Here is a 57,671-nt window from a genome sequence, read left to right as displayed (position 1 = left end):
GCGGCGTTGGGCGCGCCGGCGACGGCCAGCAGTGCCAGTGCGGCCGCACCGGCGGCCATGCGAATCTTCATCTGCAGATTCCCCCTCCAGGTCGAGCGTTCACGGTATCCGACCGTTAACGCGCGCAGGCGCGGGTGTCGGGTGTGTTGCCGGATCGTTATCGACGCGGCCGCCGAAATACGAACGCCCCGGCGCTCTTTGAGTGAGCGCCGGGGCGTTGCGCGGTATACGGGTCAGGCCGCGGCCTGCGTCTCCTCGTTTGCCGGCTCAGCGGCGGGCTCGTCATTGTCGACGTCGTCGGCGTCCTCGGCAGGCTCGTCTTCTTGCTGCTCGATCTCGGCCTCTTCGCCCTCGGTTTCCTCACCCAGGGTGGCCTCCTCCTCGATGACCTCCTCCTCCAGCGACTCGTCCGCGGGAACGGTCTCATCCTCGGTGGTGTCCGTTGCGTCGGTGCCGTCGACGACGGCCTCTCCGTCGAGCTCCTTGACCGCGTCGTCGACGACGGTTGCGCCGTCCACGCCCTCATCGTCGAGATCGGTCACCGTCGTGACGATGTCCGCGGTCTGGCCGAGGTCGACGACGGGTGCGAGCGTCTCCGTTTCCGGCGCGGACTCGGCGATCTCATCCGAGGCGAGGCGGGCGAAGGCGCCGCCCGCGAGGGTGTCCTCGGTCTCGGCCGCCGGAGGTGCGGGGGTCGCGATGGCGGGCGGGTTGAACGCGTCGTGGATGCCTTGAACCACGGCCTCGACGAAGTCGATCGAGAACTGGATCGGGTTGAAGGTCAGCGGGTTGAACGGAAGGATCGACAGCGTCCGCGGGATGCCGGGGTTGGCGTTGCGGTCGTAGCCGAGGTCGATCAACAGCTTCGTGACCGGCTGCAGCAGCCGCACGATCGGATCGATGAACGCCGAAGTACCGGTCGCGTTGCCGAGGTCGACGAGCGGCATGAAGATCGGCAGGGTGCCCTGCTGCGGGATGATCACGAAGGTGGCGTCCTGGTACTGCCAGTGCTTGGCGTCGTCGATCGCGTCTTGCAGCGTCTCGTCGTCGTAGCCGTACGGCATTGAGGCGTCGGAGTTCTCGTCGGGCACCAGATAGTCACCGTGGACGTACTCGAAGGCCATCAGCGCGTTGAGTACTGCCAGCGGGTTGCCCCAATACTGCGGCGCGTCGCCGACCGGGTCGTACTCGAAGGAGTAGTTGGTGCTCTTGATGCCTTCGGTGGGCAATTGCGGGCCGAAGGAGATGTCGAGGATCGGGATGTAGCGCAGGAAGCTCAGCCGTGACCACAGTCCCTGCGGATTGTTGATGTTGCCAATCGTGACGACGGTGATGCGGTTCCGAATCTCCGGGTCGAGTTCTCTCAACCGGTACATCTCGCGGGAGACCACGGCGCCGCCCTGCGAGTAGCCGAAGATCACCAGCTCGTCGCCCGGCTCGGTCGGCAGGTTGTTGGCCACCTCGGCGCGGAGGTTGGTGACACCCGCGCCGACCGACTGGTTCCAGGTGTCACAGGTCAGGCCGGGGCACCAGCCCGGCAGCGGGATCGGCCAAAAGCTGGCGGGATAGTCCACACCCTCGACGTTGCACACGCCGGCGTCGTCGCAGACGTCAACCCCGGCGGGGTCGATGAATCGGGTGCCGGCATTGCCCATGTACCGCGGCAGATTGTCGACGTCTCGGGTGCCGGTGCCGGGCACGATGAGCGCGATGGCACCGAAGGCGAGCGCGGCCGCGAACGCCGACGCGATCCACAGGCTGACGGTGGCGATCAGAGAGGTGATGACGAGGGCGACGGCCCGGGCCGATTTACGCATGCGCAAACAAAAACACAGCGGAGAGTTTTGCGTGTCGGATTTCGCACGCCTCATTCGTCGGTTGGATAGAGAGTGGGAAAGAGGATCCTGCTCGCTACCGAGAGGGTGACCACCATGCACTACTTCGCGCTGCTACTCGTCCCCGACACCGACGACGCCACGCCGCAGGAGCAGGCCGCCTCGATGACGGCCTACGAGAACTTCCACGCTCGCGCCGGCTCCGCGCTGCTGGCGGGAGATGCGCTGCTGTCCCGCTCGGAGGGGGCGCGGACCACCGGCGGCCCGGACCGCCCAGTCGTCACCGACGGGCCCTTCGCCGAATCGGCAGAGGTGGCCGGCGGCTACTACGTGCTCGAGGCCGACAACCTCGACGAGGCACTGGAACTCGCACGCGACATCCCGGCCGCGCACAACGGTGCAGTGGAGGTGTGGCCGATGGTGCACTGGGAGGCGCCGACCGTGCCGATGGGCAGCGACTGGTTCGCGCTGCTGCTCGAACCACCCGGGCAGGTGTGCGCGCCGGACACCGACGAGTGGGAGAGCGGCATCTGCCAGCACGAGGAGTTCGGCAAGGCGGCCGGTGATCACATCCTGGGCGGGGCGCCACTGCAGCCGCCGTCGACCGCGACCACGGTGCGGGTGCGCGACGGGCAGATGCTGCTCACCGACGGGCCGTTCGCCGAGGGTGCCGAAGTCGCCAACGGCTTTTACCTGCTGCGGGCCGCCGACCGGGACGAGGCCGTGAAGATCGCCTCGATGATTCCGGCGAGCACCGTCGAGGTGTTCCGGTTGGCGGGCATCGCCGGCCTCTGACCCGTGGCGGATCTGGACGGCGTCTTCCGGCGCGAATGGGGGCCGGCGGTCGCGGCGCTGGCGCGGTGGTCGGGTGACCTCACCATCGCCGAGGACGCCGTCCAGGAGGCCTGCGCGGAGGCGCTGCGGGTGTGGCCGCGCGACGGCGCGCCGGGCAATCCCGGCGGCTGGCTGCTGACGGTCGCGCGCAACCGCGCCCTGGACCGACTGCGCCGCGATAAGACGCGTGCCGGAAAGGAGTTGGCCGCGGTGCTCGACAACCCGATGGCGACCGGTGAGCCGCCGCACCCGGTGCCCGACGACGAGCTGCGGATGATGTTCACGTGCGCGCATCCCGCGCTCGACGACGCGTCGCAGCTGGCGCTGACGCTGCGATTGATATCTGGGCTGACGGTGCCGGAGATCGCGCGGGCGCTGCTACAAAGCGAGGCCGCGGTGGGTCAGCGGATCACGCGGGCCAAGATGAAGATCCGGCGGGCCAACATCCCGCTGCGGGTGCCGCCGGCCGAGCTGCTGGCCGAGCGCACGCCGCACGTCTTGCGGTGTATCTATGCGGTGTTCACCGAGGGGTACTGGTCGACGGGCGGGCCGTCGGCGATTCGCGACGAGCTGTGCGACGAAGGCATCCGGTTGGGCGGCGAGCTGTGCCGGCTGATGCCGGACCTTCGGGACGCGCAGGCGCTGACGGCGCTGATGCTGCTACACGATTCACGTCGGGGCACCCGGGTGGACGCGAGTGGCGCGCTGGTGCCCCTGGACGAACAGGACCGGAGCCAGTGGGACCGGGGCAAGATCGCGCGGGGGCTGGAGCATTTGCGGCGGGCGGCGGGGGCGACGGGGCCGTACCTGCCGCAGGCGGTGATCGCCGGCATTCACGCGTGCGCGCCGACGTGGGAGGCGACGGACTGGACGACGATCTGCCTGGCGTACGACCGGCTGATCGCGCTCACCGACTCCCCCATCGCCCGGGCGAACCGGGCGCTGGCTGTCGGGTTCCGGGACGGGTTCGCGGCGGGGCTGGCGGCTCTGGACGAGGTGGCCGACGATCCGCGGCTGGCGCGGTCGGCGGTGGTCGCGTCGATACGCGCGGATCTGTTGAGACGGATGGGAGACTTCGCTGGGGCGGCCCAGTGGTATCAATTGGCGCTGGAAAGAGATGCATCGAAGCCGGCGCGCGCTTTCCTGCGACGGCGGGTCACTGAGTGCGGCGGCTGAAATCGTTCACCACTAGGGAAGCCCGTGCCTACGTTTAATCGATTGACAGCGGGGTTGGCGACACGTCCTGTTAACCACGTATGACGAGTTGGAAACCATGCCTTTCGTCATGAGCAGAGACCCTAGCGCGACGTCGCTAAGAATGGCGCTGCACGCCGGAAATATTGATCGGTTCTTCATGTCACCGCCAAAGGAATATGACGACGAGTCGCCAAACCAGTTGCCTTAGAGACCCTTTCGCGCGCCGGATCGACACGACTCCCATTGCACACTACGCTCGCACCTCGGCGTTGTCGGCACTTGTGCAGTTTGCTATAAATGACGAGACGGGTCGAAATTGCACGCATTGTGGAGGTACGTTAATGGCTTGCGAACAGTTTTCCACCGCACTGGTTCCGGTTGACACGACAACACCAATCTGAGACGCTCTCACCAACTTATAACCGGTGCATTCACGTAGGGGGGGACATCGAGCAGGCGCGCGACTACGCCACGCGGGCCGAAGATGCGTTGTTAAAGAACGACAGCAACGCATTCCGCTTCGGGGGCGACGCGGAAGTCCGACTGCACAATAGGCGCGGCGCGGCGCAGTTGACTACGGAGAACATCGGGTCGGTCAACCCACGGCTCAGCAGGTCGTGTCAAACAAAGCACATGCTCGCCGATGTGACGCCTCGCTTACCCGACGACGCGTTGCGGCCGGCCGTCGAAGTCGGTACGAAATTAGCGACGGATGGCATCTACGCGGATGGGCCGATGCAACCGCTAGTTAACGAAGTGACCGAAGCAGCTGCGGTGTTAGAGTGCTCCAGCTAAGTCAGCGATTCCGCTTCAGACTCCGGTGGGCGATCATGTGATTATCACACGATCGGCCAAGTAACCACCGACTCTCTAGCCCCCCGTGTAACAGCCGTAGCGAACTTGCGAATCGGCAGAAGCAGTAAGGACCGACGTGACTCTACAAGATTTTGTGAAAGTGCTTCGCAATAGGTGGGTCACCGTGTGCGTGACAATTCTAGTCGGACTTCTCGGCGGTGTGGCGGTGTCCCTATTGACCACTCCGCTCTACCAGGCTTCGACCAGATTGTTCGTGTCCACTGCGGCCGGGTCATCGCTCTCGGATATGTATCAAGGTAACCGTTTCTCGCAGGAGCGAGTGGTTTCCTATGCCGAGCTACTGAAGGGACAGACCCTGGCGCAAAGGACCGTAGACAAGTTGGGACTCAACATGAGCCCCGAAACTCTGCAGGAGAATGTCAGCGCGAGCGCCAAGCTCGACACGGTCCTTATAAATGTGCGAGTGTCTGATCCTTCGCCTGTTCGGGCGCGAGACATAGCCAATACACTTTCCGACGAGTTCGTTACCCTCGTTCGGGAATTAGAGACCCCTGCGGACGGAGCAAGCCCCGACGCGAGAGTGGTTGTTGAACAACGAGCATCAGTTCCCCAAGAGCCTGTTGTCCCGAGAACCTCCCGCAATATAGCGATAGGCCTCGCAATAGGAACTCTACTAGGGGTTGGACTCGCCGTCCTGCGCGATCTGCTCGACAACACAATCAAGAGCCGGGATACGCTCGAAGACATTACCGGCGCCGGCATTGTCGGTACCATTCCGCTGGATAAGGAGCGTCGGAAGCAGGCGACGATCTCCTTCGATCGAGACAACTCGGCCATCTCCGAATCTTTTCGCAAGTTAAGGACCAACTTGCAATTCCTGGCCGTAGATAATCCCCCGCGCGTAATTGTGGTCACAAGCTCGATGCCGGGCGAAGGTAAGTCGACGACAGCAATTAACATTGCGCTAGCTCTCGCCGAGGCACAACATAATGTTGTGTTAGTCGACGGAGACATGCGTAGGCCAATGCTACACAAATACCTCGATCTCATTTGGCCAGTCGGTTTCAGCACGGTCCTAAGTGGCGGAGTGCCACTCGAGGACGCCCTGCAGAAGACCCGCTTTCCAAGCCTGACCGTCTTGACGTCGGGGACAGTGCCACCAAATCCGAGTGAGCTTCTCGGTTCGCAATCGGCGAGAAATCTGCTCACGGAGCTCCGAGAGAAATTCGACTACGTCATAGTCGATTCCACACCGCTCCTTGCTGTTACTGATGCGGCAATTCTTGCTGCCGGCTCCGATGGCGTGCTGATCATGGCTCGTTACGGTCACACAAAGCGCGAACAGCTCGCGCACGCGGCACAAAGCCTTGAGGATGTTGGCGCTCCGGTACTCGGCGCGGTGTTCACAATGGTGCCTACTCGTGGAACGTCCTCGTACAGCTACACATACTACGGTCCGGACGGCGCAAATCAGCCGGAGCGCCGTGGCTTGCACGCCAAGCCTTCAGCAGGAGATCGACAAGACGGTGCTCGTGAACAGCTAAGTGCGCCGATGATGCAGCAATTCGAAGCTGGAAGCCATAATACGGTGCGTGAATGAGCACTCTTCGCCTTTTGGCCAGTCCGCTCCACAGTCGCCAAGTTTCCTCTAATCGTGGGCCGATACAACAGCTAGCTAACCTTGACGTCATGGCGGTCTCGGGCGCTCTGTAGAGGACCACCATCGACCGTGTACTGACGCCTTACCCGGACCGCGACCGGACTCGACACCGTCCGCGACTGCGCCTCGACCCCGTGCTAACTCCACTCGTCGTATGCCAGCATGCTCGAGCTGTCTAATGGCCGATTCGCTCACCCAGTGAGGGCTTCGCCCGAATGTGCCCCCACCCGTCGAGATTGGAGCAGCCGAACTCCTCGGTCACGCGAGCCCAGAGCACCATGCCTCACTGACGGCAGCTGCCGGCGCTCTGCCGCGGGCGAGGACGCAACCCTTGTAGTTCATGCAAGAGAAGTCTGAGTCGGCAGATCATCGCTTCGAGGGCTGACGCCCCCAAACGTCGTCAAGCGCCCGTGCCGATACGACGCTTTGTCTTCGACGTTCGCCTCAAGCCGCGTGACTCCTGAATGAAGGACGGCCCGCCGCTGACTTCAGCTTCTCCACCTACTCGATTCGCGCGCCGGAGGGAAAAAAACAAGAGCATCAGGAGGAAGGTTCCAAAATGATTGTAGTTGAAGAAGATGAACATCGCCGTCGCAGCGATAACCATCAGCAACGTAACAACGAACCCAAAAGCACCTGTCGACGTGTTGACGGCGACTCCATACCGGTATGATGCGATGAGCGTGTATACAAGCACTCCAATAAGAATCGCCAACCCAAGGGCGCCCATGTCTACTGCGGTCTGGATGAATGACTGGTGAAAGTGGGGGATATCCCACTCGCCATACGGATTGAACAAACGGTTCGCCAATCCGGAGAATGACGACTCAAGATAGGCGTTGAAACCCCATCCGAGCAACGGACGTTCCAACCAAGCATTGACGCCGATGTGCCAGAGTGTCGTTCGCCCAGTCAACGTGCTATCACGCGCCAGGACTCCAAGCATCTGTTCCCAGTATGAAGCCACCAGGAACACCACAACGAGTATGGCCGCACCGCTGCCGACGAACATCGCTGTCGTCCCGACTCGCCTAGCGAACGCATACCTAACTGCGACATATATCGGCGTCGCCGCCAGAAACAATACGATGCCGATCATCGAACTCGTCAATGCGACGCTGAGCGCAAGTACTGACATGCATGCGACCCTCACTGCGCCGCGTGTTGTCGTCATGACTGCTACGGCACCCAGCGTGGCGTATAGCCCAGCCAAGATCTTGTGTGCAGTGAAGCCTCGAAACGGCTGTCCACCGAAAATGTTGGGCCGCTGGTGGACATCGAAGTAATAGACCGGGCCAAACCTCAAGAAGTAAGCGACGACGCCTACCACGCTGATTACGAGAATGACGCGTGTAAGGAAGGAGACTATCTCCTCGAAGGTGAGCTCGCTCGCCATGAGGTGTGCCACCAGGACGTTACCGACCATCATGCCGCCGTATAGGAGGGTGTACGTCGGAGCCACCGACCAGATTGCAGAGACGAGGATAAGGATACCCAACATCGCTACGAACACCAGGTTACGGGAATCCTGCCTCCTGAGGAGAGATAGGAGAACTAGTAGAGAAACGACGTGCAATGCGACCCAGCTCGCAGAGAAGAGCTGGTTGCTTTCGACATGGCCCATCGCCGTTCGTGGGATCAAGATCGCGGCATTTGCGCCAATGATGCACGCCACGTAGAGGTAGTAGAACACCATTCGGAACGAACGACCGCTGAGTGGACGCTCACTTGGAGGCACTCGCTTTGAACGCGCTGTCACAGTGGCCAACTGGAGACTCCTCGATGGGAAGACGGCAGCACCGTCGCAAACTGAGCTCGAAGACAGACAATCGACGGTGCGGCTACCATTGCAGTCTCCGAACGGATTGACCATACCCTTCATCGTCTAGCCCCATCCAATGGACCGTCCGGAATGTCATAGCCGATACCGACTGGCACTCGGCCCCGTGCCCGGGAGTGCCACGGCGGATTCTTTGACGTTTGCCTGGCGAAGTGACTCGAGCCTCGTACCAGAACCGGACAGGCGCTAGCAGTTGCCCCAATAGCGCCGAAACAGGATAGAGTCGTGTACGGACAGCATCAGCTTCGGAACGCAAAATATGACGCGAAATCCCGTTTCGAATGTGTGACAGACCGAACAATTTATGCGCATCGGCCGATACATAGAACACCTGGAGGGGAGACTGTGCCCAGACACAGCTTGAGGAGATCGAGACGGAGCGCCAGCAATGGGCCGGATTACTGCATCAGCGTAAGCCGATAACGATGACCGCAGATGGCGAAATTGTGCGCGAGAGGGAGCCTCAAGAGCGCTTAAGGATTGGTCTCCTGGGGCTTGAGGTGACGCCGCTCACTGCGTTAGAGGCCGCTACAGCAGCAACTACGCGATTCGATGGAAAGCGACTACTTCTCAATCACAACCTCCACAGCGCTTACATCCATGACACAGACGAAACGTTTCGCGAGCTATATAGACAGGCGGATTGGATTGTCATAGACGGAACTCCCGTACGCTGGCTCGCTTCCCTTAGCGCTCGACGGGAGGTGACATCGGACTACCGCATTGGCTCAACAGACTGGATTGCGGAATTACGGCGGGTAAACGCCGCGCGAAGGCTATTCGTCTTTGGAGCCAGCGCCGAGTCCAACGCGCGAGCGGTCAGGAACCTTAGTGACATGCTTCCTGGATGGACAGTCTCGGGGGTCGACGGCTACGTGCCGAGCGGTGTAGCACTAAGTCGCATCACGAACTTCAACCCCGACCTGGTACTCGTCGGCCTCGGCATGCCGCGTCAAGAATCATTTTTGTTGACGTCTCTACCTCACCTCCCGAACGCTACGTACGCCACCGTCGGCGGCGCGATCGACTACCTTGCCGGCACAACACGCCTTGCACCGAGGTGGCTTGGGCGGTTCGGGCTCGAATGGGCCTGGAGGCTCGCCAACCAACCGAAACGGCTCGCTCACCGCTACCTGGTTGAACCACTTCTCCTACTGTCTAGGGTTCTACCGCGGGTCGTTCGTGACACATTCTGAACTAATCGTTGCGAGAACGTTTGGGCTCGGTGCATGCCGTCTCCTAGAACGGCTCAGAAAGCTCGATCATTTCGACGCGGCGCCGGCATAACGCCCTATACGCCGGCTCGTGAGGAGTGTGGCGGCTGTCAGCTCTCCGCAGTGCAGGTGGTCGGCGCTTCCAACGCCCGCAGGAGATGCCGGCGCGGATCCGGAGACGACGCGCAAAGTCCGTGAGCGGTGCCCCAGGCCATGCCGGCCACTGATTCACTGACCGTGGTAACTGTCGCCGCACGGAACGCTGGACAACATGCACCGTCCGTCGCCAAATCGTCGTGATCAATCGAAGAAAATGCGACTGAAGGCACGTCTTTTCGCCAAGTTCTTTAGGCTGAAGGCTTCTGCCACAGTGCCCAGAGATCGCAGGTAAGCAACTCGTCATCCGAATACTCCGCCAGTTCGCCGGCCGATCGCAGCTTTGCCAGCTCCGGAACCAACCACTCAGGACTCCTGTTGTTCCGCAACGAAACACCGGGGCACCGCTCCTGAAATAAGTCTTCCCACTGCCCATTTCGCCACGCGTTGCAGTACGCGTTCGGCTTAACGGAGTTCTGATGCGCCGGGCGAAGGTGCGCCCATGGCGCGAGGTCAGCGTGGCGCGGCAGGAAAGAGCGCGGATCGTGCGCTCCGCTGTCGCTTGTATACATATGCGTACTGATACAGAAGACACCGCCCGGCTTCAGCACGCGGATCACCTCGTCAAGACACTTCGCCGGGTCGTTGACATGCTCGAATACTGAGAAAGAGTAAATGAAGTCGAACGAAGAATCGGGCCATGGCATCGCGTGCGCGTCTCCCTGCACCACATTGAGGGGACTTCGTACCCGGCCGATGTGTTTCTCTAGCTCACTCCAGTAGGACCGATCGATCCCGGCCAATTTCCGCAGCACAGTTTTGAGCGTCCGTTTAGGACCGTTGCTACGGAACACGCGCATGTAGGCGGCTGGGTCAAAGCCTTGAACGATGATGTCATAGTCGAGAGCGGTCACGTTGTTGTTTCGACTGAAGTACTTGAGTCGCAGCAGTTGTTGTCCTGCGCCAACTTCTAGAATCTCCAAGCCGCGAAGCGACATTCCGAGGCTCTCGGAGGCCATAGTTTCCATGTCTTCGCACGTTTTCACCACATCGGCGACGTTCCCTGCGACATCGGAAGTTTTATGTCGATATACACGCCAGAACTCTGACAGTGTACCGACGCTGCCACTGTTCAGCGACGCATAAGACTTCAGCGTGGCGTCAGACGGGTGCGACGAGCCCATAGGGGTACCTTTCCGAGCGAAGCAACACGTATGAGAGGTGCGGCATCTGCCAGCACAACAAGATACGGGTACGGCCAAACCTACACCAACTCATTGCTTTGCGTAGATGCGAGGCTCCATTACGCCGAGCTTCTCCCGCACGCATCAATCTTTGACAACCTAGGCATGGGAACGGCTTTTCTTAGCGATACCACGATCAGCGACAGGACAGTTCGGTGCGCCATAGAGGGAACTCTCGGCACTCAGCGACGATGGGAGCCCCTAGAAGTAGCCACGCGCGCGAACTCGCTTGCATCTCGTCCGGTGTTCGGAACAGGCCATTAGGTCAACGTCTGGAGCACGGGCAATTACCCAACTTCATCACCGAAGCAACTCACATCGAAGTTTCGCACGGCGAGTGAGCCCTCTCCTTGCACGGCAACCGCATCCGCGTGGTGGGGAACTGAGGCGTAGGTTATGTTTACGTCCATGCGGGGGTCCACGATATCGCTTTTCGGGCGAAGCTAGGCATTACGAAGTTGCCGGGAGGAGTGGGGGTGCCGACCAGCTTTCGCGCCATGAACTTGTCGCCTCGACACGAGGACGAGCGCACTACGACGTGTCTCTGACTGGAGAACCTGATGGCCGCAGAACCGCAACAGCACCAGATGAGTATGCGCCGATCGCCGAACGCATGAACGGGCCATGCTGCACCGAACGTGCCTGCGAGCGGGCGAGTTCCGTCAACGCACGTGGTGACTCTCCAGCCGGAGTAACGCGGCGCCTCCTCCCCTACGCGCCTTTACGCGCTTCCGCCTTGAATCCGACCCGGATGGAGGGAGAGTGAGGGCACGGATCAGCGCCAAATTCGTCGCGCTTCTCGGCCGGCTCTCGGCTGGTCGCTCCTTCCAGTCGTTAATAGTTTTCGCTTTGAAGGCTGCTGGCGGTCTGTCCGGATACCTACTATTCGCGCTAATAGCCCGTCAGTCTGGCGTGGAACAGTTCGGCATGTTCAGCGTACTCTTCAGTGCCGCCATGATGGCTGGCATGGCCGGATCGATGGGTCAGCAAGTCTTTCTCGTCAAGGAGATACCTAGCGCCCAGCATTCCCAAGACCCGCATTTAGAAGGACGAACCTATCTTTTCTCGTTCGTGGCCACACTCATCGGGTCAGCAGTCGCTGGGCTCAGCTTCTATCTGTGCGCCATATACTTCTATCCTGATGCCGCGATTTCAGTCGCTATTGGGGGCGCGCTACTCTCAGTCACCTTCGCCGCTTCACAAACAACCCTTGGAGCCCTCAGGATTCAGAGCCGGGTGGTTCTGGCCGTAGCAAGTCGCGACGTGATATGGCGCATTGCCACAGCTGGTGTTATCGCCTGCATTCCTTGGTTATTGCCGGAGCACGCTGTAGATGCCGGCTCAGCCCTACTCGTCATGGGCGCAACCCTTCTCGCTATAGTCCTGTGGCATGCGATTGTCCTGTCGCGGCGATTTCACGGAAGACTGTCTTTCCGAGGTGTCGTCTCGCGGCGATGGTTGCAGTTGACGGCTGGCCTGACACTGGTCGCCGTCATTTCGAGCGCTGACCTCTATATCTTCTCGATTGCGCTCGGCGGGCTTGTTCCCGCGTCCGAAGTAGGACCGTTCTTCGCTGCGATGAAGACCGTCGAGGTCATCAACTTACTTCTCATGTCGGTCGCTCTGGTGATGGGACCGCACATCGCCCGTGCCATTGCGGCAAAGAACCTTCGACGTGCGCAGGCAGAGTGCAACACCGCGATCGCTATTCAAGGCGTGCCTGCAGTACTCGCCTGTATCGGTGTTATCTATTTCGCGCCACAGCTCCTTGGATTGTTCGACCCTGCGTTCGCTCAGCATGCGGACGTCCTCTACATTTTGACCGCGGGCGTACTAGTCAACGCACTCGCCGGTCCGACCGTACTGATGCTACAACTCGTGGATCTACACTGGCGTCAGGTCGCAATGCAAGGTGGCAGCCTTCTGGCCGCACTTGCCTTACTACCGGCGGCAGTAGACCTTTATGGACTCATCGGTGCAGCATACTGTTACGCGCTATCGAAATTGGCGTGGAATGTTGCCGCGGTGTTGTCATGCCGCAGACGCGCAGGAGTTGATCCCTCTTGCCTAGGCTTATTCGGATCCGGTGCACTGACATATAAAGAGGGTGTACAAGAATTTCGCCGGAAAATGACGGGGGCTGTCAATGCTAAGCACAAGGTTTGATACGTGGACCGAAACGCGCACGTCGATCAAGATATACCGACTCACAGATGGTATCCGTCCAACCATACATCGTTTCTACGACACGTCTCCGATCAGTCCGTCGGGTCGCTACATTGCCCTTACGGAGTTCCCTTACGACGACCGACTTCCTTCCCCAGGAGATCAGGCACGCGTTCTGGTGCTCGATCTCGAGACCGCCGAAGAGGTGTATTCCACACTTACATCCGCGTGGGATACGCAGGTAGGCGCACACGCGCAATGGGGTGACCAGGACGACGCACTTTACTTCAACCGTCTAGACCCGGACTGGGTCCCATACGGCGTTAAGGTAGACATCACCGAGCGTCGCGAGGATCGGCTCGAGCACACCGTTTACATGGTGTCTCCGGACGGAAGGGCGGCTCTAAGCCCGTGTCTCCGGAGGATTGGGATCGCGCAGCCGGGCTATGGCGTCCTCGTGCCGACCAATCTAATCAAGAGAAATCGTGGCGCTTCGGCGGAAGATGGACTCTACTCGACCGATACCGCGTCCGGACGCTCGCGGCTATTGATCAGCTTCGCCGACTTGATGAGCAATGTGGGCCTCAAGCGGAGGGAGCGTGACTTGTCGGGCGGCTTCTACGGCTTCCACACGAAGTGGAACCCGCAGGGCGACCGCGTGATGTTTATTGTGCGGTTCGCACCTGACTCGGGACGTGTCGGCAAGACTGAGAATTTCCTGTTCACGCTAGCGCCGGATGGACGCGATGTGGCGTTAGCTCTGGGGCCCGATGAATGGGAAGGTGGTCACCATCCGAACTGGTGCCCGGACGGGCGTTCAATAGTCATGAACCTCATCCATCCGCGCCCCGCCAGCTGGCGAATGAGCACCTCTACGCTCGCGAGTCGGATAGCACGGCGGATAGGGCTTCGGTACTTTCCACGAGCCCGTCGACTGTCATTTGTCAGTATTGATCATCGCGGTGAACACAAACGCATCATTGCACCCTCCAGCGTCGGATCCGGCCATCCCACCATTGATCCTTCCGCAAAGCTTCTTATATCCGATGCATACCCAAGCGAAGAAGTGGCGTTCAAGGACGGAACGGTGCCCATTCGCGGCATAGATATCGCATCTGAGGTTGAAACATGCATGCTTCGTGTCGACACTCGACCGCGATACGTCGGTCGCAATAACGAGTATCGGATCGACCCTCACCCCGCCTGGGATCGGAGCGGCAACTTCATAACCTTCAACGGGTCCATGAACGGATGTCGATCGGTGTTCCTTGCGGACCTCAGCCCGATCATCGACAAACTTGGGTCGGACTCGTGAACCGCCCGACGTCGTTCCTCAGTGTTAAGACACAGTTCGAGAACGCCGGCGACGCGCTAATCAATCGAGAGTTGGTGCGGATCTGCTCCGAATTCTCCAGAGTCATCCTCGATACGAGCCGGTGCCCTCCCTCCTTCATTGCATCGATGCAGCTGGACAAGTACTCGCCGCACGTGAGGAAGACTGGGTCTGCACCGCTATTCTTGAGGCTGGCGCTGGAGCGTTTCCTCAGGAGGCCCACTTACTACTTTCTGATTCCAGGTGGCTATGTCGGCGAAAAACATGGTCGGCAACTGCTTAGCTTGGTCGCGAACACCGCCATACTCGCTGCCATGAGGCTCGTCGGCGTGCGCGTATGTCACGTCGGAGTGTCCTTCGAACGACTCGGATCCCGGCACGCGCGGATACTGGCGTTTAGGTCTCGCCTCAGCTACCGACTCCTAGCCAGGGACGCCAATAGTCTGGCATATGCAGAGTCTTTGGGAATTAGAGTGGATGGCCTCATACCTGACCTCGCGTTCGGTGCCGCTAATTACAGGAGTGACATCTCAGGCAACGAAGGAGTGGCGCTGTCTTTTCGCGTCGATCAGGCGGATTCGCAACGTTCCGATGTCGAAATCCTCATTCGACATCTCGACGAGGTTCTTCCGCAGTCGGCCTCCTTCAAGTTCATTGCTCAAGTTGAACGCGATGCGCCCTTCTTGCGTGAGCTCGCGAAGCGCGAGTATCCGTCAGGCAGGTTGTCTTCCTTCCTTGCTACCTTCTCCGACGTCGACAAGGCGTTCGACGCATACGCCGGCTGCCAATACGTACTCTCCAACCGTCTTCACGCACTTCTTTTTGGCATGATCGCTGGATGCGCGCCTATTCCGTTCGTCGATGAGACCGTCAATATGAAGATAATTGGCATCTTCGACTCGTTAGACATCCAGCCCGTTCGGTGCGGTCGGTTAACCGAAGATTTGGGGCCAGGGTCGATCGAAGCGCGGAATCTGGCGAGTTCCCGTATCTCTTCAATCGTTTCGTCACAGGAGCAGGCTCTGTACGAAGCTCTCGAGGCCGTCTTCTGCCACAACGTAATGGAGGCAGCATGACCGCAGATGCTAACCCGGGTCTTCCCTTGTTCTCAGTAGTTATTCCCTGCTTCAACAGATCGGCCGAAGTCAAAGACACGCTGGAGTCGGTACGTGCTCAGACGTTTCACGGCTTCGAGTGCATCGTCGTAGATGATGGTTCGAGGGACGCCCCCGAGTTGCGAGCTACGGTGGAGTCCTTAGATGACGCTCGCTTCCGGTACTTTTACCAGACCAACCAGGGTGGCGGTGCCGCTCGGAACACCGGTATAACGCTTGCTCGAGGGCGCTATATAGCCTTCCTGGATTCCGATGACGTCTTTCTTCCACAAAAGCTCGAGCGGGTTCACAGCTTTCTGACGCAAACCGCGTGTGACGCCGTCTACTCACGCGCTTACGTCGATCGCGGTATTCCGGGAAGCCTGTGGGTCAAACCCGACCGCGGCATACGATGCGACGAGGACATGGGTGAGTATCTCTTCGTTTCGAACCAAGTTGTGCAGACGTCGACGATCGTTGTAGCGACGGCCATCGCGAAGAAAGTCATGTTCGATCCGACTTTGCGTAAAGGTCAGGATCTCGACTTCTGCGTACGCGCGCACGCAGCAGATGTCCGTTTCACCATGATAGAAGAGCCGCTGATTATCTGGCGGGACGTGACAGAGATTGGCCGCACATCACGGCATGCTGGCGCCTCCGGACTTCTATCATGGCTCAACAGGAATAAGTTGCTACTTACTCGCAAGGCGTTCTTTGGATACCGTGCCACTGTCGTCGCGGTATTTCGACCGAAATGGCAATTCCCAGTCGTCGCCCGAGATCTCATACTTGGCATGTTGATTGCGAAAGTCCCGATGCGAGTGACCGCGCGTCAATCACTTCGCTTTGCGCTGCCGCGGCCGGTCTACCGACGGCTGGCCGACGCCGTGGTCAGGCTTCGCGGCGGCGCCATCGAAGACCACGGAGATTCTGGATCAACCGTCGCGCGGACTGGCTGAGCGTTACGGCAGGCTGCTTCAAACCGTCCACTCCACTATTGTAAGGAATAACGCTGCATATCCTGTTCGTATGCACTGGGAATTTATGTCGATCGCCAATTGCGGAACGACTTGCTAGAGCTTACTTGCGCCAGATGAGCGGGTCCGCCGACGTCACCGTATCTAGCGCAGGCACTCGAGCAGTGGTTTCACAACCCATGCACCCCTACGCAGCACTCGTTCTACAACGTCTAGGCGGCGACTCGGCGGATTTCTACGCGCGACAGTTCACACCGCCGATGAGTCAAGATGTCGACCTCGTTCTGACCATGACACGAGCTCACCGGGATCAGGTGTTGGAGCGAGCTCCGTATCAAGTTCGAAGGACCTTTACTCTTGGAGAAGCGGCTCGGCTGATGTCTGACTTCACCGTAGGGGACATTCGCGACCTTGCGGCGTTGCGCCCGAACATCGACACCCGGAACATCCCCGACATTCCGGATCCAATCGGTCAAGACCTAGAGTTTTTTGCGTCTGTAGGCTGCCAGATCCGGGACTCATTGCCGCCGATTCTCAAGTTCTGTGGGCGAGGTTGACTCGATTACGGGCACCGCTAGACCGCTTTCGCAGTTGAGGAAACAGCGGCCTGCTAACACCCGCCCGCGGGTCCAGAATTGGACTAGGCCGCGATCCGACAAGGTATTTACTGCCCGAAATAGCATGATGAGCGATCTCGGTGGTCTTACCCGTTAGGAAGCAGATTGTTGCTCGAAGGGCTGGGTTATAAGCCTCCTCCTATACTCGGTGCGTACATGTGCCACCCGACCTGCCGCTTTCAACTGCGAATGCGTAAACTCCTTGTGGATCGGTTGCCACGCCGATCCGCGTCCGTGTGGCACCGCGACCCCGCGGGCGGCTGGGCCTTGTATGCGACGACGCCCGGCCCGCAGAGCTGTGACGGTCCGCGCCGGATTCGCTTCGAAGCTTTCGTCCGATCATCTGTGTTTCGCGTAGAACGTCTGGCAGTCCGGGTTCGTAGAACGGCAACTCCCCATCGGCAGCTTCGCCCGCTTGCCTTCGTCGATGTCGACGCCGAGCGCCTCATGGCCCAGCTCGGCCATGCCAGGAAGCATGGGTCGCGCCGAGATACCCCGTGCCGAATACCGCGATGGACGCATCGTCGAACTACCCTATGTCCAACTGGCGCGTCATAATCGCTCTCGAGGACGCACCTTTCGCGTCCTTTAAGCTGTCCCTGCCAAACAGCACGAACCTTCCTACCCGCGTGTGTGGGGTTCGCGGAAGCTGCGAAGGTTGCCGTGAAGTTGACCGGGATCCCGGAGACCGTTGCGGTCGACACTGTGCCTCCCTGACCTAGCGCCATGCGGAGTAAGCACGATCGCGCACTTGCCTAGTCAGGCTCGTGCAAATTTCGCGTGATGTTGTCGGATCGCGACGGGGCTCAGCCCGAGCATTCCGGTACCGACACCTTGGGCTCGACGGTGTCGATCAACGGCTGCACCGGGGCCTGGGCGGCGCCGGGTGACGTCGGTTCGGAGAGCCGGAAGGTGAGCACACCGGATTGACCGGGCGGTATCCCGAGCTGCACTTCGAAGCTTGGGTGCCCCCGTTCCGTCCCGCTGAAAACAGGCACCTGTTGCCCGTCGACCAGAGCGCTGGTCAACGTCGCACCTGCCGTCGCCAGCAGCCGAACGGACGTGACCATCGCGCCCTTCGGCACGTCGAGAGGGATGTCCTGGCGGATTCCTGGTGCTGCGGCGACGTAATCCGGGAGCCCCTCGGGGGGTGCCTCATTCGCCAGACGGATTGTGACGGTGGACATCCTGGTATCAGCGCCACAGCCATCCGCGACGTACTCGATCTGCCTTCTCAGGTAGTAATCGAGCTTGTTTCCGCCCAGATTGTTGATGACTACCTCGGCGTAGGGGGCGGGATCATCGGGGACGACGTGCGCGAGCGGAGTCTCTTCGAGCAGCTCCTGATCCCTCGGCACTGAGCTCCACACCGCGATCCGACGTTCACCCACCGCCTTTCCCAACGCATCAAGCAATTTGCGCGGCGATTCAACCCGGCCGGTGATCTTCCGGACGACTTCGCTGGCGATGTCCTGCAGATAGGCTTTGCGAGCCGTCTGGTCGGTGGGGAAACGACTGTAGGCGGTCGATTCGGTCAGTTCGACGACGTTGTCCTTGGTGATCACCTCACCATCGGGCATCGTGACTGATCCGACTGCGCCGAGCACGTAGCTCAGAGCCACCGGGTCCAGCGCGATGACTCCGTCAACATTCATCCCGGTCTGCTCAGCCCACATCGACTTCCAGATCTGGGCTGCGTACGGGAAGTGGGAGCTCAGGTTGCTGTTACGGAAGTCCGTTGTCGGGTTCGTGAACCCGTACATCTCCGTGAATTCCTGGCCGAGGTCCACCGACGCCCTGGCGTCGGCGAAGTCGCGGTTAGATGCCAACGTGTCGACGGTCGCAATCCCGTTGTCGAATCGCAGAAGGCCGAACCCCCCGAGCAACCCCCCGGTGCCTCGAGCCTCGGCGTTCGTCTGGAAACCCATGAAGTAAGTACGAGGACCGTCCGCGCCCATCATCGAGGGCACGATGCGTGCGGCCATCGCCGTGTTGTCAAGTAACCCGGCGACATTGGACGTCTGTTCTTGCAACTGCGATCGAGCGTCACTCAGAAGTGAGAAGTATGACGGATCCGATATCTCGCCGGCAGATTCGTTGATTTCGGTGGCGGCCGCTGCCAGCTCGGTGAGTTCGGGTTCGCGTTCGCGAAGCACCTGAACATCGACACGGTTGCCTTGCAACAAAGTGTCGGGCGAGAGGACTGCTCCGACCGTCGCCGCTGGCTGCAGTACATCACTTGCGAGCCCGAGCACGACGTCCGAGATCTCCTGGCCTGTGGTGAAGGGGTCACCCAGCCATGGAACGGCCGCGGCGAAATTCCACGGAATTGAGTGTGTCGCGTCGCGGGCTTGCTGCGCATGAGTATGCGCGCTATCCGCATGTTCGGCGGCGCCCTCAGTATCGCCCTGCAACAACGCGTCTTTCGCCTGTTGCGCGCTATCGCGTGCGGCCTCGAGATTGGACTTCGCGTCGAAAGCACGGACAGCGAGCCAACAACCGAACGCTACGAGAACGAGTAGGAGGAGCGAACCGGCGAGAACGATGTGACGGCGCCGAAGATGTCGAAGCATCTTCGGCCGCCCCTCTCCCTCGTAAGAGTCTCGTCGATAATTTTGCGCATCACTGTTGTCGTTCAATTCACTCATGAACGACCAATGTGCGAGTACGTGAGGAAAGCGAAAGTTTGCATTCAGCCAACGATTGGATCAGTAGAGCCGACGGTAAAGGTGCGGTTTCCCGAGAGGAAACCGCACCTTAAGGGTCACCAAGGGGCGGTCTAGCCGCGGCCCGTGGAGTACGGCCCGATTTGGAAGAAGCGCTGAACCGCAGTGATGATTTCCTGCGCGACCGCCGCGAACGGCTCAATGATGGCTCCGGCAATGCGGAAGATCAGAGCACCGAATCGATCGATGATCCGACGGCCATTCTCCAGCCAGGCGGGCTGCTCAGCGATGTTCATGACCGGGCTCAGCGGCGCGTCAAGGTTCACGATCGGGGTCAACGGCTTCACATCAATGATCAGCTGCGACACCGGCGCGAGCGGTGCCGGCGCAGCGGTATCCGCATTGGCAACCACTGCCGGGAATGCAGCAGCGGCAGCGACTGCGCAAGCCGCGGTGCCCACCTGCAGTCGAGTAAGTCCCCCGCGGAAATGCGTCGACATATTGGACATGTCCCCCACCCTTCGATTGAACGAATTTGTTGGGCAAAAGCTTCGCAGAACGCAGCGGCGGTGTCAACTGGAACGCGCGAGGCATGTTTAGCGGCGGAATCGCGACCGTGGATAGATGGGGCCCAATTCGCTGAACCCTGAGATTCGCGGCGATTGGAACCCGCGGCTAGGTGCCTATGCCGCGGAAATCGCATCGATGATCCGTTGCTCTCATCGCTGCGAGTCGTCGGCAATTGCCTTCGTCGGCGCTACGCGTACATCCCCTGAGCTGCGGTTTCCATGTACTGAAACGTCCGAATGCCAGCTCTCCTTAGAAGTTGTATAATTCGCCGTGAATAGCACAAACGCGCACGGATGCCTTGAGGCAAATCCGGCTCGCCGCTATGTGCTGCGACATGCTGAGCTTTGCCATAATTCGATGACGGTAGGTATGGAGCGGTGCACCATCTGCGCCGTTCGCAGGGTGCCTGGATTACTAACTCGTTAACAATCTGTGGTTGCATCGCCGGTGCCACCAATCATCTGTCGATTACCGCCTGCACACCGCCCTGCACTTCTGTGCCGATAGTTGACTAAACTAACTTTGAATGCGGATCCTCGTCCCCCCGCGTGACCGTCTCCGGCCTCCGGCAGATCAGGAGATCGACGCCTTCTTCCCGTGAGCATTCGCCCGTCACTAGGCAGCGCCCGCTGTCCACCGTTGAAACGGCGGGCGACTCGCGTACAACACTGGAGTGTTTAAGGCTTGCCGACTCCCCGATACGTCCATCCAGCGCCTCGCCAAGCCACTGGATCGAGACAATTTCGTCCGTCAATGACTGTTCGCCGGCGGACGACCTCACCGAGCGCCGAGGGATCAAGCGCGACGAAGTGCTTCCACTCCGTCAATATCATGACGATGTCCGCCCCGGAGCATGCCTCTCGAATGTCCGAGGCGTACTGCAGCGTCGGAAATAGCTGCCGCGCGTTTTGCATCGCCTCGGGGTCGTACACGCTCACCGAGGCGCCCTGGAGTTGCATCTGGCCGGCGATGTTCAGGGCCGGCGAGTCTCGCACATCGTCGGAATCCGGCTTGAATGCTGCGCCCAGCACCGCGACTCGGGCGCCGATCAACGACCCACCGGCCGCTTCCCGGGCCAGTTCCACCATTTTGTTGCGCCGACGCATGTTGATGCTGTCCACCTCGCGAAGCAGCGCGAACGCCTGGCCGGCGCCAAGCTCACCGGCCATCGCGATGAATGCCCGAATGTCCTTCGGCAGGCAGCCGCCACCGAAGCCGATTCCCGCATTCAGGAATCGTCGGCCGATCCGCGCGTCGTGCCCGATTGCGTCCGCGAGCACCGATACATCCGCGCCCGTTGCCTCACACACCTCAGCGATGGCGTTGATGAACGAAATTTTCGTCGCCAAGAACGCATTCGCCGACGTCTTGACGAGCTCGGCCGTAGCCAGATCGGTCACGAGGAAGGGGATCTGCTCTTCGAGAAGCACGGCATAGACGTCGCGTGCGACAGCCTCCGCGGTACCGGGCTTTCTCGAGTCGACGCCAAGAACGATGCGGTCAGGATGCAGCGTGTCTTTGACCGCGAACCCCTCACGCAGGAATTCCGGATTCCAGGCAAGTTCCACTTGGTCGCCGGCGGGCGCCAACTCTCGCGCCCGCGCGCCCAATCGTGCGGCGGTACCGGCCGGCACTGTTGACTTGCCGAAGATCACCGCGGGACGGGTCAGCAGCGGCGCAAGCGTCCCGACCACAGCATCGACGTACCGGAGGTCCGCGGCAAGCTCACCGTGCTTCTGGGGAGTTCCGACGGCGATAAAGTGCACGTCCGCGAAGTCAGCCGCCTCCTGATACGAGGTCGTGAACCGCAGCCGCCCCGCATCGATGTTTTTGCGCAGCACGTCCGGCAGCCCCGGCTCGTAGAACGGCAACTCCCCCATCGCCAGCTTCGCCAGCTTGCCCTCGTCGACGTCCACGCCGAGCACCTCGTGGCCCAGCTCGGCCATGCACGCCGCATGCGTGGCGCCGAGATACCCCGTCCCGAACACCGCAATACGACGGCCCATCGAAATCCCCCTTGTTTCGAACCCCGCGTTATCCTAACTATCGCGAACGCAAATTTCGCGCCCACCGCTCTACCCCACCTACATTGCGGGGATCGTCAACGGATGATGCAGGAATCCCGGGCGGTCAACACGGCCTCGGCGAAGTTGCACCTCGAATGGGGCTCGCCCGAGGACTTCGGGCGTCAGGTCAATACGGTGGCCATCTCCAGGTGACGGCCCAAGACGCCGATCTCAGTCCGACGCCTTGGCCGCCATCTCGTCAGCCATCCGGCTGGCGTCATCACCGACCTGGTCGCGGCACGCCCGGGCTTCGATGACCGCGTTCGACACCACCCGCAGCGCGTGGTCGCACCCGTACCCCTCCATGCCTTCCTGGGTGGCATGCTGCGCGATCCCGGAATCGTCTTCGACTACCTGTCCGAAGCTCCAGTTATAGGTGCTGCCGTCTTCGAGGGTGACGGTGAGACCGCGGCCGCTGCAGTCCTCCCATTGGTCCGCCGACTCCGCCACGAAACGCTGGGCTTGATCGCTCGACGGGAACAACACAACGGTCTGGTTCACGAATACGTACTGGGGCGTTTCGGCCGTCAACTCCTGGTCGGCAACAGCGCTGTAGCCGCTGCCCGCGTACACCGTTTGCAGCGCGTTGTACTGCGCCCCAGCACATTCCGGCACCGACAACGTGATCGGGCTGGTCGCCATCTGGTCATACACCTCGCCGGGCGCAAGGTTCGTCACGCCGACGATCGACTCGACCTCGTTCGACGTGAGTAGCAGTGCATTCTGATCGGCGGGCGTCAGCGTCGGGGCCGGAGCCGGAGGCGGCTCAGGGTCGCCGCCAGTGGCCGCCACGACCACCACAACGGCGGCCGCGGCGACGGTCACCACACCTGCCCCACCCGCAATCCACCACTTGGCGCGCGACCGCGATGCCGTTCGCACGCCGGCATTCGGCTCGAAATTCGTTGCGTCAGGGGGCCGATACGGAAGCTGCTGTCGCGCGTCCGGCAGAGGTCCGGCCGGCGGACCCTGGTACACGGGTTGCGGTCCGGCGCCGTACGGCGGCGGGCTGAATCCGTAGGCCTGCGACGGTCCCGTCACCGGTACCCGCTCCGGCTGCGTCAGCGACGCCAACACCGACTCCACCTCATTACGCGTGCGCCACGTGACATCGGGCCGGTCCCGCAGCATCGTCAACAACTGCGCGATGTCCCGCCGGGCCGACAGGTCGTCGCCGTCCTCGTCGAGCCCCGCCTTCAACTCGGCCACCAACGTCATCTGCTGCTGAGCACTCAATGGCGACGGATCCGAGATCGTCGTCGCCAACCGCATGAGATAGGCGAACGGGATCAGCGGTTCCTCGGGGAGCGGATCCGGCAGCGGTCTCGCCCGCGCCCGGAGCGCATGCACGCTCGACACCAACTCGATTCCCGAGTCCATGGTCGGCTGGCGGAAGTCGATCACCTGCATGGCCGCCAGCGGATTGATCCGCATGTTGTCCAGCTCGCCCACCTGCACGGGCAGAATCGGCTTACCCAACTGCTGGGCGTACCGCAATTCGGCCGCGCACGCCTTCGACTCCAGCATGTTCTTCGACAGGGCGACAAGGAAGACCTCGCATCCGCGGATCTGCTCGAGGATCTCCCGCCACCACGCCTCGCCGCCGCCGAGCTCCTCGTCGAGCCACACCTGCTCGTGCGCGCGACGCAGTGCTTTCAACACGCCTTCGACCAGCGCCCGGTCCCGGCTGGAGTAGCTCATGAACACCGCCACGGCAACACACCTTCTTCGCGACAGAGGGCCCGGCTGCGCAACGTCACAGGCGCGCGCACGCCGAACGGTAGCAAAAATTGACGGTTACTTGGACAAATCCGCTGATCGCATCGCTTCACCTCGATTCACAAGGAGTTAAGGCATGCCTAAGACGTTGCGAGCAAAACGATCTTGATATCTAGGCAACCCGCGGAGTTGCCCGGCGACGGTCCGGCGCACCCGGGGTCTGACCCGGCTGAGAAAATTTCGGCAAACGTTCTCGCATACCGCAGACACACCACCGGCGGCGGTGTGACGATGCGTGGATACTCACGCTCGCCGGCAGGAGGTTGTGGCGATGAGACATCCCGGACGGCACCGCCCCGGCCCCGTGTCGGCGCGCCTCGCCGACGTGCGGATGTCTCGGGCGTTCCGCCTCCTGGACGTCTGCTACGTCGTCGCGCTGCTGTACATATGTGCGGTGGCGCTCGACCCCGGCCTGACGCAGGCGGCGCCGCCCGCCTTGCAATGGTTCGGCGCTCCCGGCGACCACGCCACCATCGCGGTGATCCTCGGCCTGCCGCTCGCGCACTTCGCACTCCGCCGTCTCCTCGGGAATTCCCCGCTCAGCGGTCCCCCGCTCGCGGTCATCGCCGCGATGGCGGCGTCGGCGGTCGCCCTGGGCATGAGCGCCTACTGGCGGTGCCACGGCGTCCAGGCGCCCTTCTTCGCGCCGCTCTCCTGGACGTTGGCGCTGTTCGTGGGGAACGTCGAGAACCCGTTCGGCCCCGGCGGCAACGGTCCGTGTGCGTCGACGTCGATGCCGGCCGCCCTGGAGATCGCCCGCCTTTTGGCCATCACCACCACGCTCACGGCTGCCTTGGCCGCCGCACTCGAACTCTTCCGCTCCCAACTCGACCGGATCGCGATTCGGCGCGCTCGTTTGCTGACGGTCGTCGTCGGCATCGACGACGAGACGGTGTCGATGCTCCGCGCGATCGCGCGGACGAAGGATCCCGCGGCCACACTCGTCGTCCTGACCGACGATCCCCAGACCACCGCCGCCCGCGCCGCGCAACAACTCGGCGCGAAGCTGCGCATCGTCGATCTGGCTTCACCACAGATGATCTCGCAGCTCCCGATATGGCCGCGCCTGGACCGGCTGTATCTGTTATCCGCCGACCCGATGGAAAACGTCAGACGGTTTCAACACGTGGACGCGGCCGTCACCGCGGCCGGGGCCGCTCGCCCGAGGATGCCCCTGACCGTGCGCATCGACGATCCGTGGCAGGCGGAGGTGTGGCGGCGCAGCTTCCTGGCCACCACTGAGCGCTGCTGGGTGGCCGACGCCGTCGGGCGTTACGAGGTGACCGCGGCCAAGCTGGTCCGGCACATCACCGACCGGAGGGGTGCGGACGCAGGCGGGCGTCTTCCCACCACGATCGTCGTCTGCGGGTTGACACCGCTGACGTACGCGCTGGTGTCCGAGCTCGCCCAACTGCACCGCGAACTCCAGTGGTACGCCAAGCCCGGGGTGGCGGCCCCCTCGGACGTCGTGATCTTCGCCCGGCACGCACAGAGCTTCGTCGACGACCACCAGATTCGACAGAGTCGCATGGCGCCGGACAGCGCCATGCTGCCCGTCACGGCATACGACGCCGATGCCACCGTCGACGAAGTCGTCGCATATCTGCGCGACCACGAGCCGGCCCGCCACGCCTTCGTCCTCGCTGACCCCACCATGGAGACACTCGGCACCCGATTGGCGTCGCGGTTCCCGAACCTGCGGGTCTACCTGGCGTCGACCGCGTCGACCTCGTTGCTCGACATCTCCATCGTCGGGCACCTCTACGGATTTCCGATCAACATGGAGCTCGAACCCGGTGCGCCTCAAGACGTTTGGGAACGTGCGGCCGAACTGATCCACGAGCACTACAGCTCCCGAACCCCGCGCAACACCAGGTCCACCCGTCCGTGGGCCGACCTAGACCCGTTCGTCAAACAGTCCAATCGGCGTCAACTGCTCAACACGCTGTCGATCGTGGAGACGTTCGCCGGCCACACCTGGAACAGCCTCGAGGAACCGGAACCGGCCCCACCTCTGCCGCCTGGGTTCGCCGACCTCGAACCGCTGGAGCAACTGTCGATCCTCGGTTACGACGAATCCGCCGTGACCGCGATGGTCGCAGCCGAACACGAGGACTGGCGACGCTACTACGAGAATTCCGGGTGGCGGTACGCCGAGCACCGTGACGACGACCGATGCCGCCACGACAAACTCCTGCCCTGGCACGACCTGGTGGCGCGGTATCCCGGCTTCATCCGCGACGCCCAGCGCAGCCTTGGCGCCACACTGATCAACCTGCGCGCCCTGGGTTACCGGTCCGTGCCGAAAAAGCCCGCCGTCCAGCAGGAAACGCGCTGGCGCCGCTACCGGCGCCGCGGTGACGTCACCGCCGAACAGCGCCCACACGCGTTCACGTGGACCACCTCCACCGGCGAGGTCATGCACGCTCGGGCCGGCGACTGGCTCGTCACCGACGACACCGGGGACACGCGGTCGGTGGCCGCGGAGGTCTTCGACGGAACGCATGAACAGATCGGGCCGGGGCGCTACCGCCGGACCGGGACGGTGCTCGCCCGCCCGGCCACGGCGGGCGAGATCGTCGCGACACTCGAGGGCGACGTCATCGCGCGGGACGGGGACTGGATCGTGCGCGGACCGCAGGGCGAGCAGTGGCCCGTACCCGAGCACCGATTCCACGCCAACTATTCCGCCGGCGAGGAACCACCACACCCCGCGCACGCCCGTGCGCCGATCGAACTGCAGCACTGACCGAAAGGAACAGCCCAGCATGGAAGCCGTTCAGGCGGACACCGAGGCAGCCGTCGACGCCGCCGCCACCATCGCCCGCCAGCAGGCGGAGATCGACAGCCTGCGCCGTCGCCTCGCCGAAGACGGTTTCGCCCGGGATCTGCGCGATGCGCTGACGACGGCATCGGCCACCGGCGCCATCGGTGCACCGGTGAGTTACTCGCGACTCCTGGAGATGATCGTCGCCACCGCCGCCGACATCATCGACGCCCGGGCGGCCCTGCTGTGCCTGCTCGACACCGACCGCGACGAATTGGTCTTCGAAGAGGCGATCGGCGACGACGGCGCGGCGTCGCAGGGCGTCCGCATCCCGATCGGGCACGGGGTGGCCGGTCTCGTCGCACTCACCGGGCAGCCGATGGCCATCTCCGACACCGACGCCGACGACCGCGACGCCAACGACATAGCCGCCGCGGTCGGCTTCGCGCCGAAGAACATCCTCTGCGTGCCGTTGTCCTTCGACGACGAGGTGATCGGCGTCCTGGAGTTCCTCGACAAGGAGGGTGCGGATACCTTCAGCGTCTACGACATGGAGGCCATCGGGCTGTTCGCCAATCTGGCGGCGGTCGCCATCGAGCAGTCCCGCACCCACAGCCGCATCGGTGCGATGGTTCACGACCTGATCCGCGCGGTCGACGGCGCACCCGATCACGACCGGCACGGGCTGACCGAGCGTGCCCGCGAGTTCACCACCCACCTGGGCCGGCAGAGCGGCTACCTCGAAGCCCTCGAGTTGGCGCGGCTGGTCCAGGAGATCGTCCACCACGGCGATGCCGCCGCCGACGCCTGCCGCGGCATCCTCACCAGTCTGGTCGAGTACCTTCGAAACCCCAGTCGCGCAGGCTCGTTGGGAGATGCGTGATGGTGGCGAGCTTCCGGCCGGCCTACAGTTCGGCCTTTGCCGACAGCAAGCTGGTGAGGTTCGCGCCCCTCGACCCGGTCGACGGGCTCACCCCGGAGTGGGCGTGGGAGGGCAGCACCGGTGCGGGTGTCAAGGTCGCGGTGGTGGACAGTGGCATCGACGCCACCCACCCCGACGTCGGACCGGTCAACGGCTACGTCGCCATCACCGAGGGTGCGGATCTGCGCTTCGTCTACGACACCGCACCGCACGACGACGGCTTCGGCCACGGCACGGCCTGCGCGGGAATCATCCGCTCCCTCGCTCCCGAGTGTGAGCTGTACAGCGTCAAGGTGCTCGGCGGCGCCAACAAGGGCAAGGGCCGGGTGTTCGCGGCGGGCATCCGCTGGGCGATCGACAACGGGATGCACGTCTGCAATCTCAGCCTCGGCACCACCAAGCGCGACTGCTTCAGCATCTTCCACGAACTCGTCGACGAGGCCTATTTCAAGAACCTGGTCCTGGTCACCGCCGCCAACAACATGCCGATCCCGAGCTTTCCGTCGGTGTACTCCTCGGTGCTCTCGGTCGCCTCACATGGGATCCAGGACCCTTACGTCTTCTACTACAACCCGCACCCGCCGGTGGAGTTCGGCGCGCTCGGCATCGACGTGAACATCGCCTGGCACAACCACACTCGCCGGACCATGACCGCGAACAGCTACGCCTCACCGCACATGGCCGGGCTGGTCGCCAAGATTCTGGGCAAGCACGCGGGGCTGACCGTGTTCCAGATGAAGACGATCCTGCGGGAGCTGTCCGCCAACGTCGACCGCAACCGCGTGTCCGACCCGCCTCATCTTTTTGGGGCGGCGACGCCCAGGGATCCCTAGCGGAAGCGACAGTCGACAGTGCCCGCCAACCCCGACCCGACCGCCCTGCGCCGGCTGACGTTGTTCCGCGACATGGGTCTGCCGCAGCTCGCCGTGCTCAACGGGTTGATGCGGCGGCACGTGCTGCCGGCCGGTGGCCGGATCGTGATGACCGACCAGCTCGAGGACACCGCGTACGTCATCCAGAAGGGGGTCGTCCGGATAGTGCGCGCGCAGTCCGACGGCAGTGAACTGCTGCTGGCGCTGCTGGGGCCGGGAGAGGTGATCGGTGCGCTCACGCTCGGCGAGACGTCGAACGTCGCGCACTCGATCCTGCCGCTCGACCAGACGGAACTGCTGTGGATCGACCGTCAGGCGTTCGAACGCTGCATTCAGACGATGCCCGAACTCAGCGCCAACCTCGCCGGCGTGCTGGCGCGCCGCGTGCAGTTGGCCAACGACCGGATCGAGGCGCTCGCCGGTGTCGATGTGCGGGCACGCATCGTGCGCCACCTGCTGCTGCTGGCCCGCGAGTACGGCGAACCGGTGCCGGATTCTGAACTTGTGCGCATCCCGTTGCGCCTGACCCAAGGCGACCTGGCCCGCATGGTCGGGGCATCCCGCGTCCGCGTCAACCACACCCTGAGCGAGTTGCGACGCCACCGCGTCGTGGAGATGTGCGCCGACCACCAGGTGACGATCCTCGGCATGGCCGCCCTGGAGAAGCTCGCGTGACGTTGCCCCGGCAGGGCGAGCAAAGGTTGCGCAAAGTAATCAACGGCCCTGTCAAAATTTTGACAAGTAGCTGTCGCGCAGTTGATTGTCGGCGCTGAGCCGCCGTGGTCAGATCGGGACGTCCCCATCGGCGGGGCCCGTACCTCACCGAAGACCTTCAAGAAAGAGGAGTCACCATGAGCGTTCTCAGCGGCGTCGACGAGACCGGCGCACCGGCTCTTTACGACATTCCCGACGACGAACTGTCCAAGTACAAGGTCAACCTCAAGCCGATGACCGACGAGGTCCGCAACCGGCTCTTCCCGGGCAAGGATTCGCTGTCCAAAGAGGACGCGCAGGGCGTCGTGCCCGCCGGGCGGCCGTCGAGCGACGTCGAGGGCTACGCCGCGATCTGCTGGTACTACGTCGAGGACGGCTCCGGCAACTGGGTGTACTGGGAGGAATACTGCTGACGCCGCCACAGCCGGGTACGCGCCCCACGCGCGTACCCGAGGCTGTGACGTCCGCCGCGCGGTTACGGCGTGACGGCCGCCCGCACGACGCCGTCACGCTCGTGGCCGCCGCACTCGACGAGGCCCGGTCAGCGCCGGAGGCGACGCCGTTCCGCGACCGGGTGCTGCTGGCCCTGACGCTGGCCGACCTCAACGTCGACATGAACAAGCGTTGCGCCGCAGCGCAATTGCTGCGAGACGAAGCGGCGTTCGCGGAGGACGTCCTTCGACTCGTCCGCGCCACCGGGTCACCCGATCAGGTGCACATCGCGACCGTCGGCTGCTACCAATTGCACGACCGCGCCGCGCAGATCGCGCTGCTCGATCGGCAGGCGCCGGAGATCGACGTCGTCGACTGGGTGCAGGGTGAGTCGATGACACTCGCCGCGCAGCGCGGCCGCGTCGTGCTGCTGGAGTTCTGGACACCCTCGTGTCGGTCGTGTTCGGCGATGTTCCCGTTCCTCGACGAACTGCACCGGCACCACGCGGATCACGGCCTCACCGTCATCGGCGTGACCAGCTACCGCGGCGACCCGCCACGGGAACGCGACCTCATCCGCCGCACGATCGACGACCACGCCGTCGCGTTCGGCATGGGCGTCACCGAAGGTGACCGCACGCAGCGACGCTACGGCGCCCGCGGGGTCCCCACCTTCGCGTTGATCGACCGCGCCGGGATCGTGCGGGTCGCCTCGTCGAAGCCCGACAAGTCGGCGCTCCGGCAGGCAATCGCGCACCTCCTCGACGGCGCCGTACCGGTTGCTCACTACACCGAACCGGCGGGAACCGGCGCCGATCGAACAGTTCAGCAAATTGCCAATGCGATGCCTGGGGACTCCGGGCCCTGCCCAGCAGGTGAAGAGGTGATCCCATGACGACCGACCCCCACCTTCCGCGGACCAGTGTCGGGAGCGCGCTCGGGCCGGCCATGGGCGCACCGCCCGCCGCGCCGGGTGGCACACCGCTCGGCCGCCCCGTCGGCATGCCTGCCGGTGTTCCGCCCGGTATCCCGCCCGGTGCCGTGCGGATGGGCGGTCCGGGCGGTCCGGGCGGTTTGGGTAAGCCGTCGCTTCCCCGCGGTGCGGCATGGCAGTACATCCGGCGCAGCCTCCTTCTGCTGCGGCCGCTGCGCGGCCTTGTCGCGGTCTCGGTGCTGCTCGGGCTCATCGTGACGGCGCTGCCGTTCGTCACGCCCGCGGTCTGGGGGCCGATGATCGACATCATGGGCCGGGTCGCCGGCCCGGGTGGCGGCAGCCTGCAGGACATCTGGTCGGCCAGCGGTCCTCGCGCGAGCCGCCCGGACGGCAGCATCTCGGGTCCGGTTCTGCCGTTCGCGGGGTGGCTCGCCATCTGGGCGGCCTCGCTCGTCCTGGCGCAGGTGCTCGGCTTCGCCCGCGCCTGGGTGGACGCCCAGGTGGACTGGAAGCTGCTCACCGCGATCCGTCAGCGCGTCCACGACCACCTGCAGTCGCTGTCGCTCGACTTCTTCACCGGGGCCCGCAGCGGCGCGCTGATGCAGCGCATTCAGGTGGAGGCCGGCGGGGTGCAGAAGCTCCTCACCGACTGCCTGATCCCGCCGCTCATCGACGCGGTGGTGCTGGTGATCGCGCTGGCCTATCTGCTCTCCTTGTCCTGGCAGATGACCGTCGCCTCACTGGTGCTGTCGCCGTTCGCGCTGATGGCGCTGCGCTATGTCGGCAACAAGCTCCAGGCCACCACCCGCCAGATCATGATGAGCAGCCGCCACCTCGGCGGAGAACTCGAAGAGACCATCACCGGCATCGCCGACATCCAGGTGTTCCACGCCGAACAGCGCCGCAGCCAGCGGTTCGCCGAAGCCTCTGAAGCCGCGGCCAAGAACTCCGCGATGATGGTGGTCTGGCTGCAGGCGAGCAGCCGCAGCACGCAGATCTTCGTCGCGTTGAGCACGGCGCTGGTGCTCGTCGTCGGCATCGCCTACAGCAACGCGTTCGGGCTGACGTTCAACAGCCTGATCGTGTTCGTCGGCTTCGTCCCGACGATGTTCGCGCCGGCCCAGCGGATCATCGACGCCTACACCACCTACCGTTCGGTCGTCCCGAACGTCGCGTCGACCTACGAACTGCTCGACACCAAGCCGACCATTCAGGAGCGGCCCGGCGCCAAGCAGCTCGACGAGCTGCACGGCAACATCGTGTTCGAGGACGTGGTGTTCGGCTACGGCGACCGCCAGAAGGTGCTCAACGGCGTCTCGTTCGCGATCCGCGAGGGGGAGACCGTCGCGCTGGTCGGCCAGATCGGGTCGGGTAAGTCGACGATCTTCAACCTGCTGCTGCGTTTCCTCGAACCCGAAAGCGGGCGTATCGAACTCGACGGCCACGACATCCGAGACCTGTCGCTGCGAACGCTGCGCGAGCAGGTGTCCAAGCTGTCGCAGTTCCCGTTCTTCCTGAAGGAATCGATCCGCGAGAACGTCCGCCTGGCGCGCCAGCACGCCACCGACGAGGAGGTGGAGCAGGCGTGCCGACTGGCCCACGTCCACTCCGTCATCACCGACCCGCTCAAGCTCGAACGCGGGTACGACACCGTCATCGACGTCCAGGTGCCCTCGGGGGGACAGAAGCGCCTGATCGCCTTGGCGCGCTGTCTGTTACGCAGGCCGGAGGTCTTGCTGCTCGACGAACCCACCGAGAACCTGGACGCCGATCAGCGGGTGCGGATCGCCCAGGTCATCCGCGAGTACGCCGCCGAGCGGACGTGCATCGTCATCAGTCACGACATGGACTTCATCGCCGGTGTCGCCGACCGCATCATCGTGCTCGACGGCGGGCGCGTCGCCGCCGAAGGCACCCATGAGGAACTGCTCGCCCGCGGCGGGTTGTACAAACAGTTGTACGAGGCGCAGAACGCCGCACCCGCACCCGCGTGACCCCTCCAACGCCGAACGCCCCTGCCGATGGCAAGGACGTTCGGACGTAGAAGACTCAGGCCTCGGTGCCGATGGCCGCGTCGGCTATCAGGCCTCCGCGAAGTTCCGCGTGACCGCCGGGTCCACCGGGATGCCCGGGCCCGTCGTGGTCGACACGGTGATCTTCTTGAGGTAGCGGCCCTTCGACGCCGACGGCTTGGCGCGCAGGATCTCATCCAGCGCGGCGCCGTAGTTCTCGGCCAGCTTGGTGTCGTCGAACGACGCCTTGCCGATCACGAAGTGCAGGTTGGCCTGCTTGTCGACGCGGAAGTTGATCTTGCCGCCCTTGATGTCGGCCACGGCCTTGGTGACATCGGGGGTCACGGTGCCGGTCTTCGGGTTCGGCATCAGGCCACGCGGGCCCAGGATGCGGGCGATGCGGCCGACCTTGGCCATCTGGTCGGGCGTCGCGATCGCCGCGTCGAAATCGAGCATGCCGCCCTGGATCTGCTCGATCAGGTCGTCGCTGCCCACGATGTCCGCGCCGGCGGCGATGGCCTGCTCGGCCTTGTCGCCCACGGCGAACACCGCGACGCGCGCGGTCTTACCGGTGCCGTGCGGCAGGTTCACGGTGCCGCGCACCATCTGATCGGCCTTACGCGGGTCGACGCCCAGCCGGATCGCGACCTCGACGGTGGCGTCCTGCTTCTTCGACGACGTCTCCTTGGCCAGCTTCGCGGCCTCGAGCGGCGTGTACAGCTTGGTCTTGTCGACCTTCTCCGCGGCTTCGCGGTATGCCTTGCTGGTCTTGCTCATTGGTGTCTCTCCTGTGTTTCAGAGGTTGTGGTGCGAGCCGATGCCAGCTCTCCCACGGCGGTCGAGAGAATTACTCGACCGTGATGCCCATGGACCGGGCGGTGCCGGCGATGATCTTGGCGGCCTGGTCGATGTCGTTGGCGTTGAGATCGGACTTCTTGGTCTCGGCGATCTCGCGGACCTGATCCCAGCTGACCTTGGCCACCTTGGTCTTGTGCGGCTCGCCGGAGCCCTTCTGGATGCCGGCGGCCTTCAGCAGCAGCTTGGCCGCGGGCGGCGTCTTCAGCTGGAAGGTGAAGCTGCGGTCCTCGTAGACGGTGATCTCCACGGGGATGACGTTGCCGCGCTGACCTTCGGTCGCCGCGTTGTACGCCTTGCAGAACTCCATGATGTTGACGCCGTGCTGGCCGAGCGCAGGACCGACCGGCGGGGCGGGGTTGGCCTGCCCGGCCTGGATCTGCAGCTTGATCAGCCCGGCGACCTTCTTCTTCGGGGGCATTGCTTGCGGTTCCTCTTCTTTCTAGGGCGTGAGCGCCGGTTAGATCTTGGCGACCTGGTTGAAGGTCAGTTCGACAGGTGTTTCGCGGCCGAAGATGGACACCAGCACCTTGAGCTTCTGCTGCTCGGCGTTGACCTCGCTGATCGAGGCGGGCAGCGTCGCGAACGGGCCGTCCATGACGGTGACCGACTCGCCGACCTCGAAGTCCACCAGGATCTCGGGCCGCTCCAGCGTGGCCTCCGACGACGCCGCGGCGGCAGCCGACGCGGCGGCCTTGCCGGGCTTCTTCGCCGCGGCCGGCGGCAGCAGGAACTTCACCACGTCGTCGAGGCTCAGCGGCGACGGCCGCGAGGTCGCGCCGACGAACCCGGTGACGCCGGGGGTGTTGCGCACCGCGCCCCACGACTCGTCGTTGAGCTCCATGCGCACCAGGATGTAGCCGGGCAGCACCTTCCGGTTGACCTGCTTGCGCTGGCCGTTCTTGATCTCGGTGACCTCTTCGGTGGGCACCTCGACCTGGAAGATGTAGTCGCCCACGTCGAGGTTCTGCACGCGGGTCTCGAGGTTGGCCTTCACCTTGTTCTCGTAGCCGGCGTAGGAGTGGATGACGTACCAGTCGCCCGCCTTGAGCCGCAGCTCCTTCTTGAGCGCGACCGCGGGGTCCTCGTCCTCCACCTCGGCGGGCGCCGCGTCGGCCGCGGGCGCGTCGACCTCACCGGCCGCGTCGGCCGCGGTGGCGGCCTCCTCGCTCACCTCGCCGCCGGCGACGTCGGCATCCTCGGTCGCGGGCTCGGTGGTCGTGTCGTCGACCAGGTCGACGCTCTCGGCCGAAGGCGTCTCGCCCTCGAAGCTCGTCACGGTTGCTATTCCTCTCTCGTCACTCGCCGAACACCAGGCCGACCAAACGCTGCAGCCCCGTGTCGACGCCGTAGATCAGGGCGACCATGAACACCAGGAAGACCAGCACCACGGAGGTGTAGTTGACCATCTGCTTGCGGTTCGGCCAGATGACCTTGCGCAGCTCGGCGACGACCTGCTTGATGTAGTTGACGATGTAGGTGATCGGGTTCGGGAAGCGACCCGGTTCCTTCGCCGTCTTCTTCTTGGCCGTGCCGGAGCCGTTCTCGGTGCCCGTGCTCTCCGTCAGCTCGGTGGCTGTGGACTCGCCGTCGGCCTCGCTGACCGCCGCACGCCGGTTCCGCTTGCCGGTCGGCCGCAGCGGACGGGTCACGACGGCGGTCTGACCCCGATTGTCGTCGGCGCCGTCGGTCTCGGCGCCCTCACCGGTGCCTGCGGAGCCGGCACGATCGCGCTCGTCGCTCACCGCATGCCTTTCGTCGTCTGGATGGGTGGTCACCTTCCAGTGTCCACACTTGTCGAGTATTCAGTTGAGCAGGGGCGACAGGACTTGAACCTGCAACCTGCGGTTTTGGAGACCGCTGCTCTGCCAGTTGAGCTACGCCCCTTCGGCGACGACACCGCCTGGCGGTGTCCGTCGGCGCGTCCCGGGGCTCACACAATTCGCGCGCTCCCCGACGTTCGGCCGGAAGCGCGCTGGAATGGGAAAACCCCGAGGACCGAGTGTAGCGCGCCGCCGGTCCGGTTTACTAATCCGCGACGTCGACCGGCTCGGCGTCGTGCACCACCGGCTTGCGGACCACCTGCCCGGTCTCCGGATCCCAGCCCGCCGAGATCGAGTTGTCGCCCTCGTGGCCCATCAGCGTGGTGAAGGCCTCCATCACGATCTCGCCGTTGTGGTCGGTCAGCACGTTGCGGGTGGTCACGATGTCGGCGCCGAATCGCTCGTCGACGGTCTCGATGTGCATGGTCGCGTCGAGCCGGTCGCCCTCTTTGATCGGCCGATGGAACAGGAACTTCTGGTCCACCTGGACGATCTGCATGGTCTCGAAGCCCACGTCGACATGCTGGAAGAAGTGCCGCTGGGTCATCACCGCGAGGATCGACATGAAGGTCGGCGGGGCGACGAGACCGTCGTGGCCCATCTCCGCGGCGGCAGTCACATCGTGGCTCGCCGGATCCTTGGCCTTGACGGCAGCCGCGTACTGGCGGATCTGCTCGCGGCCGACGACGAACGTCTCGGGGTACTTCCAGACCATCCCGCGGATGTCAGTCTTGAGTGCCATGGGTCACGCCAGCTTCGCGACGGCGACGGCGCGGCCGAAGATCTTCTTGCCACCCGAGGTGGCCGACAGCGCGATGGTGACGGACTTGTCCTCCGGCTCGACCTTCTTCACCCGGCCGCTGAAGGTGATCTCGGCGCCCACGCCGTCGTTGGGGACGGGCACCACCGCGGTGAAGCGGACGTTGTACTCGGTGACCGCGGCCGGGTCGCCGACCCATTCGGTCACGTAGCCGCCGCCCAGACCCATGGTCAGCATGCCGTGCGCGATCGCGGTGTCCAGACCGACCTGCTTGGCGATGTCGTCGTCCCAGTGGATGGGGTTCAGGTCGCCGGACACGCCGGCGTAGTTCACCAGGTCCTGCCGGGTCAGCGGAATCACCTTCTCGGGGAGCTGATCCCCGACCTTGACCGATTCGAACTCACGCAGTGCCATTGCTGAAGCCACTCTCTCCGTCTTCTTCGCTACGCCCCGCCAGGGTGGTGTAGGACTCCTGTACGACGTCACCGTTGTCATTGGTGACGATGTTCTTCATGACGATGATGTCGGTGCCGTGCGCCTTGCGGACCGAGTCGATGTGCACGTCGACGTAGAGCTTGTCGCCCGCCTTGATGGGCATGTGGAATTTCAGCACCTGATCGACCTGGACGATCTTGGCGTCGTTGAGTCCGATACCGGCCGAGGCGAACATCGCCGTCTGCGCCTGATAGCCGAACACCGAGATGAACGTCAGCGGGGCCGGCAGCGTCTGGTGGCCCAGTTCGGCGGCGGCCTGCTCGTCGAAGAACGCAGCGTCCTCGTTCTTCACGGCCACGGCGTACTCGCGGATCTTCTCGCGGCCGACCACGTAGTGGTCGGGGTGGCGATAGTGCAGCCCGACGACGTCGTCCAGAAAAGACACGAGTGAAGACCCTACCTAGTCAGTCTCACCAATGACGGATTGGCGAACTGATCAGCGCGATTCCTTGTGCGCGCGGTGCACGCCGCAGTTCGGGCAGAACTTCTTGATCTCGAGCCGGTCGGGATCGTTGCGACGGTTCTTCTTGGTGATGTAATTGCGGTGCTTGCACACCTCGCAGGCCAAGGTGATCTTGGGCCGTACGTCTGTACTGGAGGCCACGTCAGTCGTCCTTCGTCAACAATTCGTTTCGTCTTGTAGCGGTGGGGGGGCTCGATCCCCCGACCTCACGATTATGAGTCGTGCGCTCTAACCAGCTGAGCTACACCGCCGTACCGGCGCCGCCGCGCTAGCGTTACGACTCCAGTCGCTTCGCTCGCCCCGGTGTCCACCGAGCCCCCTAACGGAATCGAACCGTTGACCTTTTCCTTACCATGGAAACGCTCTGCCGACTGAGCTAAGGGGGCCTGACCCTCGGCACTGAACAGCGCCGTACCGCGGGCCTTAAAGAGAGTACAGTCTGGCCCGCGTCGCCGCCAAACCGCTGGTCATCGGCGGCAATCAGCGGGCCAGACCGCCCAGGTCACCGCTCAGGACAGCAGCCAGTCGTTCGGCGCGAACAGCTCGCAGTGCACCCGCTCGGCCGGCACGCCGCGCTCGGTCAGCTGGGCGCGCACCGCCTGCACGAACCCGGTGCCGCCGCAGAGGTACACCTCGGACCCCTCGGGCAGCTCGACCGCGCCGACGTCGAGCAGGCCGGTCCGCGCCCCGGCGCCGTCCTCGTACCAGACCTCCAGCGCCGCGTCGGGCAGCCCGTCGACGAGCTCGCGCTGCTGCTCGCGCAGCGGGTGGGTGGTCGCGTCGCGGTCGGCGTGCCACACCCGCACCGTGGTGTCGGGCGCGTTGACCGCCAGGTGTTCGAGGATGCCGACCATCGGGGTGATGCCGATGCCCGCGGAGATCAGCACCAGCGGCCGCTTGTGCAGCTCCGGGGCGGGCAGATCGCCGAACGGCACGGTCGCGTCGAGCAGGTCACCTTCGCACACGTTGGCTGCCAGCCACTGCGACACCTCCCCCATCGGCCGCACCGCGAACGTCAGCTCACCGGCGCCGGGGGTGTTGATCAGGCTGTACTGGCGCAGCTGGCGGGCGCCGTCGGGCAGCGTGACCCCGACCGACACGTACTGGCCGGGCCGGAAGTCGGCGAAAGGCGCCCCGGTGGAGCGCACCGTCAGCAGCACCGCGCCGGACGGATCGTCGACCCGGGCGACCACCCGCGCGCGGCGGTACACGTCGCCGTCGGCCACGCCGGCCTCGGCGTAGAGCCGGCGTTCCAGCTCGATCAGCGTGCGCGCCATCATCCAGTAGACGGCGTCCCACGCCTCGGCCACCTCGGCGGTGACGGTGTCGGCGCCCAGCACCTCCACGATCGCGGCGAAGAGGTGGTCGTGCACCAGCTGGTACTGGTCGGCGGTGATGCCCAGCGACGCGTGCTTGTGCCCGATGCGGCTGAGCAGTTCGGCCGGATGCGGGAGGTCCGGGTTGACCAGGTGCGCGGCGTAGGTGGCGATCGACGCCGCCAGCGCGCGCTGCTGGGCGCCCTGGGCCTGGTTGCCCCGGTTGAACAGGTTGCGCAGCAGTTCCGGATGCGCCGCAAACATGCCGCCGTAGAACCGCGTGGTGATCTCGTCGATGTGCGCGCCCACCAACGGCAGTGTGGCCGTGATGATTTCAGCGTGCTGCGGGGCGAGCTCCTCGCGGACGGCGGCGTTGGCGGGGGCGGTCATCGGACGGTCCTTTCATCGGTGGGGTTCTTGCGCGCCGGTGCCCCGAGGAACACCAGCGGAAGTGCGGGGGTCGCCAGGTCGGCGACGGTGTAGTGGTCGAGTTCGGCGTAAAACGCCTCTTTGGCCTCGGCCAGCGCGCGGCGCAGCCGGCAGCCGGCGATCAGCGGGCACGGGTCGTCGCCGCCGCATTCGATGACCTCCCGGTCACCCTCGAGGCGGCGCACCAGCCCGCCGACCGAAGCGTGGCGGCCCTCCTCGGTGAGCGTCAGCCCGCCGACCCGGCCGCGGCGCGCGTGCACCATGCCGAGTTCGGAGAGGCGGGAGACGGCCTTGGCGACGTGGTGTTCGGAGGCGTTGGCGCCGGCGGCGATGGTGCGGGTGGTGACGCGTTGCTCATCGGCTTCGCCCGCGGCCAGCAGCATCATCGTCCGCAGGCCGAGGTCGGTGAACCGGGTGAGTTGCATACTTGCCGACGCTAGTAATTCGGCATCGCGGAGGCGAGTTTTGCGGCTGTGCGGTTGAACACCTCGTCACGTGCGGTTTTTCCACCAGCGGCAACGGTGTCGTCGGCGCGTTTATAGGCTGCGACACATGGCCAGTCCCGCACATGACGACCGCCTCTACTTCCGCCAGCTGCTGTCCGGGCGCGACTTCGCCGCCGGCGACATGATCGCCACGCAGATGCGCAACTTCGCCTACCTGATCGGCGACCGCGAGACCGGCGACTGCGTCGTCGTCGACCCCGCCTACGCGGCCGGCGATCTGGTCGACGCGCTCGAGGCCGACGGCATGCACCTGTCCGGGGTGCTGGCGACCCACCACCACCCCGACCACGTCGGCGGCTCGATGATGGGCTTCGAGCTCAAGGGCCTGGCCGAGCTGCTCGAGCGGGTCAGCGTGCCGGTGCACGTCAACGCGCACGAGGCGGACTGGGTCTCGCGGGTGACCGGCATCGCGCGCTCCGACCTCACCGCGCACTCCCACGGCGACGTGGTCTCCGTCGGCGCCATCGACATCGAACTGCTGCACACCCCGGGCCACACTCCGGGCAGCCAGTGCTTCCTGCTGGACGGCCGGCTGGTCGCCGGCGATACGCTGTTCCTCGAGGGCTGCGGGCGCACCGATTTCCCCGGCGGCGACGTCGACGAGATGTTCCGCAGCCTGCAGGCGCTGGCCCAGCTGCCCGGCGACCCGACCGTGTTCCCCGGCCACTGGTACTCCCAGCAGCCCAGCGCACCGCTGGAGACCGTCAAGCGCTCGAACTACGTCTACCGCGCCAGCGATCTCGACCAGTGGCGCCTGCTCATGGGCGGCTGACGCACCCTCTTTCCGGGGTCCCGGCAACGCCGATACGGCTTGTCAAGCCCCGAGTCAGCCCCTCGGCTCAGGGCCGGAAACGGCGGCTACTCGACGGAATCCGTCGCGACAACCGTCCCGTTCTCAAGAATCCGTCGCTGAATCGCAGAAAGTCCGCCGAAAGGTAGTGACACGGCGGTGACGAGCGGGCAAACTAAGAGCCGATCTCAAAGTCTCTGAGGCGGGGGCCGTGATGAAGAACATCGTGCTGTGCTTCGACCGTGCGCAGGAACAGTCCGGACGACCCGCCGCCACGAACGCCGGTGCGCTCTTCGGGCTCGTCGAGAGCTCCCCCCGCCAGCTCACGTGGTACGACGCCGGCGCCGCCGACGGCCGGCTGGCCGGGTGGCGGCGACGGTCGGCGACCGCCGACGAGGCCAGGGCGAGTGTCGTTGCGGCGTACCGGTATCTGGTCGACGTGTGGGCGCCCGGCGATGCGATCTACGTCTTCGGCGTCGGCCGCGGCGCGACGTGTGCCCGCGAACTCGCCCGCCTGCTCGGCACGCTCGGCGTGTGGCCGCAGCGTCGCGACAGCGTGCTGGACCACCTGCTCGACGCCCATGTGCTGCCGCGCGGTGTCCGCACCGCCGCCGACTGGGCGCGGGTGGCCCGGCTGGCGGCCGTGCTGACCGGGCGGACGTCGGCCGCGGTGCCGGTCCGCTACCTCGGTCTGTGGGATGCGGTGTCGGTGCCCGGCGTGACCTCGGTGCCCGGCGCGCTGCCCCGCGTCGAATCCGGTCGTCACGCCGTCGCGATCGACGGCGGACCGTTCGGCGAACTGATCGGCGGCGACACGGTCGAGGAGGTATGGTTCCGCGGCGCCCACTGCGACGTCGCCGGGACGCCCGGTGCCTGCTGGCCGCTGGCCGACCTGCCGCTGGACTGGGTGCTCGACGGCGCCGTCCGCGCGGGCGTGCGGTTGCGCGGCGGCTGCCGGCTGCCCACGCCGACCGAGTTCGACGCGCTGGCCGGCAGCACGCACCCGCTGTCGCTGCGCCGGCTGCCCGAGGATGCGGCCGTGCACGCGAGCGTCTCGCTGTTCGTGCGCGCCCATCCGCAGTACTGGCGGCGGCTGCCCGGCCGGCTTTCATGGGCAGACCCGGAGTGGCTGGCCCGCGCCGAACGGCTCGTGCACATTCCTGCCGCGTTGCCGGTGCCGACCGCCGCGCCGCGTGAGCTGGTGAGCGCCGGCTCGTCGTGACGGGTCGCGAACCTGCGCGTTGAGCGTTTGTTGAGCGCCCGCCGGTCCGGCGTTGAGCCGATGTTGAGGCCCGACCGGATAGTGGTGCCCTATCGAGCGGATTTCCATCGAGGGGGTCACCAATGGACCGCGTGCGCACCTACGTATACGCCGACGACCCGATCCTGCAGGCCGGCGTGGTCAGCCAACTACGCGGACGGACGGACATCGACATCGTCGAGGGCAACGACCTGACCGGGGTGACCGTCGCCGTCGTCGTGGCCGACGCGCTCGACGACGAGACGCGCCGCTTGCTGCGGTCGCTGCACCGGGCGGCGGTCCCGCACACCGTGCTGGTTACCGCCACGGTGGACGACGGAACCGTGGTGGCCGCAGCCGAAGTGGGCGTCAACGGGGTACTGCGCCGCCACGAGGCCACACCGGACGTGCTGGCCCGCACGATACGCAAGATCGCCGCCGGCGACGGGGTCATCCCCGCCGATCTGCTCGGGCACCTGCTCGAACAGGTCGGCCGGTTGCAGCGTCAGGTGCTCTCCCCCCGCGGCCTCACCTTCACCGGGCTCACCGACCGCGAGATCAAGGTGTTACGCCTCATCGCCGAAGGCCACGACACCAACGAGATCGCCAGGGAGCTGTGCTACAGCCAGCGCACCGTCAAGAACGTGCTGCACGACGTCACCACCCGGCTGCAGCTGCGCAACCGTTCCCACGCGGTGGCCTACGCGGTGCGCGAAGGACTCATCTGACCGCTGCCCGATCGGGCAGCCTCATCTGCCCGACCGGCGGAACAGCGGCCGGTACCGCGGCGTCGACGCAGCCACGACCGTGGAAGGCGTGATACCCGAGGTGGATCGCGCGCTGAGGACGTTGATCGAACGCGAGGCGCTCGACCGCGAGGAGGTCGAGGTGGCGTTCGACGCGCCGACCAAGGAATGGGCCGCCCGGCGCAACAGCCCGACCGTCGACGTCTACCTGTACGACATCCGCGAGGACCTCCGCCGGCGCGAGCGGGGCTGGCTCAACGAATACGACGGCGAGCTGATCCGCGCCCGTCATCTGCCGCCGCGCCACTTCAAGCTGTCCTACCTCGTGGCGGCCTGGACCCAGCGGCCCGAGGACGAACACCGCCTGCTGGCCGCGCTGCTGAGCTGTTTCCTGCGCCACGAGGCACTGCCCACCGACGTGCTGACCGGATCGCTGGCCGCGCTCGGGCTGCCCGTACCGGTCAGCGTCGCGCTGCCCCCACCGGAGGACCGCTCGTTCGCCGACGTCTGGACCGCGCTGGGCGGCGAACTTAAACCCTCGCTCGACGTCGTCGTCACCGCACCCGCCGATACGGGTCGCCGCTTCGAGGCCGCACCCGCGGTGCGGCAGCCCATCAGCCTCACCGCCGGCGGCATCGCCGGCTGGCCGCCCAGCGAAACCCGAAGCGAGACAACCGAAACTGGCTCCACCGCAACCGAACCGGAGAAGACCACCGGCGCGGACGCGACGACCGCGATCCGGCGCACCCGCCGCGCGAAGCCCGGGCGGAGCCGATGAGCGCGAGCACCCGGTACCTGCTCGAACGCGCCGCGGAGGTCGAGCGACGGATCCGGGCGCTGGTCGCACACCGCCGCTCCTACGACCCGGCGCCCGACGATCCGTTCCGCGGCCTGTATCTCAGCGACGAGATGGTCGACTCCCTGCTCACACCGCCACCGGTCCGAGCACCGGTGGCGGAACCGGCCGCGGACCGCTCCCAGGAGGACGTCGCAGACGAGATCCGGTTGCGACGGCTGGCGCGGACGGCCGCCCTCACCGGACCGGACGCCGAGATCCTGCTCATCTGCTTACTGCCCGACCTCGACTCGCGATTCGAGCGGCTTTACGGATACCTCAACGACGACGTCACCCGCCGCCGCGCCAGCATCGGGCTCGCCCTTGAGCTGGCCGGGCTGTCGCCGATGGACGCCACCGCCAGGGCCCGGCTGACGCCCGGCGCCCCGCTGGTGGACCACTCCCTGCTACTCGTCGAGGACGGCGACCGGCCGTTTCTGACGCGCGGGCTGCGGGTGCCCGACCGGGTCACCGCGCACCTGCTCGGCGACGACACCCCCGACCCGGCGCTGACCGAGCTGCTCGCCACGCCGTGCGGCCACCGCAACCGCCAATCCGCCGAGCTGGCCGCGGCTTTCGCCGCCGGTCAACGCCTCTGCTACCTGCGAGAGAGCGCGGGCTGCACCGCCGTGGCGGTGGCCACCGACGCGCTGTCCGCGGCCGGGTATCCCGTGCTGTGCTGTGACGCCGCCCGGTCGGCGCGCGCCGACGATCTCGAGTACACGATCACCGTGCTGGGCCGCGAGGCGGTCCTCCGCGAAGCCGCGCTGGTGATCTCACCGGTCGAGGCGTTCGGCGCCCGCACCGGCGCCGTCATCCATCGGCTCGTGCAGCTCCCCGTGCCGGTGGTGCTGACCGGTGCCGTGACGTGGGACCCGGACTGGTCGAGCGTCGTCCCCCTGCTCACCGACGTGTCCCGGCTGACCGTGTCCGAGCGGCTCGCGTTGTGGCGCGGCGCGCTCGGGCCGCTCGCCGACACCGTCGACGCCGGCGACGTCGCCGCCCAGTTCGCGTTCGGTCCGCGCCAAGTGGCGGCGGCCATGTCGGCGGCCGACGCGGTCGCCCGCCTCAGCGGCCGGCCGCTCGGGGCGGCCGACCTGCGTCACGGCGCCCGGTCGCAGAACGCGGCCGGTCTGGAACGGCTGGCCCGCCGCATCGAACCGGCGGTGTCATGGGACGACATCGTTCTGCCCGCGCGGGTCCTGGCGCAGTTGCGGGAGCTCACCACCCGGGCGCGCACCCGGGAGATCGTGCTCACCGACTGGCGCATGCGGCCCGGCGGCGGACGCGGCGGCGGGGTCACCGCCCTGTTCGCCGGCGACTCCGGCACGGGGAAGACGATGGCCGCCGAGGTCATCGCCGGCGATCTGGGTCTGGACCTGTACACCGTCAACCTCGCCACCGTCGTCGACAAGTACGTCGGTGAGACCGAGAAGAACCTGGAACGCATCTTCACCGAAGCGGCACGCGTCAGCGCCGTACTTCTGTTCGACGAGGCCGACGCGATCTTCGGTAAGCGCAGTGAGGTTCGCGACGCCCACGACCGGTACGCCAACATCGAGAGCGCCTATCTGCTGCAGCGCATGGAGACCTTCGACGGGCTGGCGATCCTGGCCACGAACTTCCGCGCCAATCTCGACGACGCGTTCACCCGGCGCCTCGATCTCATCGTCGACTTCCCGCTACCCGACGAGTCCGCGCGGCTAGCGTTGTGGCAGTCCGCGTTGCGGCCGCCGGTCCCGGTGCGCGACGATCTGCGGCTCGCCGACGTCGCCACCGCGTACGAATTGTCCGGCGGCAACATCCGTTCCGCGGCGGTCACCGCCGCCTACCTGGCCGCCGCACGGCAGGGACCGGTCGGTCCCGACGACGTCACCGCAGCGATCCAGCAGGAGTTCCGCAAGCTCGGCCGGCTGCTGCCCGCCCCGCCCAGCGAATCGAGTACTCGACTACTCACGACGCGCCACCCGGTGGTGGCTAGCGTCGAAACGGTTTCCTAGCGGGGGTGGCGTCATGGAGACTCGGTTCGGCGACGGCACGCGCAGAGCGGCCATGGCGATCGGGTCGGCGAGCGTGCTCGTCGCCGGGATGTCCATGGCCGGCTGCACCAAGAGCGAGTACGCCGACACCCCACAGATAGTGCTGGAGGCGGCGAGTTCCGCAGGCTCGTCACCGTGGATGGACTCGATCTCCACCGCGGCCGCCCCCGACACGGTGGCCGCTAGCAGCGTCGTGGTGAGCGAATCCGAGGAGCCGCAGACCTTCTCGGCGGCCGAGGTCGGGCTTTACGGCGGCACCAATTCACCGGTCTGCGACCGCGAGAAGATGGACGTGTTCCTCGGGCAGAACCCCGACAAGGCCGACGCCTTTCGCCAGGTGACCCACGCCGGCGACATCGGTGACTATCTGGGCGGCCTGTCGCCGGTGGTGCTCACCGCCGACACCCGCGTCACCAACCACGGATTCGACAACGGCGTCACCACGTTCCAGTCGGTGCTGCAGAAGGGCACCACCGTGCTCATCGACGACACCGGGATGCCCCGGGTCCGCTGCGCGTGCGGGAACCCGCTGGCCCCGCCGGCCGCCGTCCACGCACCCGTCAGTCAACTGCGGTTCCAGGGCGACGAGTGGGAAGGCTGGAACATCAAGAAGCTCGCCTCCGTCCTACCGACGTCCGAACCCGTGGAGCGGTTCGTACTGACCAACGTGACGTCGTCACCTGCGGATCTCCCCCCGAATGCGCCGCCACCTCCGCCGCTGGCGATCGAGGTGGGTGAGCCGGTGCCGTTCGTCGCGCCTCCGGAGGTCGTCGAGGAGGCCGAGCAGACGGCGATCCGTGAGCAGACCATCGCGGCGGAGGCCTCGGATGAGACGTCCGGTGGGGACGGCGATCCCGTGACCGATTCGGACACCACGGATTCCGGCGTCACCGACACCGAGACCGGAACCGAGACCGAGACCGAGACCGAGACCGGCACCGAGAGCACCGTGGAAACCCCCACCTCCGAGGAGACGCCGACAAGCGAATCGGTGAGTCCCGCGATCGAGCCCGCGCTCGCCCCGGAGTCCGAGGTCGAGTCGGTTCCCGGCAGCGGGTCGGACACGGCCGTCGTCGATCCACCCGAGGTGAACGACGTGATCCCCGACGTGCCCATCACCGGCCTGTTCCCGGACGTGCCGCTCACCGAGGTCGTCATCCCCGAGGTGCCGGTCACCGAGTTCGTCATACCGGACACACCGATCACCGAGCTCTTCCCGACAGCCGAGTATCCGATCGCCCCCTAGGAGAGCTGCGCGATGTCACGAACCCGAAGCATGTGCAGCGTTGTGGCGGTCACCGCACTCGCCTTCGCACCCGGTGCGGTGATCCCCGCGACGGTGGCCGCCCAACCCGACGGCTCGTCGAGCACCCGCGCGGCCGACCTGATCAAACCGGCGATCGTCTACATCGAGACCAAGATCTCCGGCACCGTCGTCGACCCGCATCAGCAGCAGACCCTCAACGACGGCGCGGTCTACCAGGCGTCGATGCGCTGCACCGGCTTCGCAATCACCGCCGACGGCTACATCGGCACCGCCGGTCACTGCGTCGACCCCGACGAGAACCGCAAGGCGATCGTGATGAGCGCCGCCGAGCAGCTGTCGGGCGGGCCGGTCGGGCGGGCGGAACTCGAGCAGCTCGGCGCCAACGCCTGGACCGTGGAGGGCAAGGTCCCGGGGGGCGGACCGGATCAGGAGATCCTGGTATCCGGTGCGGGACAGCGTGAGCAGGCCAATCCGATCCCGGCGCGGGTCGTGACCTTCCGCCCTCTCGGTCAGGGTGACGTCGCGTTGCTCAAGGTCGAACTGAGCGAAACCACCATTCCTACTGCGCAACTCGCGCTCGACTCCACTCCGCAGGTCGGCGACGAGGTGCTCGCGGTCGGCTACCCCGACAGCACCCAGGGGGTCACGGACTACACGTTGGACCCGACCGTGAAGTCGGGGACCGTCAGCGCGAAACAGACGTGGAAGACCCAACCGCTGTTCCAGGTGAGCGCCCCGATGTCGAAGGGGATGAGCGGTGGACCCACGGTGGACCTGCAGGGCCGCGTCATCGGCGTCAACAGCTTCATGCCGTCGAACGAGGATCAGCCGTTCAACTTCATTGCCCCGGTCAGCGGGTTCAACGAACTACTGGGGCAGGCCAATGTGACGCCGGAACTCTCACCGGCCGACGAGGCGTACCGGCAGGGCCTCGAGGAGTTCGACGCCGGCAATTACAGCGGCGCGATCGAGAAGTTCGACACCGCGTTGGCGATGTCACACCAGTACCCCGGCGCCCTGGACAAGCGGACCGAGGCGGTGAAGTTGCGCGCCGAACGCGGTGACGCGCCGACCGGGGCGCCGTCGTGGGTGATCTACGCGGCGATCGTCGGGGCGCTGGTCGTGATCGGCGGCGGTGTCCTCGCCTTCGTGATGATGCGGCGCAATCGCGAACCCGCCGTGGCCGAGATGGGCGCTTCACCGCACCAGCAGTACGCGCCCAGCGGCGGCGCTGCGGCGCGGCGCGCCCCGATGCCGGCGCCTGCGCCGGGTCCGGCGCCGAGTGCGCCGTCGCTCGATGCCAGTCAAACCGCGTGCAAGAACTGCGGATTCGGGATGGAAGCCGGTGTGCGCTTCTGCCCTCGGTGCGGTAAGCCCCAGTCCTGAGCCGTCGTTGCTTCGGCGGCGACGCTTCGGCGGCGACGCTTCGGCGGCGAGATCTACACCATGGTCGCGTTTCGGCGGGCGGGGACGACCCTCGGGTAGAAATCGGCGCCGCTACAGGCGGCCGAGCATGCCACCGGCGAAGCCGATGACCGCGCCGATGCCCACCAGGTAGGCGCCGTACATCGGTCCGCCCGTGGCCTCCACGGTGCTGACATAGACGAAATATCCGATGAGGGTGGTGACGATCAGCACCGCGGCCGAGACCGTGGCTTTTCCGCCGCGCCCGGCCACACCGATCATCATCATGGCGGCGAGGAACAGGATCATGACCCGCACGGCCGGTTGCGTCTGTTGGATCGGGTCGGTGGCCGACGCCACCTTCGGCAGCTCGGTCATGTAGTAGTCGGGCAGCCGGATCATCCACGGGGTGAGCGTGCCGATGCCGACGACGATCCCGCCGAGCAGGGTCAGCACCGCCCGCAGGATCGGGATCCAGTTCGATCCCGTCTGGATGAACGCGCCGCTGCGGGTGACGGAGTCGGTACCGTCGGACAGCTCGACCTGGAATGCGCGGTTGACCTCCTTGCCGCGCGGCGGCTTTGCCGCCGAGACGCTGAGCCAGGCGCCCGCCGATCCGCCGGGCGGAATGTCGAAGCGCTCGGGCGCGAAGGAGAACCGCATCATCCGCTCCTGATCCCACGCGAACAGGCTGGCCTGCAACCACTGTGACTGGTCGGTGTTGTCGATCGTCACCCGGTAGGCGCCATTGGTGCGGTCCCGGCGGCGCAGCGTCTCGGGGTCCAACCGCAGATCTACGGTGCGAATGGGCGGATCGGAGGTGATCTGCAGGAAGGTTCCGCTGGTTTCGCTCTCGCGAGCGCCCTCGGCGGCCACCACGGTGAAGTCCCGCGACGACTGCTCGCCCGCGGGTGGTTGTTTGGCCTGCACGCTGAACCGCACGGTGGCCACCTTCCCCGCCTTAACCTCCAACTCGGGGGCGGGGAACGTGAAGCGCATCGCGTTCTCGGCGTCGCGGCCCTCGAGCCGCAGCGTGCGGTCCTTCTTGCCGTCGCGGTTGTCGACAAGCAGGGTCAGATCGGCGACGGGACAGTCCTCGACCCGCAGCTTGCTCGGCTCGAGGCGGAGCTTGAGCGGCAGCGTGGCGGACTGTTCGTGGTCGACGGTCACGACGGCGCTGTCCGACTCGCCGCCTTCGGTGGCGGTGACGGTCAGCTGCCGTGACCGCTTCTCGCCCTCGTCGAGTGCGGGGACGTCGAAGCGGACCTCCTGGGTCACCGACTTGCCGGCGCGGATCTCGACCGTGGGTGAATCGAAGTGGAACCGCACCGCGTCCTCGGGGTCCGAACCGCTGAGCGCGACGCGACGGGTGTGGTTGCTCGCGTGGTTGTCCAGGGTGATCTGGAATTTGCCCGAGGTGTCGTCCTCCAGACCGACGACGCTCGGCCGCGCGGTGATGGTGACCTTGGGCCCGCTCGGCGGAACCACCAGCGCGACCTGGGTTTCGGCGAACTTGGTGGTGTCGCGCAGGGAGCACAACCGCAGGGGTAGCTTTACCGTCTGGGCCTCGACGAAGCTGTTGGGCCGCATCGCGAACGTCACGGTCACCGATTTGTTCTCATTGGGCATCAGCCGGATCTCCGGCTGCTGCACCTCGAGCCACTGCGGCGGCTGGACCGGGTCGACGCGGTAGGCGTCGACGATCGTCGAGTTGTTGCGGATCCGGACGTCGACGCTGCCCGCCGTGTCGGGCGACAGCGTGACTTCGGTGGTCGCGAGTTCAATCTGCGGTGGCTGCGCGCGATTCTCGTCGTCGGGCTTGTCTGGCTCGCTGATTGGAGTTACGTCCGCGAGCTTGGGCAACGGTTCGTCACAGCTCTTGCAGAACCGGGCCTTTGGACCGTTGAGCGTGCCGCACACCGCGCATTTCAGATCAGCCATGGTCACTCCTCTTGCGCGCCGTCACAGTGTGGCGTCAGTCCGCGGTCCGCAGTTCACTGAACAAGTGCTTGAGATGCAGGAGCTGAGCCGACGCCGCCGCTTCGATCTCGGCAGAATTGACCTTTGAACCCGCCTGCTGGGCGGCGCTGACACTCGCCGCCACCCGGTCTTGCTTCAAGCTGTCGAGGGAACCAAAGACATGTTCTGGATGTGGTAGCACTTGTCCCGGCTTCCAACGCGCGCGCTTCTTCAACTCGGCGGCTACTTCTGGCTGCCGCAAGTAGTCGTCACGTTTCGCTTTCATGGCCGTCCACTTCGCGGCATCATTGGCCGTCTTGATTCGCGCGGCCTTGTACTTCCAGGTAACGGTCATCATGTTCTTGTACATCGCTGAGATCGCGGCGGAAGCTCGTTCGAGACCCATCCAGGCCGCGAAGAGAGCGCCGGGAACTATGTGCTCGTGCTCAAACTTCCCTTTGCCCCCTTTGGGCTGCAGGTTGTACGGCCGCACGGAGCCTTCCTCGAGTTCGCCCTTCGGAACGAGCCCTCGACGTCGATACTTCTTGCCGTAGTCGCGCAAGGCACCGAGAACAAGCCCGAACTTCGCGCGAGCGGTGGCGATCACCTTGTCCTCGCCGGAGGCCACCGCCGATCGGATCTTCTGCTCCATTTCCACACACGCGGCGAGCAGGGCGTTCGCTTCGGAGATCCTTGTCGGATCGTTCTCCTTCTTTGCACGACCGACCTCGTCTGTCATGACAGTGACGGCACGCCGCGGTTCAGAGGCGATGATCAGGTCCGGGGTCTTCCCCGGAGTGGCGATCAGCGTGTGCTTCTCCTCGCCGAATGTGAAGGGCTTACGAAGGCCATCCCACTTACCCTTCACCCACTTCTTCGCCGCCTCGGCTTTCCCCTTCACCCACTTCTTGCCAGCCTCGACCTTGCCCTTCACCCAGGCCTTTCCGGCAGCGACCTTCGCCTTGACCTTCTTGCCGATGCCCTTGAGACCGCGGATGATCGGCCCGGCGAGCTTGAGGCCGTGCTTGATCACGAAGTCGATCGCCTTGTTCACCGGCTTCTGCAATTTGGCGATGATCTCGCGGATCTTCTGCCCGATGCCGCCGAGGCCGATCGCGCTGGCCAGGAAGCCGATCAGGATCGGGACCATCTGCCCCAGCACGTCTTCGATCTTGTTGACGACCGAGCTGACGTTGCCCCGCACGATGTCGGCCACCGAGTCGATCACCGTGTTGACGAACTTGAGGATGCGCTCGGCGTTGTTGACGAAGAACATCACGATGTCGTAGATCAGCTTGCACGCCTTGATGAATGCGGCCGCCGGATTGAGCAGCCCGATCAGCCACGTGATGCCCGCCGTGATGATCTTGGTGATCACGAAGTCCTTGACCTGCTCGAGGATCATCTCCTTGAGGTCGCCGAGCTTCTCGACGAGCATCTGCCACAGCGCCGCCACGCCTCCGGTCGCGATCAGCGAGAAGATCTCGACACCCTTCTCGATCGCCGCCATCGCGGGTTCGCCGATCTGTTTGACCAGGCGGCTGCGGATGTTGCGCCAGGTGAGCCCGAACAGCGACGCCAGCAGCTTGACGATGCCCTTGAGGTCGAAGGTGTCGGGCAGCTCCACCCCGCCCTCGGCCAGCGCGCCGAACAACCAGCTCATCAGGCCCTTGCGCAGATGAGCAAGAATGTTGTCCTTGAACTTCAAGATGCCGCCCTTGACGCCCTCGATGAGGTTGGACAGGAACGCGACCGGTTTCTTGATGATGTCCCCGACCACCCCGGCGACCCGTGACAGGACGTTCATCAGCATCGCGGCCAGCTGCCGGATGGTGTTGATCACGGCCTTGATGGCGCCGATGGCCTTGTCGACGAGCCCCTGATTCTCGGCCTGCAGTTCTTCGATGCGTTCGTCGAGCCCCTTGCGCGCCTCGACGTACTTGGTCGCGAGGGTGTCGACCACGGCCTCCTGCTTGGCGTTGACGTCCTCCTCGAGCTGGTTGAACTTCTCGCCGATCTCCTTGGCCGCCGCGTCGCCGACCTTCTGCAGGTTGGCCGGCAGACTCTTGACATACGAGGCGATCTCGGCCTTACCGGCGGCGATCCGCGCCTTGGCCGCCGACAGGTCGGCGCCCACGATGTCGGCGACCCGTGAGATGACCGCGTCCATCTTCTTGAGGTACAGCTCGCGGCCGGCGGTGTAGAAGGTGTTCACCTTGTCGGGCATGCCGAACAACTTGTCCTTGGCCCAGCGCCAGCCGCCGAGCCATCCGCTGTACCGGTCCTTCTTGTAGGCCGACATCTTCGCCGCGACATAGGTCTCGAACGTCTTGCGCGCGTCGGCCTCGCCCTCCTCGAAGACCTTGTCCACCTTGGGGTCGATGCCGTCGAGGATCTTCTTGACCGCGGCCTCGGTACCGGCGTAGATCGACTGCACCTTCGCGGTCACCTCGGCGCGTTTGGCCTCGTCCTTCGACTTCGTCTTGCCCTTGTCGGCGACCAGCTTGGCCAGGGCCGCCGCCTTGCTGCCCTGCATCCCGGCCACCCCGGACGTGGTCACCGCGGCGGCTTCCGCGCGGTTCTGGGTAATGACGTCCTGTTCCTGTTTGCGGTATTCGCCGGGCGCGGTGTCGGCGTGCGCGGCGGCGGCCTTCTTGTCGGTGAGTGCCTGCTCGAACTCCGGTTCGTTGGATTCGGCGAGCTGTTTCTCACTGACGTCCGCGCCGGCCATCTCGTCGTTCGCCTGCTGCTTGCCCGCAGCCAGGTTCAGCTGTTCGGGGGGCGCCGGTTTCGGTGCGGCACCGGCGGCGGGAATCGCCACCGCCGGGCCCTGGGCCTCGGGCTGCATCGGGGTCACCGGCTTGGGCACCGACGTCGACGTGTCGGGTGCGGCGGCGGTCGCGGTCGCAACGTCCTTGGTCTGGCCGTCCTTGCCCTGCGACACCAGACCTTTGACCTCTCCCTTCACCTCCCCGGCCTTACCGCCGCCGGCCTTGGCCTGACTGTCCGCCTCCTCCAGCGTCTTCGGCGACTTCGCCTCGATGGCCGCCTTCACCGCGGCGATGAATGCCTTCTTGTCGAACGTCCCGGCCGGCTGGGCGTCCATGGTGTCGACCTTGGCCGCCTTGGCCTGCCCGACGAGGTCATCGCTCGGGGCCTGCGCCGCCCCCTGCGCCTCCGTGGCCTTGGCCGCGGCGGGCGGATGCGCCTTCTTCACCTTGGCGAAGGCCTTGACGCTGCCGGTGACCTGACTGAACGCCGGATCGCTGCGCGGTGACACCGGTTTCGGCCGCACCGGCGGCTGCATGAGCTGGTCGGCCGACAATGCAGACGGACCGGCCGCGGTGGCCGGGCCACCGCGCACCGGACCGGGTGCCGATCCCGCCGGCGCCCGGCCTTTCAGCGCCGGACGCCTGGCGGCCGCCTTGCCGAGCGGATTGACCGCCGGCACGCGCTTCGGCGGCGGGACGGGCTTCTTGGTGGCCACCGCGGCCGGTCCGAAGCCGGTGACGGTCGCCGCCAGCGCCGACGCAGGTGGCTTCGGCCCCTCCAGTTCGACGGGGATACCGAGTCCCTTGGCCGCTTTGAGCCCCTTCTCGACGACGTTGAGCGTGGGCTCGTCGCGGCGCGTCTCCACCAGCGCCGCGTCCAGCGCGGCCCGGGCGTCGCTGTCGGGGCCGCGGAACTTCGCAGCGAGCAACGCATTGACGGCGGCGTTGCCGGCGCTGCGCTGCAGTTGCACCATGAGGCCCCCGGCGGCCGGCCGCGGGTGGGTCTTGCGCTGAGCAGCGCTCAGCGCCTGGCTGAGCGTGTCTTTGGTCGCACCCGCCGTTCCGGCCATCGGTTACGCCGGCTCCTCCCGCTCTTCCTCCTGGCCCTCGTCGGCCCGCTGCACGAAGGTCTGGGCGGTGTCTTCCTCCTCCTCGTCCTCGCGCTGAACCGTCGGTGCGGTGCCGCCGTCGGCACAGCGCTGCACGTCGTGGGAGGCGCCGCCGGGCGCAGACATGATGCGGTCGGCGTTGGCGACGGCGTCGCGTTCGAACCGGTCGGAGGGATCGCTGACCTTGACGCCTCCGCCGGTCTCGGTGCCGTCGACCGGGCCGCTGCGCTGCTGCACGACGTGGGTCAGTTCGTGCGCCAGCATGTGCTTGCCGGAATGGGAGGCGGGGTCGTACTTGTCGCGCTGGAACACGATGTTCGACCCGACCGTGTAGGCCTGCGCGTTGACCGACTTGGCGGAGTCGTGCGCCGCCCCGTCGGTGTGGATGCGCACTTCACCGAAATCGTGGCCGAAACGGCCCTCCATGTCGGCGCGGACGTCGGCCTGCAGGGGGCTGCCCCCACCGGAGTTGACGACGTCGTGGACCGGTGACCGCTCCTCCTCCATCAGCGCCGCGGTGCTGCCGTTACCGACCGCGCGCTGCAGTCCGGCCAGACCGCGCGGCCCGGCCGCGGCCAATCGGCCCGACAGGGCGGCGCGAAGGGCCGTCGACGACTCCTGCTCCTCCAGCCGAGCGGATTTCGGCCGCAGCGACGCTTCCGCGGTTCCGTCGATGTCGTGGGCATGCATCTCCGCCTCACTTCCCCGTGCCGTGATGAAGCCACGATCCACCCGGCGGTCGTGTCGCGGAAGACGCGGACGCGTGGCCGTTCGGGCAGTTCCGGTTGCCCGATCGGGCAGGCGCCGGTCCGGTCTGATCGGGCACGCGCGGGTGCCCGTGTGACCGTCCCCCAGCCTCTCCCCCGGTGTCCCCGCCGCGGTGACGATCGTGCGGAGCCCACCAATCGTTGAGGAGGCGCGATGCCGACATATCTGTCGCCGGGTGTCTACGTCGAGGAGATCGACTCCGGCTCACGACCCATCGAAGGTGTCGGCACCGCGGTCGCGGCCTTCGTCGGCTTCGCGGCGAGAGGCCCGGTGAACACCCCGACGCTAGTCACCAACTGGACGCAGTTCACCAACGTGTTCGGCGGTTTCATGGAGGACGCCTGCCTCGCCCAGTCGGTGTTCGCCTACTTCCAGAACGGCGGGGGCAACGCCTACATCGTCCGGATCGGCGACAGCGACGGGCAGAACGGAGCCGAGACCAACTCGCCGGCACTGGAATCCGCGCCCCAGGGCGTGCTGGGCGCCGGTCTGCGGGTGCTGGCCCGCGACACGAGCGCCCCGTCGAACAGCATCCGGGTCCAGCTCACCGAATCCCACAAGGACGGTGATGACCAGTCCAGCGGCCTGCAGATGGTGGTGCTGCGCAACGACGAACCGATCGAACACCACGACAACCTCACCACCACCCGCGGAAAGACCTTCGTGGTGTCGGCGGTCAACGCGGCCTCACAGCTGATCAAGCTCGAAACGATCAGCGGGCAGGCGCTCGACGACCTGCATGCCGGTATGGAGGTCAACCTCGCTGCGCCGGCGCCGGTGGTCGCGGCGCCACCCGAAGGACTCTCGGGCGAGGACTACATCGGCGACGTCACCGAGCGCAGCGGCGTCAACGGGCTGCAGGCCGTCGACGAGATCACGATGCTGTGCATGCCCGATCTGATGACGGCCTACCAACGCGAGGCCATCGACCTGGAGACGGTGCAGGCCGTGCAGTTGGCGATGATCAGCCACTGCGAGCTGATGGGTGACCGTATGGCCATCCTCGACCCACCGCCGGGGCTGAACGCCCAGCAGGTCAAGGAGTGGCTCGTCGGCAAGGCCAACTACGACTCGAAATACGCTGCCCTGTACTGGCCGTGGATCGGCACCGGCAACGGCGGATACCTGCCGCCGTCGGGCTTCGTCGCCGGTATATGGAGCCGCAACGACGACACCCGCGGCGTGCACAAAGCACCCGCCAACGAAATCGTGCGCGGCGCGGTGAAGCTCGAGTTCAACATCACCCGTAAAGAGCACGACCTGCTCAACCCCAAGGGCATCAACTGCATCCGCACCTTCCCGGGCCGCGGTATCCGGGTGTGGGGCGCCCGCACCCTGTCCAGCGATCCCGCATGGCGCTACCTCAACATCCGACGGCTGTTCAATTACCTCGAGGAGTCGATCCTCGAGAACACCGACTGGGTGGTCTTCGAACCGAACGACGACGCCCTGTGGGCGAAGCTGCGGCGCACCATCAGCGCCTTCCTGGTCAACGAGTGGCGCAAGGGCGCGTTGTTCGGGCAGACCCCGGACGAGGCGTTCTTCGTCAAGTGCGACGCCGAGACCAATCCCGCCGAGGGCATCGACGCCGGCGAAGTGGTCTGCCTCATCGGGGTGGCGCCGGTGAAGCCGGCCGAGTTCGTCGTGTTCCGGCTCTCCCAGTATTCCGGTGGGACCAGCCTTGTCGCCGAGTGACACCGCAGTCGCATCCTCACGAAAGTAGGTAGCAATCATGGCTTTACCGGAGAACGACAGCTCCGTTGGCCACTCGTTCGGCCTCGAGTTCGACGGGATCCAGATCAAGGCGATCACCGAGGTGACCGGCCTGAAGATGGAGCAGGACGTCATCGAGTACAAATCGAACACCGCCGCGGACGGCAAGTATCTGGTCAAGAAGCTGCCCGGGCGGTGGAAGGCGGGCGAATGCACGCTGACCCGGCCGCTCACCGGTGACCAGAGCTTCGACAAATGGGTCAAGGACTCCCAGCTCGGCAAGATGGGCAACGCCCGCAAGGGCGGCGCCATCGTGGTCTACGACTACGAGGGCAACGCGGTCAAGCGGTACAAGATCACCGCGGCCTGGCCGAAGAGCCTGGAGATCAGTTCCTTGAAGGCCGGCGACACCAGTGTGCTCACCGAGAAGCTCGTGCTGACCTACGAGAAGTGCGAGCCCGAGGGTGCGTAGAGGTCCGGCGCTGGCCGCACCGCACGGCCTCGACGAGGTCGCGTCCGACCGCGGGGTGCGTGAACTGCGCACCGAGTTCCCGTTCCTGCTACCGCGCGGATACGTCGACGCCGAGGGCGAGATCCACCGCGACGGCGTCATGCGCCTGGCCACCGCACGAGACGAACTGGTGTCCCAGCGCGATGACCGGGTCCGGGAGGATCCGCGCTACCTCAGCGTCGTGCTGATCGGTCGGGTGGTCACCCGGATCGGCGGGATCGAGGACGTCCATGCCGGGGTGATCGAGAACCTGTTCGCCTCCGATTTGGCTTTCCTGCAGGACCTTTACCGGCGGATAAACCAGGACGGGCACACGCATGCGCGGGTGTGCTGCCCGGGCTGCGGCAGCGAGTTCACCGTCGACTTCGCCGGGAGCCGCCTGGGGGAATCCTGACGTACGGGACCGAGATTCTGCACGAGGAGGTCTCGTACATCGCCTATCACCTGCACTGGCCGCTCGATCAGCTGCTCGATCTCGAACACGCCGACCGCCGCCGCTATGTGCGGCTGGTGCGCGACCTGTGCGCCCGCGACAAGAACGGAAGATGAGCGATGGCCGGTTTGAGCCGGTGGTGGCCGTGGCGACGCTCTCCGGCGCCGACCGCCCCGCCGACCGGCTCGCCGACCGCCGCCGCATGGCGGTCCCTGGCGCCCGTCCAACGCACGGTCGGCGACCTCGCGCAGACCGCCGGCTTCGACGAGTTCACCGCGTCGTTGACGACCGCACAGCGGCCGGGACTGGTCGCTGCCCCGGAAACCCTGGCGACCGCGGATGTCGCGAGCCTGCCGGTGCTCGGTGCCGACGCCGTCCCGGCCGCGCCCGCCGCTCCCACCGCCGTGCCGGCACCCCGCACGTGGCGGCCTGCGCTCGCGCTGCCGCAGCGCATGTCTGCGGCACCGCCGAACGTGCAGCGGAGTGTGGATCCGGCACCGGACGCGAGCCGATCGGCCGCAGAGCTCGAGATCCCTGCGACCGGGTCCGCACCCGAACTGCCCTCCGCGCCGGAGCTGTTCGAGGCGCCGGCGCTGCTCCAGGCACCGGCGCCCGACGATGTGCGCGACGTCGCCGTCGTCCCCGAACCTGAACTGGGCTCTCACCGCGAGGCGCGTTGCGGGACCTCCAGACCCAGGTGACCACGTGCATGTGCCACCTCGCCCGGCGGGTGGTCGAGACGGTGGCCGCCGTCGTCACCGCGGTGGCCGGCGCCTTCGGCA

At 65.3% G+C, this 57,671-nt stretch carries 49 protein-coding genes, 3 tRNA genes and 1 pseudogene (1 of these 53 running past the window's edge); 28 read left to right on the top strand and 25 right to left on the bottom strand.

What is annotated here, in order from left to right; all coding sequences use genetic code 11:
- Positions 1-71, bottom strand: partial view of a PASTA domain-containing protein gene (locus E4P42_RS12560; RefSeq protein ID WP_135126391.1) — the start only. It extends 247 nt beyond the left edge of the window; 71 of the gene's 318 nt are visible here — the first part of the coding sequence; its start codon is at positions 69-71; the stop codon falls past the left edge of the window.
- Positions 72-233: 162 nt separating this feature from the next.
- Complete coding sequence (locus tag E4P42_RS12555) at positions 234-1,817, bottom strand: PE-PPE domain-containing protein (protein WP_135126390.1); 1,584 nt, start codon at positions 1,815-1,817, stop codon at positions 234-236.
- A gap of 114 nt (positions 1,818-1,931) precedes the next feature.
- Here E4P42_RS12555 and E4P42_RS12550 point away from each other — a divergent pair, with 114 nt between their 5' ends.
- From E4P42_RS12550 to E4P42_RS12540, 3 genes are all read left to right on the top strand, one after another.
- Positions 1,932-2,630: a YciI family protein gene (locus tag E4P42_RS12550; RefSeq protein WP_135126481.1), complete on the top strand. Its 699-nt coding sequence runs from the start codon at positions 1,932-1,934 to the stop codon at positions 2,628-2,630.
- Between the two features lie 3 nt (positions 2,631-2,633).
- Complete coding sequence (locus E4P42_RS12545) at positions 2,634-3,845, top strand: RNA polymerase sigma factor (RefSeq protein WP_135126389.1); 1,212 nt, start codon at positions 2,634-2,636, stop codon at positions 3,843-3,845.
- A 952-nt stretch (positions 3,846-4,797) separates the two neighbouring features.
- Positions 4,798-6,282, top strand: a complete 1,485-nt coding sequence (locus tag E4P42_RS12540) for a polysaccharide biosynthesis tyrosine autokinase (RefSeq protein WP_135126388.1) — start codon at positions 4,798-4,800, stop codon at positions 6,280-6,282.
- 460 nt (positions 6,283-6,742) lie between these two features.
- Here E4P42_RS12540 and E4P42_RS12535 read toward each other — a convergent pair whose 3' ends face one another.
- A complete protein-coding gene (locus E4P42_RS12535; RefSeq protein WP_167759474.1) occupies positions 6,743-8,038 on the bottom strand; it encodes an O-antigen ligase in 1,296 nt (431 codons plus the stop codon).
- A 569-nt stretch (positions 8,039-8,607) separates the two neighbouring features.
- On the opposite strand from E4P42_RS12535, the gene E4P42_RS27690 reads away from it, so the two are divergent.
- The gene (locus E4P42_RS27690) at positions 8,608-9,378 is read left to right on the top strand and encodes a WecB/TagA/CpsF family glycosyltransferase (protein ID WP_135126386.1); all 771 of its coding nucleotides are present in this window, start codon (positions 8,608-8,610) and stop codon (positions 9,376-9,378) included.
- 365 nt (positions 9,379-9,743) lie between these two features.
- Here E4P42_RS27690 and E4P42_RS12525 read toward each other — a convergent pair whose 3' ends face one another.
- The gene (locus E4P42_RS12525; protein WP_245233998.1) at positions 9,744-10,676 is read right to left on the bottom strand and encodes a class I SAM-dependent methyltransferase; all 933 of its coding nucleotides are present in this window, start codon (positions 10,674-10,676) and stop codon (positions 9,744-9,746) included.
- An 822-nt stretch (positions 10,677-11,498) separates the two neighbouring features.
- Between E4P42_RS12525 and E4P42_RS12520 the strand changes: the two genes are divergently transcribed.
- The 5 genes from E4P42_RS12520 (at position 11,499) to E4P42_RS12500 (ending at position 16,863) form a co-directional block, all read left to right on the top strand.
- Entirely contained in the window at positions 11,499-12,902 is a 1,404-nt protein-coding gene (locus E4P42_RS12520; RefSeq protein ID WP_135126385.1) for a lipopolysaccharide biosynthesis protein, read from the top strand.
- 178 nt (positions 12,903-13,080) lie between these two features.
- On the top strand, positions 13,081-14,217 hold the full coding sequence (locus tag E4P42_RS12515) for a hypothetical protein (protein WP_135126384.1): 1,137 nt from the start codon (positions 13,081-13,083) through the stop codon (positions 14,215-14,217).
- Positions 14,214-15,311 (top strand): polysaccharide pyruvyl transferase family protein, encoded by a 1,098-nt coding sequence (locus E4P42_RS12510; RefSeq protein WP_167759473.1) that lies wholly within the window; start codon positions 14,214-14,216, stop codon positions 15,309-15,311. Before E4P42_RS12515 ends, E4P42_RS12510 begins: the two co-directional genes overlap by 4 nt.
- Positions 15,308-16,288, top strand: coding sequence for a glycosyltransferase family 2 protein (locus E4P42_RS12505; RefSeq protein WP_135126382.1), 981 nt, complete (start codon positions 15,308-15,310; stop codon positions 16,286-16,288). Before E4P42_RS12510 ends, E4P42_RS12505 begins: the two co-directional genes overlap by 4 nt.
- A gap of 47 nt (positions 16,289-16,335) precedes the next feature.
- The gene (locus E4P42_RS12500) at positions 16,336-16,863 is read left to right on the top strand and encodes a low molecular weight phosphatase family protein (RefSeq protein WP_371287028.1); all 528 of its coding nucleotides are present in this window, start codon (positions 16,336-16,338) and stop codon (positions 16,861-16,863) included.
- Positions 16,864-17,254: 391 nt separating this feature from the next.
- Here the strand turns inward: E4P42_RS12500 and E4P42_RS27400 are convergent.
- The 5 genes and pseudogenes from E4P42_RS27400 to E4P42_RS12480 form a co-directional block, all read right to left on the bottom strand.
- Positions 17,255-17,437: pseudogene (locus tag E4P42_RS27400) on the bottom strand (UDP-glucose 6-dehydrogenase); the annotation flags it as partial.
- Positions 17,438-17,729: 292 nt separating this feature from the next.
- Positions 17,730-19,496: a DUF4012 domain-containing protein gene (locus E4P42_RS12495; protein WP_135126478.1), complete on the bottom strand. Its 1,767-nt coding sequence runs from the start codon at positions 19,494-19,496 to the stop codon at positions 17,730-17,732.
- A gap of 206 nt (positions 19,497-19,702) precedes the next feature.
- Positions 19,703-20,098 carry a hypothetical protein gene (locus E4P42_RS12490; RefSeq protein ID WP_135126381.1) on the bottom strand — a complete coding sequence of 132 codons (396 nt, stop codon included), beginning with the start codon at positions 20,096-20,098 and terminating at the stop codon, positions 19,703-19,705.
- Between the two features lie 738 nt (positions 20,099-20,836).
- The gene (locus E4P42_RS12485; protein ID WP_135126380.1) at positions 20,837-22,165 is read right to left on the bottom strand and encodes a UDP-glucose/GDP-mannose dehydrogenase family protein; all 1,329 of its coding nucleotides are present in this window, start codon (positions 22,163-22,165) and stop codon (positions 20,837-20,839) included.
- 231 nt (positions 22,166-22,396) lie between these two features.
- A complete protein-coding gene (locus E4P42_RS12480; RefSeq protein ID WP_135126379.1) occupies positions 22,397-23,938 on the bottom strand; it encodes a sensor domain-containing protein in 1,542 nt (513 codons plus the stop codon).
- A gap of 337 nt (positions 23,939-24,275) precedes the next feature.
- On the opposite strand from E4P42_RS12480, the gene E4P42_RS26980 reads away from it, so the two are divergent.
- The 7 genes from E4P42_RS26980 (at position 24,276) to E4P42_RS12450 (ending at position 32,639) form a co-directional block, all read left to right on the top strand.
- Positions 24,276-26,753: a hypothetical protein gene (locus E4P42_RS26980; RefSeq protein WP_167759472.1), complete on the top strand. Its 2,478-nt coding sequence runs from the start codon at positions 24,276-24,278 to the stop codon at positions 26,751-26,753.
- 19 nt (positions 26,754-26,772) lie between these two features.
- Positions 26,773-27,654: a GAF domain-containing protein gene (locus E4P42_RS12475; protein WP_167759471.1), complete on the top strand. Its 882-nt coding sequence runs from the start codon at positions 26,773-26,775 to the stop codon at positions 27,652-27,654.
- 53 nt (positions 27,655-27,707) lie between these two features.
- Positions 27,708-28,526, top strand: coding sequence for a S8 family serine peptidase (locus E4P42_RS12470; protein ID WP_167759470.1), 819 nt, complete (start codon positions 27,708-27,710; stop codon positions 28,524-28,526).
- A gap of 18 nt (positions 28,527-28,544) precedes the next feature.
- Entirely contained in the window at positions 28,545-29,240 is a 696-nt protein-coding gene (locus E4P42_RS12465; protein ID WP_135126376.1) for a Crp/Fnr family transcriptional regulator, read from the top strand.
- Positions 29,241-29,416: 176 nt separating this feature from the next.
- Entirely contained in the window at positions 29,417-29,692 is a 276-nt protein-coding gene (locus E4P42_RS12460; protein ID WP_059087869.1) for a hypothetical protein, read from the top strand.
- Between the two features lie 44 nt (positions 29,693-29,736).
- Complete coding sequence (locus E4P42_RS12455; protein ID WP_135126375.1) at positions 29,737-30,606, top strand: TlpA disulfide reductase family protein; 870 nt, start codon at positions 29,737-29,739, stop codon at positions 30,604-30,606.
- Positions 30,603-32,639: an ABC transporter ATP-binding protein gene (locus tag E4P42_RS12450; RefSeq protein WP_245233997.1), complete on the top strand. Its 2,037-nt coding sequence runs from the start codon at positions 30,603-30,605 to the stop codon at positions 32,637-32,639. Before E4P42_RS12455 ends, E4P42_RS12450 begins: the two co-directional genes overlap by 4 nt.
- Positions 32,640-32,726: 87 nt before the next feature.
- Here the strand turns inward: E4P42_RS12450 and rplA are convergent, their stop codons facing one another.
- The 13 genes from rplA to E4P42_RS12385 all read right to left on the bottom strand — a co-directional run bounded on the left by rplA (position 32,727) and on the right by E4P42_RS12385 (position 39,223).
- Positions 32,727-33,434, bottom strand: coding sequence for a 50S ribosomal protein L1 (gene rplA / locus E4P42_RS12445; RefSeq protein ID WP_135126374.1), 708 nt, complete (start codon positions 33,432-33,434; stop codon positions 32,727-32,729).
- A 70-nt stretch (positions 33,435-33,504) separates the two neighbouring features.
- The gene (rplK, locus tag E4P42_RS12440; protein WP_135126373.1) at positions 33,505-33,933 is read right to left on the bottom strand and encodes a 50S ribosomal protein L11; all 429 of its coding nucleotides are present in this window, start codon (positions 33,931-33,933) and stop codon (positions 33,505-33,507) included.
- A 39-nt stretch (positions 33,934-33,972) separates the two neighbouring features.
- Positions 33,973-34,791: a transcription termination/antitermination protein NusG gene (gene nusG, locus E4P42_RS12435; protein WP_135126372.1), complete on the bottom strand. Its 819-nt coding sequence runs from the start codon at positions 34,789-34,791 to the stop codon at positions 33,973-33,975.
- Between the two features lie 19 nt (positions 34,792-34,810).
- Positions 34,811-35,257, bottom strand: coding sequence for a preprotein translocase subunit SecE (gene secE / locus E4P42_RS12430; RefSeq protein ID WP_135126476.1), 447 nt, complete (start codon positions 35,255-35,257; stop codon positions 34,811-34,813).
- Positions 35,258-35,326: 69 nt separating this feature from the next.
- A tRNA-Trp gene (locus tag E4P42_RS12425) sits at positions 35,327-35,399 on the bottom strand.
- A 141-nt stretch (positions 35,400-35,540) separates the two neighbouring features.
- Positions 35,541-36,077 (bottom strand): (3R)-hydroxyacyl-ACP dehydratase subunit HadC, encoded by a 537-nt coding sequence (gene hadC, locus E4P42_RS12420; protein ID WP_135126371.1) that lies wholly within the window; start codon positions 36,075-36,077, stop codon positions 35,541-35,543.
- Between the two features lie 3 nt (positions 36,078-36,080).
- Positions 36,081-36,509, bottom strand: a complete 429-nt coding sequence (gene hadB / locus E4P42_RS12415) for a (3R)-hydroxyacyl-ACP dehydratase subunit HadB (RefSeq protein WP_135126370.1) — start codon at positions 36,507-36,509, stop codon at positions 36,081-36,083.
- Positions 36,496-36,975: a (3R)-hydroxyacyl-ACP dehydratase subunit HadA gene (gene hadA / locus E4P42_RS12410; RefSeq protein ID WP_135126369.1), complete on the bottom strand. Its 480-nt coding sequence runs from the start codon at positions 36,973-36,975 to the stop codon at positions 36,496-36,498. Before hadA ends, hadB begins: the two co-directional genes overlap by 14 nt.
- Before the next feature lie 51 nt (positions 36,976-37,026).
- Positions 37,027-37,194 (bottom strand): 50S ribosomal protein L33, encoded by a 168-nt coding sequence (gene rpmG, locus E4P42_RS12405; protein ID WP_135126368.1) that lies wholly within the window; start codon positions 37,192-37,194, stop codon positions 37,027-37,029.
- 36 nt (positions 37,195-37,230) lie between these two features.
- A tRNA-Met gene (locus tag E4P42_RS12400) sits at positions 37,231-37,304 on the bottom strand.
- Positions 37,305-37,366: 62 nt separating this feature from the next.
- A tRNA-Thr gene (locus E4P42_RS12395) sits at positions 37,367-37,439 on the bottom strand.
- Between the two features lie 123 nt (positions 37,440-37,562).
- Complete coding sequence (locus E4P42_RS12390; RefSeq protein ID WP_135126367.1) at positions 37,563-38,759, bottom strand: globin domain-containing protein; 1,197 nt, start codon at positions 38,757-38,759, stop codon at positions 37,563-37,565.
- Positions 38,756-39,223 carry an Rrf2 family transcriptional regulator gene (locus tag E4P42_RS12385; RefSeq protein WP_135126366.1) on the bottom strand — a complete coding sequence of 156 codons (468 nt, stop codon included), beginning with the start codon at positions 39,221-39,223 and terminating at the stop codon, positions 38,756-38,758. Before E4P42_RS12385 ends, E4P42_RS12390 begins: the two co-directional genes overlap by 4 nt.
- A 127-nt stretch (positions 39,224-39,350) precedes the next feature.
- Here E4P42_RS12385 and E4P42_RS12380 point away from each other — a divergent pair, with 127 nt between their 5' ends.
- From E4P42_RS12380 to E4P42_RS12350, 7 genes are all read left to right on the top strand, one after another.
- The gene (locus E4P42_RS12380; RefSeq protein WP_135126365.1) at positions 39,351-40,076 is read left to right on the top strand and encodes an MBL fold metallo-hydrolase; all 726 of its coding nucleotides are present in this window, start codon (positions 39,351-39,353) and stop codon (positions 40,074-40,076) included.
- Between the two features lie 232 nt (positions 40,077-40,308).
- Positions 40,309-41,316, top strand: a complete 1,008-nt coding sequence (locus E4P42_RS12375) for a DUF2235 domain-containing protein (protein WP_135126475.1) — start codon at positions 40,309-40,311, stop codon at positions 41,314-41,316.
- A gap of 122 nt (positions 41,317-41,438) precedes the next feature.
- Positions 41,439-42,062, top strand: a complete 624-nt coding sequence (locus tag E4P42_RS12370; RefSeq protein WP_135126364.1) for a LuxR family transcriptional regulator — start codon at positions 41,439-41,441, stop codon at positions 42,060-42,062.
- An 88-nt stretch (positions 42,063-42,150) separates the two neighbouring features.
- Positions 42,151-42,858 carry a DUF4255 domain-containing protein gene (locus tag E4P42_RS12365; RefSeq protein WP_135126363.1) on the top strand — a complete coding sequence of 236 codons (708 nt, stop codon included), beginning with the start codon at positions 42,151-42,153 and terminating at the stop codon, positions 42,856-42,858.
- On the top strand, positions 42,855-44,915 hold the full coding sequence (locus E4P42_RS12360) for an ATP-binding protein (RefSeq protein WP_135126362.1): 2,061 nt from the start codon (positions 42,855-42,857) through the stop codon (positions 44,913-44,915). Before E4P42_RS12365 ends, E4P42_RS12360 begins: the two co-directional genes overlap by 4 nt.
- Positions 44,916-44,928: 13 nt before the next feature.
- On the top strand, positions 44,929-46,200 hold the full coding sequence (locus E4P42_RS12355; RefSeq protein WP_135126361.1) for a DUF6777 domain-containing protein: 1,272 nt from the start codon (positions 44,929-44,931) through the stop codon (positions 46,198-46,200).
- Between the two features lie 30 nt (positions 46,201-46,230).
- Entirely contained in the window at positions 46,231-47,607 is a 1,377-nt protein-coding gene (locus tag E4P42_RS12350; protein ID WP_167759469.1) for a trypsin-like peptidase domain-containing protein, read from the top strand.
- Between the two features lie 111 nt (positions 47,608-47,718).
- On the opposite strand, the gene E4P42_RS12345 is transcribed toward E4P42_RS12350, so the two are convergent.
- The 3 genes from E4P42_RS12345 to E4P42_RS12335 are packed head-to-tail and all read right to left on the bottom strand — an operon-like array spanning position 47,719 to position 54,154.
- On the bottom strand, positions 47,719-49,566 hold the full coding sequence (locus E4P42_RS12345) for a hypothetical protein (RefSeq protein WP_135126359.1): 1,848 nt from the start codon (positions 49,564-49,566) through the stop codon (positions 47,719-47,721).
- A 34-nt stretch (positions 49,567-49,600) separates the two neighbouring features.
- Positions 49,601-53,425, bottom strand: coding sequence for a hypothetical protein (locus tag E4P42_RS12340; RefSeq protein ID WP_245233996.1), 3,825 nt, complete (start codon positions 53,423-53,425; stop codon positions 49,601-49,603).
- A gap of 3 nt (positions 53,426-53,428) precedes the next feature.
- Entirely contained in the window at positions 53,429-54,154 is a 726-nt protein-coding gene (locus tag E4P42_RS12335) for a DUF4157 domain-containing protein (protein WP_135126358.1), read from the bottom strand.
- Between the two features lie 231 nt (positions 54,155-54,385).
- On the opposite strand from E4P42_RS12335, the gene E4P42_RS12330 reads away from it, so the two are divergent.
- The 5 genes from E4P42_RS12330 to E4P42_RS12310 are packed head-to-tail and all read left to right on the top strand — an operon-like array spanning position 54,386 to position 57,590.
- Positions 54,386-55,927: a phage tail sheath subtilisin-like domain-containing protein gene (locus E4P42_RS12330; protein ID WP_135126357.1), complete on the top strand. Its 1,542-nt coding sequence runs from the start codon at positions 54,386-54,388 to the stop codon at positions 55,925-55,927.
- 37 nt (positions 55,928-55,964) lie between these two features.
- Positions 55,965-56,417, top strand: a complete 453-nt coding sequence (locus E4P42_RS12325) for a phage tail protein (protein WP_135126356.1) — start codon at positions 55,965-55,967, stop codon at positions 56,415-56,417.
- Complete coding sequence (locus tag E4P42_RS12320) at positions 56,410-56,850, top strand: hypothetical protein (RefSeq protein WP_135126355.1); 441 nt, start codon at positions 56,410-56,412, stop codon at positions 56,848-56,850. Before E4P42_RS12325 ends, E4P42_RS12320 begins: the two co-directional genes overlap by 8 nt.
- Positions 56,784-57,005 carry a DUF6760 family protein gene (locus E4P42_RS27685; RefSeq protein WP_135126354.1) on the top strand — a complete coding sequence of 74 codons (222 nt, stop codon included), beginning with the start codon at positions 56,784-56,786 and terminating at the stop codon, positions 57,003-57,005. The genes E4P42_RS12320 and E4P42_RS27685 overlap by 67 nt, the downstream gene beginning before the upstream one ends.
- Before the next feature lie 3 nt (positions 57,006-57,008).
- Positions 57,009-57,590 carry a hypothetical protein gene (locus E4P42_RS12310; protein WP_135126353.1) on the top strand — a complete coding sequence of 194 codons (582 nt, stop codon included), beginning with the start codon at positions 57,009-57,011 and terminating at the stop codon, positions 57,588-57,590.
- Positions 57,591-57,671: the final 81 nt, after the last annotated feature.

Source organism: Mycobacterium sp. PS03-16 (assembly GCF_004570325.1).
In the GTDB taxonomy this organism is placed as follows: Bacteria; Actinomycetota; Actinomycetes; order Mycobacteriales; family Mycobacteriaceae; genus Mycobacterium.
Note: the sequence above shows the minus strand (reverse complement) of the source record. Positions and strands in the feature narration are given on the sequence as shown.

Coding starts and splice junctions, on each gene's coding strand:
- E4P42_RS12555 (WP_135126390.1), bottom strand. CDS start 1,817: ATGCGTAAATCGGCCCGGGCCGTCGCCCTCGTCATCACCTCTCTGATC.
- hadB (WP_135126370.1), bottom strand. CDS start 36,509: ATGGCACTGCGTGAGTTCGAATCGGTCAAGGTCGGGGATCAGCTCCCC.
- E4P42_RS12335 (WP_135126358.1), bottom strand. CDS start 54,154: ATGCATGCCCACGACATCGACGGAACCGCGGAAGCGTCGCTGCGGCCG.
- E4P42_RS12330 (WP_135126357.1), top strand. CDS start 54,386: ATGCCGACATATCTGTCGCCGGGTGTCTACGTCGAGGAGATCGACTCC.
- E4P42_RS12490 (WP_135126381.1), bottom strand. CDS start 20,098: ATGTCCAATATGTCGACGCATTTCCGCGGGGGACTTACTCGACTGCAG.
- E4P42_RS12475 (WP_167759471.1), top strand. CDS start 26,773: ATGGAAGCCGTTCAGGCGGACACCGAGGCAGCCGTCGACGCCGCCGCC.
- rplK (WP_135126373.1), bottom strand. CDS start 33,933: ATGCCCCCGAAGAAGAAGGTCGCCGGGCTGATCAAGCTGCAGATCCAG.
- E4P42_RS12550 (WP_135126481.1), top strand. CDS start 1,932: ATGCACTACTTCGCGCTGCTACTCGTCCCCGACACCGACGACGCCACG.
- E4P42_RS12450 (WP_245233997.1), top strand. CDS start 30,603: ATGACGACCGACCCCCACCTTCCGCGGACCAGTGTCGGGAGCGCGCTC.
- E4P42_RS12525 (WP_245233998.1), bottom strand. CDS start 10,676: ATGGGCTCGTCGCACCCGTCTGACGCCACGCTGAAGTCTTATGCGTCG.
- E4P42_RS12310 (WP_135126353.1), top strand. CDS start 57,009: ATGGCCGGTTTGAGCCGGTGGTGGCCGTGGCGACGCTCTCCGGCGCCG.
- E4P42_RS12370 (WP_135126364.1), top strand. CDS start 41,439: ATGGACCGCGTGCGCACCTACGTATACGCCGACGACCCGATCCTGCAG.
- E4P42_RS12460 (WP_059087869.1), top strand. CDS start 29,417: ATGAGCGTTCTCAGCGGCGTCGACGAGACCGGCGCACCGGCTCTTTAC.
- E4P42_RS12360 (WP_135126362.1), top strand. CDS start 42,855: ATGAGCGCGAGCACCCGGTACCTGCTCGAACGCGCCGCGGAGGTCGAG.
- hadC (WP_135126371.1), bottom strand. CDS start 36,077: ATGGCACTCAAGACTGACATCCGCGGGATGGTCTGGAAGTACCCCGAG.
- E4P42_RS12350 (WP_167759469.1), top strand. CDS start 46,231: ATGTGCAGCGTTGTGGCGGTCACCGCACTCGCCTTCGCACCCGGTGCG.
- E4P42_RS12325 (WP_135126356.1), top strand. CDS start 55,965: ATGGCTTTACCGGAGAACGACAGCTCCGTTGGCCACTCGTTCGGCCTC.
- E4P42_RS12505 (WP_135126382.1), top strand. CDS start 15,308: ATGACCGCAGATGCTAACCCGGGTCTTCCCTTGTTCTCAGTAGTTATT.
- rplA (WP_135126374.1), bottom strand. CDS start 33,434: ATGAGCAAGACCAGCAAGGCATACCGCGAAGCCGCGGAGAAGGTCGAC.
- E4P42_RS12385 (WP_135126366.1), bottom strand. CDS start 39,223: ATGCAACTCACCCGGTTCACCGACCTCGGCCTGCGGACGATGATGCTG.
- E4P42_RS12535 (WP_167759474.1), bottom strand. CDS start 8,038: ATGGTGTTCTACTACCTCTACGTGGCGTGCATCATTGGCGCAAATGCC.
- E4P42_RS12495 (WP_135126478.1), bottom strand. CDS start 19,496: ATGCTTCGACATCTTCGGCGCCGTCACATCGTTCTCGCCGGTTCGCTC.
- E4P42_RS12380 (WP_135126365.1), top strand. CDS start 39,351: ATGGCCAGTCCCGCACATGACGACCGCCTCTACTTCCGCCAGCTGCTG.
- E4P42_RS12355 (WP_135126361.1), top strand. CDS start 44,929: ATGGAGACTCGGTTCGGCGACGGCACGCGCAGAGCGGCCATGGCGATC.
- E4P42_RS12345 (WP_135126359.1), bottom strand. CDS start 49,566: ATGGCTGATCTGAAATGCGCGGTGTGCGGCACGCTCAACGGTCCAAAG.
- E4P42_RS12390 (WP_135126367.1), bottom strand. CDS start 38,759: ATGACCGCCCCCGCCAACGCCGCCGTCCGCGAGGAGCTCGCCCCGCAG.
- E4P42_RS12485 (WP_135126380.1), bottom strand. CDS start 22,165: ATGGGCCGTCGTATTGCGGTGTTCGGGACGGGGTATCTCGGCGCCACG.
- E4P42_RS12375 (WP_135126475.1), top strand. CDS start 40,309: ATGAAGAACATCGTGCTGTGCTTCGACCGTGCGCAGGAACAGTCCGGA.
- E4P42_RS12340 (WP_245233996.1), bottom strand. CDS start 53,425: ATGGCCGGAACGGCGGGTGCGACCAAAGACACGCTCAGCCAGGCGCTG.
- E4P42_RS27690 (WP_135126386.1), top strand. CDS start 8,608: ATGACCGCAGATGGCGAAATTGTGCGCGAGAGGGAGCCTCAAGAGCGC.
- E4P42_RS26980 (WP_167759472.1), top strand. CDS start 24,276: ATGAGACATCCCGGACGGCACCGCCCCGGCCCCGTGTCGGCGCGCCTC.